The organism is Glaciecola sp. 1036, assembly GCF_050306235.1.
Classification (GTDB): domain Bacteria; phylum Pseudomonadota; class Gammaproteobacteria; order Enterobacterales; family Alteromonadaceae; genus Glaciecola.
In genome coordinates this window covers 1-47,436 of the sequence record NZ_JBLWFH010000022.1, presented here as the reverse complement: position 1 = coordinate 47,436, position 47,436 = coordinate 1, and the positions used below count along the sequence as shown (strand labels likewise).

33 protein-coding genes are annotated in these 47,436 nt (G+C 38.2%); 21 read left to right on the top strand and 12 right to left on the bottom strand.

What is annotated here, in order from left to right; translation table 11 throughout:
• Window positions 1-410 precede the first annotated feature (410 nt).
• The 3 genes from ACNKW3_RS19175 to ACNKW3_RS19165 are packed head-to-tail and all read right to left on the bottom strand — an operon-like array spanning window position 411 to window position 2,198.
• A complete protein-coding gene (locus ACNKW3_RS19175) occupies window positions 411-1,592 on the bottom strand; it encodes a hypothetical protein (protein ID WP_427400954.1) in 1,182 nt (393 codons plus the stop codon).
• Between the two features lie 2 nt (window positions 1,593-1,594).
• Complete coding sequence (locus tag ACNKW3_RS19170; protein ID WP_427400953.1) at window positions 1,595-1,828, bottom strand: hypothetical protein; 234 nt, start codon at window positions 1,826-1,828, stop codon at window positions 1,595-1,597.
• 43 nt (window positions 1,829-1,871) lie between these two features.
• On the bottom strand, window positions 1,872-2,198 hold the full coding sequence (locus tag ACNKW3_RS19165) for a hypothetical protein (RefSeq protein ID WP_427400952.1): 327 nt from the start codon (window positions 2,196-2,198) through the stop codon (window positions 1,872-1,874).
• 355 nt (window positions 2,199-2,553) lie between these two features.
• On the opposite strand from ACNKW3_RS19165, the gene ACNKW3_RS19160 reads away from it, so the two are divergent.
• Together ACNKW3_RS19160 and ACNKW3_RS19155 are read left to right on the top strand one after the other, a co-directional pair.
• Window positions 2,554-3,735 (top strand): DEAD/DEAH box helicase, encoded by a 1,182-nt coding sequence (locus ACNKW3_RS19160; protein WP_427400951.1) that lies wholly within the window; start codon window positions 2,554-2,556, stop codon window positions 3,733-3,735.
• Between the two features lie 279 nt (window positions 3,736-4,014).
• A complete protein-coding gene (locus tag ACNKW3_RS19155; RefSeq protein WP_427400950.1) occupies window positions 4,015-5,001 on the top strand; it encodes a hypothetical protein in 987 nt (328 codons plus the stop codon).
• 8 nt (window positions 5,002-5,009) lie between these two features.
• On the opposite strand, the gene ACNKW3_RS19150 is transcribed toward ACNKW3_RS19155, so the two are convergent.
• Both ACNKW3_RS19150 and ACNKW3_RS19145 read right to left on the bottom strand, forming a co-directional pair.
• Entirely contained in the window at window positions 5,010-6,230 is a 1,221-nt protein-coding gene (locus ACNKW3_RS19150; RefSeq protein WP_427400949.1) for an MFS transporter, read from the bottom strand.
• Window positions 6,231-6,264: 34 nt separating this feature from the next.
• Window positions 6,265-7,626 (bottom strand): hypothetical protein, encoded by a 1,362-nt coding sequence (locus ACNKW3_RS19145; protein WP_427400948.1) that lies wholly within the window; start codon window positions 7,624-7,626, stop codon window positions 6,265-6,267.
• 658 nt (window positions 7,627-8,284) lie between these two features.
• Here ACNKW3_RS19145 and ACNKW3_RS19140 point away from each other — a divergent pair.
• From ACNKW3_RS19140 to ACNKW3_RS19130, 3 genes are all read left to right on the top strand, one after another.
• A complete protein-coding gene (locus tag ACNKW3_RS19140; protein ID WP_427400947.1) occupies window positions 8,285-9,409 on the top strand; it encodes a DUF2868 domain-containing protein in 1,125 nt (374 codons plus the stop codon).
• Complete coding sequence (locus ACNKW3_RS19135) at window positions 9,399-10,778, top strand: GTPase/DUF3482 domain-containing protein (protein ID WP_427400946.1); 1,380 nt, start codon at window positions 9,399-9,401, stop codon at window positions 10,776-10,778. Before ACNKW3_RS19140 ends, ACNKW3_RS19135 begins: the two co-directional genes overlap by 11 nt.
• A gap of 336 nt (window positions 10,779-11,114) precedes the next feature.
• Window positions 11,115-11,987 carry a hypothetical protein gene (locus ACNKW3_RS19130; protein WP_427400945.1) on the top strand — a complete coding sequence of 291 codons (873 nt, stop codon included), beginning with the start codon at window positions 11,115-11,117 and terminating at the stop codon, window positions 11,985-11,987.
• A gap of 181 nt (window positions 11,988-12,168) precedes the next feature.
• On the opposite strand, the gene ACNKW3_RS19125 is transcribed toward ACNKW3_RS19130, so the two are convergent.
• Window positions 12,169-12,594, bottom strand: a complete 426-nt coding sequence (locus tag ACNKW3_RS19125; RefSeq protein WP_427400944.1) for a hypothetical protein — start codon at window positions 12,592-12,594, stop codon at window positions 12,169-12,171.
• A 381-nt stretch (window positions 12,595-12,975) separates the two neighbouring features.
• Here ACNKW3_RS19125 and ACNKW3_RS19120 point away from each other — a divergent pair, with 381 nt between their 5' ends.
• The 3 genes from ACNKW3_RS19120 (at window position 12,976) to ACNKW3_RS19110 (ending at window position 15,710) form a co-directional block, all read left to right on the top strand.
• Window positions 12,976-14,490 carry a hypothetical protein gene (locus tag ACNKW3_RS19120; protein ID WP_427400943.1) on the top strand — a complete coding sequence of 505 codons (1,515 nt, stop codon included), beginning with the start codon at window positions 12,976-12,978 and terminating at the stop codon, window positions 14,488-14,490.
• Window positions 14,491-14,493: 3 nt separating this feature from the next.
• A complete protein-coding gene (locus tag ACNKW3_RS19115; RefSeq protein WP_427400942.1) occupies window positions 14,494-15,114 on the top strand; it encodes a hypothetical protein in 621 nt (206 codons plus the stop codon).
• 347 nt (window positions 15,115-15,461) lie between these two features.
• Entirely contained in the window at window positions 15,462-15,710 is a 249-nt protein-coding gene (locus ACNKW3_RS19110) for a hypothetical protein (protein WP_427400941.1), read from the top strand.
• Window positions 15,711-15,738: 28 nt separating this feature from the next.
• Here the strand turns inward: ACNKW3_RS19110 and ACNKW3_RS19105 are convergent, their stop codons facing one another.
• The 3 genes from ACNKW3_RS19105 to ACNKW3_RS19095 form a co-directional block, all read right to left on the bottom strand.
• Entirely contained in the window at window positions 15,739-16,278 is a 540-nt protein-coding gene (locus ACNKW3_RS19105; protein WP_427400940.1) for a hypothetical protein, read from the bottom strand.
• Between the two features lie 79 nt (window positions 16,279-16,357).
• Window positions 16,358-16,897, bottom strand: coding sequence for a hypothetical protein (locus ACNKW3_RS19100; RefSeq protein WP_427400939.1), 540 nt, complete (start codon window positions 16,895-16,897; stop codon window positions 16,358-16,360).
• 214 nt (window positions 16,898-17,111) lie between these two features.
• A complete protein-coding gene (locus tag ACNKW3_RS19095) occupies window positions 17,112-17,912 on the bottom strand; it encodes a hypothetical protein (RefSeq protein WP_427400938.1) in 801 nt (266 codons plus the stop codon).
• Window positions 17,913-18,862: 950 nt separating this feature from the next.
• Here ACNKW3_RS19095 and ACNKW3_RS19090 point away from each other — a divergent pair.
• Both ACNKW3_RS19090 and ACNKW3_RS19085 read left to right on the top strand, forming a co-directional pair.
• Complete coding sequence (locus ACNKW3_RS19090; protein ID WP_427400937.1) at window positions 18,863-24,334, top strand: hypothetical protein; 5,472 nt, start codon at window positions 18,863-18,865, stop codon at window positions 24,332-24,334.
• Between the two features lie 89 nt (window positions 24,335-24,423).
• On the top strand, window positions 24,424-25,299 hold the full coding sequence (locus ACNKW3_RS19085; RefSeq protein WP_427400936.1) for a hypothetical protein: 876 nt from the start codon (window positions 24,424-24,426) through the stop codon (window positions 25,297-25,299).
• Between the two features lie 271 nt (window positions 25,300-25,570).
• Here the strand turns inward: ACNKW3_RS19085 and ACNKW3_RS19080 are convergent, their stop codons facing one another.
• Window positions 25,571-26,440, bottom strand: a complete 870-nt coding sequence (locus ACNKW3_RS19080; RefSeq protein ID WP_427400935.1) for a hypothetical protein — start codon at window positions 26,438-26,440, stop codon at window positions 25,571-25,573.
• A gap of 997 nt (window positions 26,441-27,437) precedes the next feature.
• Window positions 27,438-30,332 carry a PKD domain-containing protein gene (locus ACNKW3_RS19075; RefSeq protein ID WP_427400934.1) on the bottom strand — a complete coding sequence of 965 codons (2,895 nt, stop codon included), beginning with the start codon at window positions 30,330-30,332 and terminating at the stop codon, window positions 27,438-27,440.
• Between the two features lie 459 nt (window positions 30,333-30,791).
• Between ACNKW3_RS19075 and ACNKW3_RS19070 the strand changes: the two genes are divergently transcribed.
• The 3 genes from ACNKW3_RS19070 to ACNKW3_RS19060 all read left to right on the top strand — a co-directional run bounded on the left by ACNKW3_RS19070 (window position 30,792) and on the right by ACNKW3_RS19060 (window position 33,373).
• Complete coding sequence (locus tag ACNKW3_RS19070; protein ID WP_427400933.1) at window positions 30,792-31,112, top strand: DDE-type integrase/transposase/recombinase; 321 nt, start codon at window positions 30,792-30,794, stop codon at window positions 31,110-31,112.
• Between the two features lie 390 nt (window positions 31,113-31,502).
• The gene (locus ACNKW3_RS19065) at window positions 31,503-32,537 is read left to right on the top strand and encodes an AAA family ATPase (protein ID WP_427400932.1); all 1,035 of its coding nucleotides are present in this window, start codon (window positions 31,503-31,505) and stop codon (window positions 32,535-32,537) included.
• Between the two features lie 8 nt (window positions 32,538-32,545).
• Window positions 32,546-33,373 (top strand): HNH endonuclease, encoded by an 828-nt coding sequence (locus tag ACNKW3_RS19060; protein WP_427400931.1) that lies wholly within the window; start codon window positions 32,546-32,548, stop codon window positions 33,371-33,373.
• Window positions 33,374-34,024: 651 nt separating this feature from the next.
• On the opposite strand, the gene dcm is transcribed toward ACNKW3_RS19060, so the two are convergent.
• Entirely contained in the window at window positions 34,025-35,347 is a 1,323-nt protein-coding gene (gene dcm, locus ACNKW3_RS19055; protein ID WP_427400930.1) for a DNA (cytosine-5-)-methyltransferase, read from the bottom strand.
• A 111-nt stretch (window positions 35,348-35,458) separates the two neighbouring features.
• On the opposite strand from dcm, the gene ACNKW3_RS19050 reads away from it, so the two are divergent.
• From ACNKW3_RS19050 to ACNKW3_RS19015, 8 genes are all read left to right on the top strand, one after another.
• The gene (locus ACNKW3_RS19050; RefSeq protein WP_427400929.1) at window positions 35,459-37,315 is read left to right on the top strand and encodes a DEAD/DEAH box helicase; all 1,857 of its coding nucleotides are present in this window, start codon (window positions 35,459-35,461) and stop codon (window positions 37,313-37,315) included.
• On the top strand, window positions 37,312-38,901 hold the full coding sequence (locus ACNKW3_RS19045; protein ID WP_427400928.1) for an ATP-binding protein: 1,590 nt from the start codon (window positions 37,312-37,314) through the stop codon (window positions 38,899-38,901). The genes ACNKW3_RS19050 and ACNKW3_RS19045 overlap by 4 nt, the downstream gene beginning before the upstream one ends.
• A complete protein-coding gene (locus ACNKW3_RS19040) occupies window positions 38,898-39,821 on the top strand; it encodes a hypothetical protein (protein WP_427400927.1) in 924 nt (307 codons plus the stop codon). The genes ACNKW3_RS19045 and ACNKW3_RS19040 overlap by 4 nt, the downstream gene beginning before the upstream one ends.
• 54 nt (window positions 39,822-39,875) lie before the next feature.
• A complete protein-coding gene (locus ACNKW3_RS19035; RefSeq protein ID WP_427400926.1) occupies window positions 39,876-41,756 on the top strand; it encodes an McrB family protein in 1,881 nt (626 codons plus the stop codon).
• Window positions 41,753-43,033 carry an LlaJI family restriction endonuclease gene (locus ACNKW3_RS19030; protein ID WP_427400925.1) on the top strand — a complete coding sequence of 427 codons (1,281 nt, stop codon included), beginning with the start codon at window positions 41,753-41,755 and terminating at the stop codon, window positions 43,031-43,033. Before ACNKW3_RS19035 ends, ACNKW3_RS19030 begins: the two co-directional genes overlap by 4 nt.
• Window positions 43,034-43,986: 953 nt before the next feature.
• Window positions 43,987-44,841, top strand: coding sequence for a hypothetical protein (locus tag ACNKW3_RS19025; RefSeq protein WP_427400924.1), 855 nt, complete (start codon window positions 43,987-43,989; stop codon window positions 44,839-44,841).
• On the top strand, window positions 44,828-45,802 hold the full coding sequence (locus tag ACNKW3_RS19020) for a hypothetical protein (RefSeq protein ID WP_427400923.1): 975 nt from the start codon (window positions 44,828-44,830) through the stop codon (window positions 45,800-45,802). The genes ACNKW3_RS19025 and ACNKW3_RS19020 overlap by 14 nt, the downstream gene beginning before the upstream one ends.
• 166 nt (window positions 45,803-45,968) lie before the next feature.
• Complete coding sequence (locus tag ACNKW3_RS19015; RefSeq protein ID WP_427400922.1) at window positions 45,969-47,135, top strand: PD-(D/E)XK nuclease family protein; 1,167 nt, start codon at window positions 45,969-45,971, stop codon at window positions 47,133-47,135.
• The last annotated feature ends 301 nt before the right edge of the window (window positions 47,136-47,436 follow it).

Here is a 47,436-nt window from a genome sequence, read left to right as displayed (position 1 = left end):
AGTTTGACGCCAAATGAATCAGAAAAGAGATATTGGAATTACTATAAACCCGTGGCCAAAAACACTTGACCACTACACCATTTATCGAAGAGTATTGTATAGTTATTAGTGTCGTAGCATGCATAAGTTCCTATAAATTATTTTGTATCGGCAAGTGATTCTATTTAAACATTAATTTGCATTCAGTTTTAGTCCGTAAAAGTAATTGGATCTTTAATAAATAAACGGAACAAGATGCGTCAGATATGTATGGCGATGGTGGATCAAATGAGATTGTGATTGAGTAAGTTTGTAATTAGGAATAAAAATTGAAAAATAGATTTCTCTGGTTAATAGTTTATAAAACCTTATTAATCTAAAGATGACAAATCCTCTAGGATCTGTCATCTTTAAACGAGAGTTTTTAGCTGTTATAGATTTTCCTTGATCTGTTTTTCAACCTTGTAAGAATGGGCTAACTCTGGAAAGGAACTCACGAGCTCAGTATAAATCGCTTCATCCTCTTGTTTTAACGAAGCCATCAATGCTCGATGGTGATCGGAAAACTTGTCACTACCTTTTAAAAGAAGACTTATATAATAAGAGATAAAATCGCGATTTGCTCTAGAAAAAATAATCGCATTTCCTATAGTGTCTGTCCCAATTTCACTGTAACCATAGGTTGCTTGATATCTATTTACTAGAAATTCGAAAGATTTTGGTTGTATTGGCCCCATCAAGGCTGCGTCAATTACATTGAAATTTTTGAACATTTCTGAATCCGGTTTCATTCCATAATTTTCTAATGTAATGACTGTGTTAAAATCACCGGATTTTATAAGATGTAATATAGATGCGGCTGATATTTTTGCTCCTAGTGTTACTAATTTGAGAATTACTTCAATCGGAGCCTCAACCATTATGGCGGTATTTGCGAGATTACTAATTGAATCTGGATAATCTGCAGAAAAAGTATCAGCGGCACTTAAAAATCCATCCCAGTCTTTTTTTAAAATAAGTCCTTGAAGACGAGCTACATCGGTGCCGATTTTGGATTTGGTATCTTCACTCAATTCTTCAATTCCACTAATTCGATTCAGAACACCGATCAGTTTTGTTCCTAATTGCGTCATTGAAGATTTAGGACTATTAGGAACTGGCACGAATAAAGTAATGTCTTCAACTTCATCAATGTTAAGTCCTCGTTCTTTGTTTTCAAAAGTTGAGTTAATTGAAGGCTCTATTTGCCTTTCACTATAAACGGAAATCGCTTCTTTTTCTTCGTGAATGTTTTTATTATTGTCGCTCTGTAAAGCAATTTCATTAATAGATACTGACGAATACCAAAACAAAAATATAGGAAACAAAGCGGCGATTGAAGGTATTAAATATAAAAACCTTGCATCTTCTTGAATTTCTTTATTTATAATTTTTGACTTATTATTTTTGTACCATTGATATGAAATATGGGCGAATGCTCCTAAAATTAAATACCCAAAAACAAAATGTAACTCAAACGCATCAAAGAATAACGCACCAACCGAGTAAATAATAATAGGAAGGTAGATGCAGTACGACGCTTCTTTTTTGGACATCACAATATAGTTAATCATATTCATCTTCTTTCACACTCTAGATTGCCTTGTGTATTATCTCTCGTACATCTATTTACGTTTTCATTAAATGTATGGGCAGTTTCGGCTGCACCAACAGTTCCAATAAAAGCTGCTCCAACTCCACCTGAAAATATACCAGCCGCAACTGCAAAAATTCCAGTTGCTATTGACTGATAAAGTGCAACATCATTCGCAGCATTCATACAACTTTCGAGATTGTTAGCTACTCTCATTTTACAATCGTACACATCGTCTTGAGGGCCTTCATCACCGAAGCTACCCCCCAAATCCACCTAAATTATTAAGTGTTGCCAAGTTAACGCTGAAATTCATAAATCCGGAACTTGGATTATTGTTAAAGGGCGTCGCCGCTCCAACTGTGAAAGCGCTCCCATAATCAGTATAGCCCCCGCCAATCCCCCACTCAATTGGAGTCATTGACATGGTAGCGATGTCTCCATCTTCTAGCGTTAATTCTTTTTTACTTTCTAAAACCGGATCTATTTTGGTTACATCGGAAAAAACTTTGTAAGAAGTAGTGCCAAGAAAAAATATACTGATTAGTGCCGAAAAGTAGAAGATATGCTTTGTAGTAAGTTTCATTTCTTTGTCCTTGAAATATAGGTTAAGTCCATGTTTGAACTTCATCTTTACAGATGAGGTTTAAACTAAAGTATAATAAATATTTTAGAGTGTCAAATCTTCGTTTGATAAGTAGGTGTAATTCTATAGTATAATGAGCCTTGAAAAGGCGTTGATAAATTAAGGTTCAGACATTCATTGATATCGGATAAAATTTTATGAATATCACAGATTTCCTCCGGATATCATTCGTTAAGCAATTTGGCTTTACTACTGATTCAATTAGAGTTTAAGAGATGTTTAAGACCTAATGAACAAATGTGGTATAGAGATCAGCTACTAATTTATGCAATATGTTGAATCTTTCATGTAATTAGTGATACCGACGGCCATCCAACAAGCGGCAATTCCTGAAGTACTCGCTGGCCATGATGTAATGGCTGGCGCACAAACCGGTACCGGTAAAACCGCAGCCTTCGCATTGCCTTTAATTCAACGTTATTTAGCTGGTGAAGCTGGGAGCCAGATTAAAGTATTAGTGCTGACGCCAACTCGAGAACTTGCTCAGCAGGTGCATCAAAGCTTCGTAAAATACAGTGAAGGCTTAGATCTAAACTCGGTGGTTGCATATGGCGGTGCTAGTATCAATCCGCAAATTGATGCGCTAAATGCAGGCTGTGATGTTTTGGTTGCAACCCCAGGACGTTTACTGGAACTTGCGATTAAAGAATACATTGATCTAAGTGCTCTTGAAACCCTAGTGCTTGATGAAGCCGATAGAATGCTCGACATGGGGTTTATTATTGATATTAAGCGCATTCTTAAACGCCTTCCCGAGCAACACCAAACCTTGTTTTTTTCCGCAACATTCAATGATGAAGTGTATGCCTTGAGCAAAACCATTCTACGCGAGCCAAAATTAATTGAGGTTGCTACACGCAATGCCACAACTACAAAAATAGAACAGCGTGTTTATGAGACTGATAACAAACAAAAGGCAGCATTAACAGCCTATTTAATTGGCGCAAATAACTGGCGGCAGGTGCTTATTTTTACTCGTACAAAACAGGCGGTTGATGCGCTAGCCAAGGAACTTGAAAAAGACGGAATAAATTGTGCTGCAGTGCACGGAGATAAATCCCAAGGTGCTCGTGATAGAGGCCTTGATGCGTTCAAAACTGGTCAAGTACGCGCGCTGGTTGCCACTGATGTAGCGGCCCGCGGTTTGGATATCGAACAATTGCAGACCGTAATAAATTTTGAATTACCTTACAACGCCGAGGACTATATTCATCGTATCGGCCGCACTGGCAGAGCGGGGCATTCTGGCCTTGCAGTTTCTTTGGTTTCCCAAAAAGAGAAATACCTACTGGAACAAATAGAAAAGCTCACAGGTGAGCATTTACCCATTCGATGGGAACCGGGGTTTGAACCAAATCTTGAGCAAATTGAAGCCAGCAATACAAAGCGCAAGCCGTCGAAAAAAGCACTACGAGCTAAAGCGTTAGGGAAAGCTGGTAACTCTAAGTCAAAAGCGGGTAAGCCAAGGCGACGTTAAGAAAAAAAGAGGTAGGTGAGGGCATCAAATATTAGCTTTCTGCCGCTTTCTTAGCGCGTAATATGTTATTTTTTATCCTCAAATGATCCGATCTAAGCATTAATTTGCATTCAGTTTTAATGCTGACAAGTCACTCAATCTTATTTAAAGATAAAGCAACTAAATGGAAAAAGATGAGTCAGATATTTATTGCAATGGGGGATCAAAATTAACCTCAACTTGGCTTTGTAATGTCATTTATTTCAGGGCTAAGAACCAATTTATTGGAATTCACAGATAATGATTAAATGGACAATAGTGGGACTTATCATCATCAGCCTGAGCGCATCTTATTATGTGCTTATGGTTCGTGAACCTACAGATAGTACCCAAGAAAATGTCGTCTTGCCAACGGATGCTATCGAGCATCTCGCTAATGAAGTCGAACCTGCATTAAAAGATACTATTAACGTCACTATAGAGCCGTCGATACCAGCCAGTAAAGCGCAACTTTCTGTGAAAGAAATGACAAAACATACTCAACAAGGATTCGTATACGACGCTTCCCTTGACTTAGCGCAATCAAAACAACTAGCTAATTATTTAAATAGGATAGTCTTCGGGCTTATTCAGGACAAGGTAGTGCCTACGATACCTGATAAAGAGCTTCGTGAAGTCGAGAAAACAGTGGATCCTATTGCGTATTGTTTTACAACTAAGCATTGGGATATCTGTGAAGACATGGTTTATCAGGCATTAATAAAATTTGACGATCACCCCCAAAAAAGGCAGCTCTGTCTAACAATGATGACTAGCTCACTTGTTAAAATAGATGGTTCTGAGCAGTTGCTACTGAGCTTAATAAACATGGGAGCGGAAATTCAAACGATTTCATTACTTCCCCTTATCAATAAACATAAGTTTGATAGAGTATTACAACTTGAAAATCTAGGACTTGATCTTGCGGCACTCAATTATGGCGAGTTTACCTTACTCGACATGGTATTAGCGAAAAAGACCAGCCAAGAAGCATTCATGTTTCTGTTAGAACGAGTGGATGATATTAATCATGTAGGCGAGCGCTCACAAGTAGACACTTTATTTATTGCATTGGTTAACGCAAACAAAAATAAGCGTTTTATTACCAGCGCGATTGAACAGATGATTGCCAAAGGAGCGATAATTAATCCTCGCCACTTACAGGCAATGCAAGGCTTAAAAAATGAATCACCAGAGACTTACACCATGATTATCGAGCAATATCCGCAACTTGTTGCTACTCATTAAAGTCGTAATTAGCGAGCCGGACTATAACGTAATCTCTCTACAGGCCTTTCGTCTATAAATACATGGATGACAGCCGTAATCATTGCAATTACACAAGCACTCCACCAAACAACGTCATAAGATCCCGTATAGTCGTAAAGGTAACCTCCCAACCAAACACCACTAAATGAGCCGAGTTGGTGACTTAAGAAAACTATTCCATATAGTAACCCCATGTGAGGTAAACCAAAGAGCTGCGCTACTAGCCCAGAAGTGGGAGGTACAGTTGCTAACCATAAAAAGCCAGTGATGATTGAGAATAAGATTACCGATGTTTCCGTCATTGGCAATAGCATAAACAAAGCTATTGCTATAGCTCTGAGTGCATAGATTATTGTTAATAAATTCTTTTTAGAGTACTTTCCGGACCAAAATCCAGACACTAAACAACCAAAAATATTAAACAAGCCGATAAGCGCCAAACTAGCCACGGCAATATTTGCAGAAAAGCCCCTGTCACCTAAAAATGCCGGCATATGCACTGTTATAAAGGCTAGCTGAAAGCCACAAACGAAAAAGCCAATCACGATTAACCAATAATGTGGATAAGTACATGCTTCATTCAGGGCTTCTCTTACAGTTTGTTTGGAGCTCTGGGTTTGTATCGCTTGTTGAATGCCAGCTTTATCTTTAAATACCCCTGCCATCAATGCCATAGACAGTGCACCTCCAGCTAATAACAGCAGTGCATTACTCCAACCATACGCCGCTATAAAATCTTGAGCGATAGGAACAAATATTAATTGCCCCGCAGAGCCTGCAGCGCTGCCTAAGCCTAATGCAAAAGCGCGCTTTTCAGGTGAAACCATTTTTGCCATTGCAGGTAGAACAACACCAAAACCTGTTGCAGCAATTCCCATTCCCATTAGTAAACCGGCTCCTAGGTTTAGGCTAAATATGGAATCAGATGTTGCGGTTATATAAAGGCCTCCAGTATATAACAGTGCACCAGCAATAACGGTTTTGCTCGTGCCATATTTATCCGCTAAGGCGCCAGCAAAGGGTTGTGATAATCCCCACCATAAGTTTTGCAACGCCAGTGCAAACGCAAAGACTTCCCTGCCATAGCCAAATTCTTCTGAAATCGGAGCCATAAAAAAGCCCATTGATGATCTCAAGCCAAAATTTAAAGATAATAAAATGCAAGTAAGGGCAATGGAAAAGCTCAAAAGTTTGACTGGTAAAGTCATTTCAGTTCCTCAAAACTCTGTCGTTGGCGCATGATTATTCTATAAGAGACTTTCTGCACTGAACTGAGGCTTGATCCTTTAGTCTAGCTTCAGTGCTGGAGTTGAAGGAGCCATTATAAGCAGTGAGACGTTCAGCGAAATTCTCAGATACACAGCCGCAATATTCATCCAAGCTAACACCCTTCAAATCGAAAAATATCTTTCCTTTTAGGCAGCCTTTTTTAACGTTTTCTGTGTTTTTATCGATATTAATGCAAGCTTTCGAATTACCTATTTTAGAAATTATGTGACTTTGATCAAAATCTCTACCTAATTTTTTCCGTTCTTCTTCAAAACGCTCAGCAAGACAACCACATTCAAACGCACTACTTAATTCGGCGGATAATTCACATTTTTGTAAAATCTCTTGGCTTTCTTTTATTATCTCTGCTTGGCTTAAGCTGTCAGCACTGACTTGGCATTCTTGCGTTAGGCGCTGATTGTAAGTGCGGTTGATGTCTTTTAACGCTTTAAGATTTTCGTTACTCATTCGGCTTGTTGTTTGAATGCCATAGGGAGTGATTTTGCTTATCTCTATATTCTTTTCTATTTCAAGTTGCTCATAACAAGCGCAGTCATAGCCCTTCATAGCTGGGGTTTTCTCACATACATTGATACGCATTTTAGCGGCGTCTGCCTTTATCTTGGCGATGACGTCATCATCTGATGTTTTAATCCTGCAGGCATTATCAATCGCAGGGATATCCGCGTTTTGTATGCTGGCTGCTATGCCTAACGCGTTCCATTTGGCTTCAAATTTCTCATGAGCACATGCACAATCAATGTTTTCTTTCTCGCATCGATAAGATGAATAATGATCCTGTAGAGCCTGTTTGCCTTTAGCTTTTATGCCTTCAAGGTCAACAGGTGCGTCGGCATTTTGAGCACTTAGAACATCTTTAAGTGATAGGGCGCAAGCAGTTTCAATATCGCTGATATATTGCGCATGGGACGGGTTGGCGCCTTTTTTGTAATACAGATAATTGGTGTGGATAGGCTGCATTGCGCTATTTTGCGGAGCCGGGGTGAAGCGGTATTTACTCCAACCCCTTGCTTTTTCGAGTGAGCTGATGAGGTTTTTATATTTCTCAGGAATGATCTTTAAGATCTTTACAGATTGCACAGCGCCAACATTATCAATGATAAAGCTTGCATTAAAACAAGTACCCGAAGGAAGATTATCCATTGCCATAAGGCGTATATTAAGTGCGCGCCAGCTAAAATTAAGCGGCTTTTTCTCAATCCAATATTGGTTTTGCTCGCTTTGTTCTATAACCGGTAAGTTTTGAGCAGAGCTCAATGATGTCATGAGCCCAAGGATTATTATCCAAAATATTCGTGAGATTAAGCGGTACATAATTTATCCTTAAATAGTAACCGATAACTGCGCTCCGCAGTTACTTTATATTGTTGCCCGATCGTAGATTCCGAGCGCAACAACTACTTAATTTGCACGCCCTATAATAATTCTTGTACTCAAGAGCGTTATTTGACTGCTAATCATAGCACCCATTGTGGTGATAAGATAATCGCTATCGGTTAACTCATTGCCCTAAAACTACAAAAATAATTTTACAGTTTTTTATAAACTTCCATTTGAAAAAAGTGCATTTAGTCTTGAATGAACCAGCCACAGTAAGTTACCCATAGGTTAAATTAGTCTTATAGTTAACATTCATGCTAAATAAGCTTCAGGGAAGGGGATATCTAATGAAATTTAATACGATTTGGCTTTGCGCTGCATTTGGTTTATTTATGCTACGACGGAAGCGTATAAGGCTAGGACCTTTAATTCGGTGAACTATGCACTAAACTAAAAGCTCAAGAAAGTCGTTAGTCTGACAAGTCTTATTACACTTGGAGCATGAGTTATCTCATTATTCAGTAACGCCTCCAAAAACAAACTATATGAATACTAACAACGCGTGTTTCCGACCTAATGATATAGATGAAAGCTCGAGTTTTAGGTACACTCAAGTTTTAATATTATTATCATTCATGACACAAGGCTTTTCGTGCAACCAGTTGTCTTATCTAATCAGCCAAACACTCTAACCAAATTATCGCTCCCTATTATCATTCTTGGCTGTATTCTAGGGTTGTTTTTGAGTATTGCTGTGTTAAGCGGCGATGCTGAGGGGCGCGTTAATCTATTTTACCTGCTCTTAGTCTATTTATTCATTCCTGTGTTAGGCGCATTAATTTCTGTAGGGTCCTTGTTAGGAAACAAAGGGGTGAATTTTGCTAGGCTGGTAAGTGACCTGCCTATTTGGTCTAGTTCGCAACGCGCATATTTGGCAAAAATCCGACAAATTCGTGTAGAAAAACAATGGTTTTTTCTACAAAGCCAAGCCGCCGCGCTGGCGTACGCAACAGCATCATTAATTACGTTTTTATTATTGTTACTTGCTACAGATATCAATTTTGTTTGGCGGAGTACGGTTTTAACTGCAGAACAGCTCTTGCCTGTATTAAAAGTAGTAGCTTCTCCTTGGTGGTTTTGGGAGGATGCTCAGCCTACCGCCGAGTTGCTCCGCTTAACCCAAGATTCACGATTAAATGCAAGTTATACCAATACTGGTAGTTTTGGCCAGTGGTGGGCGTTTGTGTTAGCAACACAAGTTGTTTACTCGTTCTTACTCAGAGGCCTATTATTACTTTTTGCTAAATGGTGGGTAAAAAAACTGACAAATAGCGAGAGCAAAAACACCTCTAGCCTTAAAACAAAACCCATAGTTAATAAATTTAGCGAAAACCATAAGTTATCGGATATTTCTCGTAGCTTGCCCGCAGAGTACGCCCTGATAAATTGGGCAGGTCTTCCCGATGATATTGTGTCCCAGCTTGCTTTACACCCTAATCAAATACTTGAGGTTGGTCCATTAACTAATAATCATACAGAAGCTGCGTTTGATATCAGACAAATCATATTAGTTAAGGCGTGGGAGCCGCCAATGGGCGAGTTACAGGACTTTATGAAACATAACAAAGGTTTGTTATATCCTGTGAATTACAAGCACAACAAGCTAGTACCTGCCTTACCAAATCACTTGGAAGAATGGCAACGATTTACTGCAGAAATGTCTGATTGGGGTGTGTATCAAGAGCGCGAGACTGGAGAACACAACAATGGCGAGTAATACGGTGCCAACCTTTGCGGTCGTGGGGCATCCCAATAAAGGGAAGTCTTCAATAGTATCAACACTTTCACATAACGACAGTATTAGAATTTCAAGTCGTAGTGGAACAACAGAAAGAGCGGAGCATTATTCTGTTGAGACTACGCATGGAAGGTATGAGCTTGTAGATACACCTGGCTTCCAGCGGCCTGTAAAAGTTTTAGCTTGGCTTAATCAGCATTGCACAAGTGCAAACCAGCGTGCGGCAACTGTCGCAAAGTTTTTGCAAGATGCTGAGTGCCAGCGACAGTTTGTTGATGAGGTTGCACTGCTAGAACCAATAATTGCTGGCGCGGCCATACTATACGTTGTTGACGGTTCGCGCCCATACGGCGCTGAATACGAAGCTGAAATGGAAATTTTGCGTTGGACAGGTCAGCCTTCAATGGCTCTAATAAATCCAATTGAAAACAGCGACTATATTGAAGAATGGAATAATGCACTCGCCCAGTATTTTAAATCGGTTAGAGTGTTTAATCCGATGAAAGCAGACTTTGCCAAACATATAGAACTGCTTCAAACATTTACCCACCTTAATCCCGACTGGGCAAAAACATTAACGCCTATAATTGAAGACTTGCGGGTAAAACGCCAGCATCAGCAAGACTTAAGTGTGAGTATATTAGCGCGATTAATTAATGACTTATGTCAGTATCAGGTTTGCCAAAAAGTACTAACTGAGAAACAGGCTGACATGGTAAAGCCAATGTTAGAAAAGCAGTACAAGCAATGGATGAAAAAACGAGAAGAAGAGGCAGTACAAAAACTACTGACCAATTACGCCCATTATCAAACGCAAATATCACTCGACCATTTCAATTTACCTCCTGATTTATTCGATTGTGACCAGTGGTTTGCATGGGGGCTTAATAAAAAACAACTAATTCTTGCGGCAACGGGCGCGGGCGCTGTTAGTGGTGCTGCACTGGATATAGCGGTAGGTGGTTCAAGTTTTCTACTAGGTAGTGTTGGCGGCGGCTTAATTGGTGCTGGCAGCGCTTGGTTTGGCGCCGACAAGTTAGTGGATATGAAAATTAAGGGATTGCCAGTAGGTGGTTACATGGCATGTATTGGTCCAATTAAAAATCGAAATTTTCCTTATGTCGTCATAGGCCGTTTTATTCATTTGTATAAACAAATTTCCCAACTTAATCATGCTAACCGGCAAGCGTTAAATTTTAGCGCGACGGACTTTCAAGAAAAAGTAGCGAACTTGGAGAAATCAAGCCAGAAAGACTTAAACACAGCATGTGAACGGCTAATCAAACAAAAGCCAGTAGATAACTTAGAAGATATTTTATCGCCATTATTTTCGCTTGAAACGCCGTAACAGCAATTTGAGTCTTTAGACATTTAGGATTCTTTCGATTCAAACACTTAATTTGTATGTCCCTTCGGAGGTCCTTTGTAGCCTGAGTAATATGTTACACAATGTCACGGTGACATTGTGTATATGCCGTTTTTCACAATCGGTAACGTTTAGAATGGGTGTTTTGCGTCTCTGAGGTTGTCAGTATTTTTTACAGATACCGATATCGTACATTTTATTTATAAAAAATATTTATATATATTATATGGTTAGTTAAAGTGGCGCGCTTCCTGCAAGAATGCTTGTAGAATAGTTAATTAGCTTAGCTTGTTGTTTAACCATCGAAAGGTAAAATTTATGAAGTATTTTTCTGCAATTATTGTTTTGGCTTCGACCTTAACATACGCCAACGTAAGCCATTCAGCGGTATTAACCCTCGACTACACAAACGTGTTGTCCAATCAACTCGCAGACACAATGAGTAATTTTGCGCCGCAAGGTCTAGGGTTCGATACTAGTACCAATGAACTGTTATTCGCGCAACAGTCTTCACGAACGATTTACCGCACCGACCTACAGGGCCAAATTTTAGGCTCACTAGCAATAAATTTACACCATACAACCTCCGTTGCAGGTGACGCTAATAATTACTACGTATCCGACTACACAGGTAATGCTAGTTATCAAGATTTGCACACTATAGATAAAACAACGGGTTATAGAACGGATTTATCGTCAGAAGTCGCAGCTTATGGCGGTTATCCCATTGATGTGCGAAACGGGGTTTTATATCGCGCTGAAAACTCGAGAGCATATAATTGGAGTGGGCTAAGCCAGATTAGAATATCAAACCTATCGTCAGCGGATACAATCACACAAACTTTAACACTTAGCACAGCCAACGGTATTGGTGATATCGCAGTAGATAGTGCTCGCAATCAACTTTGGACTATCGACTATACAGCGAATGCCCTTATTAGACAGTTCGATATTACCACAGGACTCGAATTAGCTAATTTCGACTTCGGGTTAGATGGTTTATCTTCAGGCATAACCTACGCAAACGACACCTTATATTTTTACGATTGGAAAAATGGGTCGGGAAGTACATTGAGTGCATATTCAATTGAAACCGCAAATGTTGAAGCTTCGGCTCCAGCGATGCTTGGGCTAGTATGTTTGGGCTTGCTTGGAATGGGATATCGAAGACATAAAACGCTAAATAGCTAAATTTTGCAAAGCTCCTGAGCGAGACACCTAATAAGTCGTAGTTTAGATGTGCTCGCTCTATTATAATAATAGCTGTAGTGGCTCAGTATTATTTCTGGTGCAGAATGCCGCTTATGCTAGAGATGGGGGTTCAAGATATCACCACATGGCTGTTGTAAAAAATGCTAGTTACAGTCACTGATTAACCGCTATTCACAATTACTCTCGCTGCTTCGGTTACTCTCGATAGTTCTTTTATATACCATTCATTGAATATTACATTGTGCCTAAAAGACTCTAAACGTGTCCCATGCACGCCAATTGTTTTGATTGAAGTTGGTTGCGAAATTGATTGATAAATCCGCTCAATATCTTTTTTCTGCGCATCCGACAAGTTCGAATAATTCGAAAAGAATTGATTCATTTTTGAATAAGTACGTTTGTTGTGAAGCTCTGTAGCCTTCGCCATTTCGAATTCTTGATATTCTTGAAAGAACTTATTACCAAATGTCCTAATAAAATCATTCTCAAAGTTTTTGAGGGTCTCTTCAATTAGAAACAACTTTTCATTGTAGTCTATTTCAGAATTTAAAATTTCTAGATCACGAAGTGATTTTGTTTCTAACATTTCTTTAAACTATAGCCTTAAAAAGGGACTATTAAACTCTTCCTTGCCAAGTGAGAGCTTTTTTTACTACATTTATGAAGAAGGCACGTTAGTATTCTCTATACATAGCATTAAAGTATTTATTGCTGGAGAGATTTACGTATATTCAAATGAGCCTGACTTTGTTTCAAAAATTGAATCGTGGTTAACTCAAAAAGGATATAGTGTAGAGGTTAAAAATCAAAGGGGGCGGAGTTAAAGGAGGTAGAGAAATTGATTTCCAACCACTCTAGCTTATTGATCGGATTTAGTTCGGGGGCAACCTAAGTCAAGCAAAGAAAGCCAGCGGGAGCTGGTTTTCTTATTTTAAGAAATAACGAAAGCTATTAAGGAAGTCAAGAAATGAGAGATTTGGGCGATTTAGGTGAGTCACACTTTTATGCATGGTGTTCAGAAGTTGGCTTAATCGCTAATAAATCTACTAAAGATAAAATGGGCTGGGATTTCATCGTTGAGTTTCCATTTAGCAACGAAATCACAGGTCTAACAGTTCATCAGTCTGCTCCAAAGTGTAAAGTGCAGGTCAAGGCAACAGATGGTCAAAAACGAAAGCTATCTATTGATTTGCCTAATCTACGTAAATTGGCTGTTGATCCACTTCCTTGTTTTTACATTTTCATTGAATATGACGCTACTAACCAGCCCATCAGAGCTTTTCTTAGGCATATGGATGAAGAGCTTATTGAAAAAGTCCTTGAATTAGTCGCTACAACAGATAAAAAGAGTTACACCGTTCATTATGATGAAAGCCATTTATTAAGTGAGCTAACAGGCGCATCACTATCGCAAAAGTTAAAATCTTATATTGGCAATCTTAATGATTATACCTTTCGCAAAAAGAATTTTTTGGAAAACGTGGGGTATGATGATGAGCGCTTAAAAATAAAGTTTGACCTAATAGGAAAAGAAAACCTAGAAGCGCTTATTGATGTGCATCTTGGCCTAAAAGAAAAGGCTAACATCTCGAATATAGCTGCTGTAGAAAAGCGATTTGGGCTGTTGCACGAAAAAACTGGCCTGAGTGCAGAGTCGGCTGAGCTGTCGTTAACTCGCCTAGAGCCTACTGCTAAAGCAAAAATGATATTTCGCAAAGGTAGTATCAGTAATGATTACAGGTTTGATGTTGAAGCCTACTTTCCTCAGTTCTTAGGTGACTTTAATCATCCTCTATTTAAGTCACGATATAAGTCTAGCTTTTTTGACCTTACACTTAAGCACAATAGTAAAAATTTAAATTTCAGATTTGATTTCGGTGTAAAGCCCTTTAAATTAAGAGATTTAAGAGATCATTTGAATTTTATTTCTGATGTCTCTAGTGGCGATACTTTTAAAGTTTTAATAAAGGGTGATAGTGGACAGGAGGTTTTGGGAAGTATCAACTTGGAGGAAAATAGTATTGACTACTCCGATAATATTGAGGCATTGAATACGTTAATGCGAATTGCACGATTATTTGATGTCGGAGATGAAATTTATGTTAGCCTCGAAGAAGTTGAGTATTTAGCGCCATCATGTTCTAGTATTTTTGATTTTTTTAGTGGGAATGCTATTCGATTTCGTATTTCATTCAATGTTGTAGATGGGAATTTAAATTTAGATGATGAAATTGTATTGCTGGGCGCAATAGCTTACCGCATAGGTGATGTCATTTTTTATACGTGGTATTCCGCTGAGGATAAAATCGTAAAAAGTGAAGATACGGAGCGAGAATACGAAGTAAATGGCCCGAAAATAACTATCTTAGATAGAATATCAACCAATATATCTTCGCCAATCTCAGTTCAGGAGATATATGATGAACTTTCTAATCTAGAAAGTAATTATGGTGATAAGCCCGTTATAATTTTGCTTGAGTAATTCGTGACTGATTTTGAGAGTATATTGAAGGAAATGGAAGCAGAAGGTATTACTCATGAATCGATCATGGAGAGCCAAGCAGTAGATGATGGTTGGGACCTAGCGCAATATCGGAAAATCAGGGAGCTTAGGTTGAGCCTTCAAGACAAAGCAAAAAATATTATAGACAAGCCAGTTAAATGCTGGCCTTCGTTTGATATTAATTGGGATCTTTGCCCTAATAACTTTAGGTTCGCTTTCGATGGAATGTCACCGAATCAATATGCCAAAGAGTATCCAAATGGCCTTAAGCTTTGCTGGGTGTTTCAAACTGAATTTTACAATAGTTTATGCCACTACAATAAACGCTCACCAGAAGAATTATGGGAACTAGGCTTTGCTGGCAAGCTTGCCCATGTTATAGCTTATTGTAGTGAGGGGAATCCTTTAACCCCTGTAGTTGCTATGCCACAGCCACATTTTGATGGTGAAGTGCTATTACTTGGTGGCAATCATCGTTATGCGATGATTAATGTATTAAATATAAAAGTAATGCCTTTATTAGTGCAGTATGAAGATCATGACGAAATGACTAAGCGACTACCTTCCTTAAGTGATAACATTGAACAAGTTATTGGTGATTAACTGACTTTCTCCTTAGTGAACTCTAACTGGTTTGGTGCCAAATGAGGTGGGCTGGGTGTTAGTTTGCATTTAAAAGTGAGCCAGTTTTAACAAACATTTGCATTAAGAATTGCTCCGTATGACTAATCAAATTTTTCTTATTTATTAATCAATAGAAGGGAAATGGACGGATCAAATATTCAATGCAATAGTGAATTAAATTTTCATGCAATAGAACACTCGATTTCTGTTCTGATAAGTTAGAAGCTAATTAATTTTTGGTTTATTACAAAAGACGGAATTATTTGCCAACTATAGTTAGAACTAGAATACTTAACGGTACGAATTAATAATAGGGAAGTTAAAGTATGCAATGCAATGTTAATTGCCTGCTGATTGTGCTCGTTTTGATGTCATTTCATCTAGCCGCCGAAAATAAACAAGAAATGCAGATTTTTCAGGAGCTGCCTGTAATCGTTCTTGATTATGGACAAGAATGTAGTCAATTGTCTCGTGAAAATCTTTTTGAAATACAGTTGATATTGGGTACTGGAATAGCCAATTCAGCTTACCATTGTTTCATTGCCGATGGAGAATCTCAATATTCAGCCTGTTGATTTCCTCCGGTCGAAACCTTGTTACACCTCAATTACACTTGGTCTCACCACTCCAATTTTCAGAAAATCTAGCGCTATAGTATGTGGTTGTCCAAGATGGACGTTCTAATTCAGTTTTCACAGGATGAAAGTAGATTTGGCTTAAACAACCACCAAATACAAAACCGTTGGCTAAGACTGTAATAGCAACATTGCCTCTATAAAATTCAACTTTTTGAGCACCAGTTTCTTTTAACAAGCCAATATAATTTTGAATCCTTTCATCACTTAACATATAAACTCCGAGAACGACATCATACGACACATACTCTTTATAATTTTTATACCATCCATCCCCATCGAATTTATAGTCGCCAATGCTATCTATTCCTATCTCAAAAATAGCCATTTCTTTTGAATCAGTATTCATCATATCTTTGAGTTTTGAATAGGCACCGCTATAACTTTCATAATTTGATTTCAACTCAACTTCATCAAAATCTTCATCGGTATTTTTAGTGCATGAAACACATAAGAGAATCGATAATAGAACTATAAATTTGAACATCAGTTTATCTTGATGCATCATAACTAGTGACCAGAGTTTGGTGTGACGCTTGCGCATGCGAATGTATGACATGGGCTGGGCATCTCTGTCTAATCGTTGGTTATGCATCAATTTTACCCCAGCCCGAGGCTCCGGTTAAAATTCCCGATTTTTGAATGTCAGGTTCTGCATAAATCAATCGCTCAAACTCATTCACCTGATTGAAGGCATGCTGAACAAACTCATAGTTGCAGTATGGGTCCCATGATGTTTCCATTAGTTTGTTTAATTCTTCTTTTGAAGCCACTTTACCTTGTCGTTCTATTGGTTTTGGATGCACCATATCGTCTCTGAGCGTTTTTAACAAAGCCAAAGTTGAGAATGGCTCTGCTGACTCATCAAACTTTAATTTTAGTGCATCAGCAGTCTGTTTAAGTTTTTTATGGTAGGCCTGTCGTTCTTTCCAATTTTCGACAATTTTATCTCCACAAAAATTGATCAGTCCTTCTACACCAATTGATAGCGCTATCAAACAACTAATGCAGTCCAATGCTATAGCTTCTGAATCAGAATCATTTGATTTTTGCTGAATTACTTCAAAGTGATAAAAAGCCACGTTTAGAAGATCATGATGAGGATAAATATTTGCTACATGTGTCAAAATAAAACCTCTTTTGATGCATAACTGTGTCATTACCTACACGTCTAGATATGCCCGAATTGACAGACTCTAGATATGCTTATGTAAGTCAATTTCATGCCAAATAAAGAGAAATGTCAATATAAGTCAAACATAAGACGGTCAACGCCGCCAGCAGGGGCGGAGCAGGCAATGCGAAAGTCCCTCTAGACGGCTTAGTTAGGCATAAGATTATTTATTGGCACCAGACCGTGTACCATCTATTTTTTTCTTCACACCACTTCTCCAGTACCGTAACATTTGGAGAGCCAAAAACTTTAATTTGAACGCACCCTCCAAGCAATGGGGGATGATCTTGCGTTAGAGGCTCAAAAAAATATCCATAAAAGCCAAAAACTTTATTTTTTGGATCATGATGATCTCCGTTATATGCCATATAAGCATGTTCTCGAATTGTTGCAACTGGCAAAGTAGCTCTCAATCTACAATTACTCCACTCAGGTAGTATTTGCAATGCATCTTGAGTTTCACTAGGTGTAGCAAATGTTAAATAGGAACACCAGTGTACAAATTTAGGCTTTTCTCTGAGAACAGGGGCTGAAGGAGGTGGAGCAAATGGAAGCTGTCCCGTACGCATTATGTATTCTGAAACCAATTCATCAGTTCCACGAATCCTAGAATTAGAATCTAAAACTCTGTATACATGGTCAACAATATTCTCTATTCCTATCATTTTTAACATAGGAAATGCTGGATTTGGAGGATTTATGGACACAGGATATAAAGCAGTAAAGTCCTTATATGATTTCAATACGTTGGATAATTCCAATAAACTTCTCTTTAGACAAGCAACGCCCTCTTTTTTATGCGTCTGGAATATATTCCTTAATTCATTTGTTCTGTGATGCCCGAAATTATCGACTAGGCGCGAACACATTATGAGAAAGCCCTCAAGGAGCTGACCTGTAATCTCTTCATTTAGTATTTCAGAAAGTATCTGAACCTGCTCATTAGTTATTGGGTCATCTCTACGCATAAATGGGATCTCATTCTCCGAAGTTGCCTAACAGCTTATTACTTAGACTTAATAGTAACTCCCGTTTCCACTGAAAAACCGTTTGTTGTGTTTTCATGGGAAAGGTTAAATGTCTGCTCCATGTACGAATGTGACGTTAATTTACAAATATTTGAACGGCAGCTTATGGCACACTCGGAACTTTAAAACCTAAGCCTTGAAGGTCTGCAATTTGTCTGAAGCGGACCAATAAAGACAATTGTACAATGACCACAAAACAAAAATTTCCTAGCTTTCTAGACAATAATTAATTCGCTCGATACCTTCAAACAGAGCTCGTAATTTACTTCACGTAAACTGCTCACTTAAGCTTTCGAATTAATCAATAGTGGAATTTTGCAGGAAGTTAAAATTGAATTAATAACACACTTTTTGCAATTAAGAGCGGTTAAATTTTCTAAAAATTCGCATTGATTGTATTAATTTAACAATCTATAAAATTACTTCAATTCAAAATTTTTCGCTTAAAAATTACAGAGCAAATTCTTAATGCAAGTACAAAAATACCAATCTTACGTGTTTTTTACGGTGCAAATTGCATTGGGCTATAAGCCAATAAATACAAGGGGTAGAGTGGTATGCTTGCACAGATTTGACACGTTTGAAGTCCGCAAATTAAAATTCGGTTGAAAAAATTTTATTGTGAAATTGCTGTATGTATTGAATTTAAAGGGCTGGGGGAGATGGTGGACGCAGCAAGGCTTGAACTTGCCCGCCTTGTAAGGATGTGAAAACTACGGTCCTATTAAATAATCTAAACTACCCTAATATAACTTTATATTCCCTAAAATCACCTTAAACCCCATAAAATAACGATTCTAATTAAAAAATATAGCTTGATTTAAGTTTGCTCCTGAATGAATGCATGGTTTAAACTTTAAGCTATAATTTCTAATTAGGGATATTTGAACATGGAAGATGACATTAGTGGGTTGTGCAAAAAGTATAATCTGTCAAAAGAGTGCGAAGATGAAATTCTATGGCTCTTCGACAATAGTCGTCCTGAGCTTTTCGATTACATGGCCCCTAGAGCATTTGCGTCAAATGTTTGTATGGCTGCAAAAACGTTTTTATCTCTTTATGGCAACGTAGGGAGTAAGACTGAAAAAACGTACAAAGCAATAACTGATAAGCTGGATTTCGGCAAGGGTATAACGCCCCGTCCAATAGGCAAAAATGATGATTCTATCGAGTCAATCATTGTTAAATTTTTTGATTCGAAACCTTTACTAAATGTAAGCGAAGCGACAAAAAAAGAAGCCTATCTCTTCCAGTTCTACGTGTTTCTGTATTACCGAGAAATCAGAAAAGCCAAGGAAGCGGAAAAAGCGAAAGAAAAGAAAGAGGCAAAAGAAACGAAAGAAAGCGACTCTTCGTCTAACTTAAATACTATTGATACTAAAGATGCGAATACTAGGCTGAAAAACCTGTTCACTTGTTATAATAAAATATTGCGCACCAGTTCACGAACGCTTAGTCAAAATATTAGGAATAAAAACTACAAATCGCTATTGTTTAACCTGGAAACAAAACAAAATAAAGATGTTGATTGTTTAGAACATGCAATTCGCGTCTTTATTAAACAAGGTGCAACAAAGGCGCAAATTAGGACGAATGTTCAAGGCGAGCCTAAAAAGCAACATGATGAGCCCGAGCAATCTGAGTCAGAAGTTGAAGATATGGAAGAGGGGAATGGCTTAACTAAAACTAGTACATCTGTCACAAACATAAATGCATCGGTGCTTCCAAAGTATCAGCCTCCTCCAGAGGAAACTGAGTCTGCAATAGATAATTCTGTATTGCAGCCAAAACCAAGGGACTTAAATAATGTCAATTTTCTTAATTACAGAAAAAAGAGTGTTGATGCATTAAACCTTCCCTACATTTCCTATCACCTAACGTTAAAAGAGCGTACTGATATTTGGCGGGAAGTCGAGAAAGATTTAAAGGCGTTATCAGGCAAAAATAGCGGCGTAAATCTCGATAGTACAGGTCAAAGTGCGTTTGTAGTTGCGCTGATGATTACTACCGCGTCGACATTTGAACAGATATTATCGTTCCAATTGAAAAATCAATTTTGCGACAATACATATTCAAGCATTCAGTTAACGCCTATTGGTTGGCTGCGAAAATCATTATCTCTTGTTAATGCTATATACTCAGGATCTAACGCCCAACGCAATAAATGGTTACACCCGCACTCAGAATATTTAACCCTACCCATGCCTACGTCTGTTTCTCACTTAGTGCAACAGTTACTTAGAAGCAGCATAAAATGTAATAACTGTTTGTTAGAGCGATTTGTTAACATTAACAGGGAAGACCTTAATAAGTATTTGCTTGGACTAAAAGAAAGACTCGGGTTGTCCATTCGGCGTTTAACAGAGAAAAACCTTAGATATTTGCTGTTTTCTACAATGGCAGAGAGACTTGGTGAGCCTACTCCTTCGGACATCGACATAGCGTCTTTGATATTTGCGACAGACGAATTTTCTAACCCCATGTCATTATATTATCTGAGTATTTCAAGTGCAGAAGCTTCATCACACTATGCTCTTTCATTAAAGCGGCTATCGATTGTTTACACTGACATTGAACATAGAAGTTCGGCCCATATAGGAAGTCGACTATGTATAAACATAGACATGCTTTCACATAGCATTCAGAAATTAGCTAATAAAATTGAACAACTGGTCACAACTACTAAAATGCAAGTTGATGAGGCGATTGAACTTCATAATAGCTTTGCATGCTACGTGTCACTTTCCTTAATGGCCATTACCGGTCACAGAAATAACGAGCAGTTGTTTTTTGATGAAATAACCTTAGATGAAAAGCTCAATTACTGCCTTGTGAGCGATAAATATTCTGAGCAGTATTCTGCGATGCGCTTCTCTGGATTACCCAAAACTATCCAAACCCTGTTGCAAAACTATAGAAAGCAAATGCGCTTTGTTCTGTTCATGTTAAATCGTAAATATCCTGAATGTTTCATCAGTCTTTTTGATATGTACAAGGGGAGAAGTACTAATAAACCTCTGCTCTCTCAAATTAAGGGAGGAAGCCTAGAACCAATTACGATAACGGATATATGTAAAAGTTTAGGAAACGATTTTGATTTACCTCATAACTTTGCTAGGCATTTGTTGAGCTCCAATCTAACACCAAATCAACTCCCTTATCGAAGGCAATTGCTTGGCCATGTTGAGCAAGGACAACACATGCTAGATGACTTTGCGATGGCAAATGGTTTATCAGTGCTGGAAGAGCTTTCAAATGCAAATGAAAGTTACCTTAAGACGTTAGGTTTGCGCCCCATTGAAGGCAGGTATACGCAGGGGGTTAACTTTAAAGAAATGACTTACCACCTAAACACTGAGCCAACGAATGCTTTTTATAGCCCCGCCATGTGGCTAGAAAGAGAAACTAATCGAACGACTGTGATGAAGTTCATACTTGAACAAATAAAAACTGTTCCCGATCTGTATGCCTCAAGGGATGACCGGTTAGAACAAATATTTTCTGAATTAAAAGTCAGGAAAACGCCAGACGACTGGCCGACACGTCATATTAAGCTTTATGGGATATTGCTTGATAATATACAGGGGTACTTCAAAGAAACTGACGATGTAAGGCTTCGTAAAAAAATGTTACGGGCTGGCGGTGCGAAACATTCAGGACATCTACATTCACTATACTGTGCTAAAACCATTGAGATCTTGCAAAAGCAGTTCCTCGAATTTCTGGCCGTGGGTAATGAACAAGACGTCGAAAGATCAGATGAATTTGAATATACCCATGAAACTATATATTTAAGCCTAATACTGTTTCAGCCTGCGGTTATCGAACAAGAACGCCGACATCTGCCTGCTAAACTTGCTATATATAAGTATAGAGATACATTTTATATTCAAGCGCAAGAAGGCAATAAAACTGTATACCCATTAAATTTGATGAGCAGCTATTTGCTGTTAAATTCAGTCAGTAATCATAGCCAAAAGGAATACGAAGGTCCGAGTGTTGACATCCCCCCCCAATTTTTAATTCTCAACAAAAAACATATGGCAAAGGTTTTTAATCAATTTAAACACCACGTCGTACCATATCTAAATGAACAACAAGTTGAGCGAGCGTTGTTACATGTGAATCGGTTGAAGATGTTTATGTGTAGAAATGCTATTTTTCAAAATTCACGGATTGGCTTTGTTAACAGCGTAGCGAAATTTAAGTCTAGTCATTACGCATTTTGTGATCTTATAAAACTGACTCAGTTAGCGCCTCGGTTGATCCTGAAAACCGAACCAAAAGAACAGTCATCAAAAGACAAAAACATCGTCTCCAATTTAATAAAGGTCCCTCAAAGTGTTGGCAACATTGATGTGTATGACAAATTAAAAGAAACGATTGAAAAGTCAGCATATGGTAACCGGTCGAACATTCTTGCATGTTGGGCGGAAATCATTGGTGTCACACAAAGTGACGATATAACTTGGCTTATTAAAAATTCTCAGCAACTTTCACATTTATCGTTAGCACTATTGGCTTTTATGCATGAAGCATCAGGTCGCCAATCCAGAAAAAATCCTAAAAACAAAATATTATCCACCTCTTTAGTTGAGTATCTAACGACCGTTTATAAAACACTTGGACCTGTAGTAAAAGATTCACAATTTCTTTTTTATGATGAGGAAGAGTTTTCGCACTTATATTTTGATGCCGTTAAAAATTTAACTCGTAAGGTTGACGATGTGTTGTTGTCGCGTTTAAGGGACTTTAATGACACTACAGCGAGGTTTTTAAATCCGCCAAATGTCGATCTTTCACATGTTTGGCAGCTATTCAATAGTAATAGGCGTTTCAAGTCCAGTAATTTAAGCAACATCGTCACAGAGCAGAATTACCAAGACGCACTACATGCAATTGATGAGGTAAGCGTATTTAGTGATGATGATAAGCTGGTCCACAAAGCATCATTAATTTTCTGTCAACGCGCAGGATTGCGACCGATGGATTTGAAGCTGATACATCACAAGCAGCTTGATACCAAAAACTGGATTTTAGCTGTGCAGGGGCGCAAATACCTACCGAGTAAATCTGTTAACACACCTAGAAGGATCCCATTGTCGCTTTATCTTAATGACTATGAAAAAGAGATCCTTACAAATCTGGTTGATCATATTAATAGATTATATACACCTAAAGACAACAGAGATTTTAGCTTTCTCTCGTATTTTATGGGCGCTTCTATTGAGCACATCCAGTATGTATTCGAGATTGTCACAAATAACCTTGGCAATATCTTAAAACACGTGAGTAATAATCCATCTGTACGCTTATACGACTGTCGGCATAGCTTTGTCAATTTTCACGTACTGTTTTTAGGCAATGCCCATCAGGATACTCGGTATAAAAAGGTAATGCAAGAGTGGTGTCGCAATGATGACCTTGAAAGTTTTAGAGCTGAATTACTGCGTTCACTCATTTCACAGCAAAGTGAAGTAGGAGGCATAGCATTTCGAGCATTAGCTCAAAGGATGGGGCATTCTCCAATTACCTGCAGGGAGTATTACCTTCATGCGCTCAATATAATTAGTGAAATGGACAGCAACAATGGGGTAAAACGACTCACTCGACACACCCGTTTTATCAAACAAATAACAGCGCAGCAAAATAAAATAAAAGGAACACCCAACAGACAATTTAGGCTCGAGGTTCATGTCAGAACAAAAATAAGAGGAATGCCAAACGTACTTCCTAATGATGTCATTCAATGCTCAGATATCAAAGTAGCGTTACCAGAACTATATAGCTTGGTGTCTTATCCAAAAGCGGTAGAGATACAGTGCCTTCATTTACACACTACATTGCTTGAGCGCTTTGAAACACAAAGAAATAACTTACCTAACAACGTACCCAATGTTCTTCAAAAACAAATTGATAAATTGAAGGCGTATGTAAAGGCAATCAATTCAAGTCATATATTCGCAGACATAGATAATGTAAACGACGCCGATTGTCTGTCCTTTCAACGAACCTTCGCATATCTTGGAAGCCCGATTTTTATTGCGGTTTTCAATAATGCAATTAGGTTACTGGCTGAAACACCGGAACAACTGCTTTATGTAATACAATTTTGGAAAGTGCATGCCAATAATACCACACTGTGGATCAAGGAACTGGAGTTAGCTAGGTTTAAAGAGGTTTGTCAATATTTAGGGCTAAACGTGACGTTAATGGCAGTATCTTCCAACAGCGCGTTAAATAGGTATCACGTTTATTTTATTAATGATAAGCGCAAAAAATCAAAGAGCATAAACCTAAAGATAAACTACCTGTTCGGCTTGCTAGACGCGGTGCTCAGCGGTAGTGAGCTATCAAAATGATAATAGGTTTTGCGTAAACGGAAAAACAATTTGCGAGTGATATATTACTTTTTGAATGACATTTTTTAATCAATCATAAGGATAGTAATATGGAACAAAACAAAACCCTTCTTAGTACTTGCGCCTGGTTTACTTCAGATAGTTGGGATACGAAGATACTCAGGGATAATTCTGTTATTTTGGATGAAATATTTGGTACTTTATCGAAAAAAGTGTTCAACAATCAAAAGATTTATATCCGATTTGAAAATGATAAAATATACCTAGAGATGGAGCAGCAGAGCCAACAATTAGATTTATTTGGTAAACGAATTTACGATTTAAAGAAATTGTTTCGGCTTTTCTTCCGAATTGCGTATTTAAGGTTACTAAAAAATCATGGAGAGAGAGAACTTTCGGATGAAGAAGAAGCACTCTTGCGTGCTTTTCCGACAATGTCTTTGACAGCTGCTGAATATAATCGACTAGTTAAAATCCTTAGCTTATCAAAGGGTATTCTTCGGGAAAATGATTTACAGCAAAATGAATCTAATCAAGATGGACTAAATTTTGATGAACTAGAGCAAAGAGCGGTAGCAAATCCCGAGCATGCCATAGAAGCAACAACAGAAGGTTTTTATGGGGGGATATGCATTTACCAATCTATTATGTGGATTAAAACAGAAGATCGGAAACGACCGTTTGAAGTTAGAGTGAAAAATCCAGTGGACCTGGCTGACGAACTAAGTGAAATTACCAATCGATATAAAAAAAAGTTTATTTGGACGCTCAGTGAGGATTTCTATAATAATCGCAGAGAGTATGTAAGTTTTAGCGAAGTAGAGGATTTGGGGAGCCAACCTGCAAAAGCGGGTCAGGTGCAGTCCATAGATGTTGATGATCTTTTCGGCTCTCTAGGCTTCATGTCAGGTGATATTGATGACACATCTTTGCATGCGAAAAATAAAGCCGAGTTATCTCATTAGCCAACCTGTGCAAGAGACAGGCTAGAACCTAAATTCCAGTTCGTAGTGCAGGTGCTTTGATTCCTTAGAACTCATGCTAACCTGCAAAGTCTGTTCAATTTAGGTAGATACCCGAAGTCTGCTTAGCATTATAAAATGTTGAGAGCAGGGCAGTTGTGTCTGGGAGAAGCGTAACAGCGAATTGAATATTTAAACAGGTAGGGTTATTCGAATTCTAAAATTAAATTGTCAGTACCAAGACAAGCTACAGTTAAATCTGCCTGAAAAATGCTTAAAAGAATCGACGAGAGTTACAAACAAAAAATAATCCGGCAACCAAAAGAAAAATGGTACTTGGAGTGGAGGCAGACACTGGTGGTTGATTGATGAGCGTTGTGGCATCCGCTAAAAAACCTTCCTCAAAGGTTAGTCCTTCTATTTGTGATACTGTTAAATTCAAAAAAGCTGAATTACCGAAATCTACATCATATCCAGTAGATAGGATGTCTCCATTACCAATAATCTGATAACCCGAATTTAATTCTAATCGCTCACCAGGATTAAGTAAAATAGTCCCGTTGATTTCCAGAAACCCTTGATCCGTGATGCTTTCATATAGCGTGGAATCTATAATATTTTGTGAATCAATTAAGTTTTCAGTTTCAAGTTCATAAACTCGAGCAATCACAGCAGCATAGTTGTCATCAGCAACATAATCATCCTCATTTGGCTCTGGCGGGATAGGCAGCGAGTAACTACCTTCCACCAAGAATGAATAATAAATGACAATCGGAACCTCTGGTACGTCTGGTAAAGCTGAGCCTTCATAAGTAATGGATCCGCCAAATGAAACTTCCAAGACTGCAATGCTGGCAGGAGAACCTGTTAAACGAGAGCGAAGCGTGCCAGACGCGAGATTTCCATAAGCATATAGATCTATGAACTGAGGTCCTAAGCTTTCAGTAGTTCCAAAGCACTCAGGTAATCCAGGGCAGTCGTACCGTGCAGTATATTCAAGTTCGTTCATGTCATCTACAGAGAAGTTGGTCTGCTCATTTACTCCATCTAATCCGACAACAGATTGGACGTTGATTACACCAGCAAACGATGTAACTGAATAAATCATTATAAAAAAACTAGCGAATGCAGGAAATCTATTCATTTGGTATGTCCTAGTAGGCTTGATGATTGTAAACTAATTTCACACTAGCTTTGTATAAAAAATACACAATCATTGTGGGCGGTCTGCGTTTAAATGTCAACTTGTTGTTTATCGAAACGACCGTTTGAACATTTGGGTTAACTTTTTATAGTATAGACATGTTGAGCGACTGACAGACATAGTCATCGGATGAATATTTATAAACGTAACAGATTTCCGCGAGACATCATGTACTATGTAGTATGCTTCTAATACCGACTCAATCTTAGTTTGATAGATGGTGAAGATTTACTAAATGAACGCGGTATAGAAGTCAGTTAAGAAGCGATTCGATGTTGGTGCAATAAATTTGATCCTGAGTATACTAAATGATTAAAAAGAAAACGAAATGGATTTGGTGATAAATTTTTCATTGAAGAAGTTTTAATAAAATTAAATGGGGACTAATACTACCGTTAGCGAGCTGTAGAAAAAGATGAGGATGTTGTTTTTCTTGTCATCCAAAAAAGTGCGATTGTGAGGCTTCTAAAGAATTCTTTAAGCGTTTGATTGACGTAAAAAAGTTAGTCACGGATAAATTATGCAGTTGATCTTTAGCAAACTTTAAAGCACTTGTTTTTATATTTCGAGCCTCTGTTACTATGAAACTCAAGCCTTTACTGTGTTGACCTAGGCGATATGCTTTATTAAATGCGTTTATCTTCAAGTCAGTCGTCATTTTCTATTGGTGAGATGAGCAGCAGGATTATGAATGTCGAAACCAGATTGTTTTTTAGCAGCACGAAGAGATTGGCATAAAAGCGGCAGCATTCTTCTAATGTCAATAAAAATGATTAAACGTGATGAGATATTCGAGCTCTACGAAAAAGTTACGAAGGGTTAGATTCACCTCTAACAGTGTGATTTAGGTTTCTTTTAACCTGACGTTTGCCAGCTCACAGGGTAAACAAAAAAGGCGCAGCTAAACTCATGCGCCTGTTCAGTATGTTAAAAATACTTATTCCGAGCCTTGAATGATCAGCTCGGAACGGGGAAGCTCATAAACTTCTCCAGATGCATCAGTTAGCCTTATGACAACATGAGTAGCATTTGGATGTAACGTATAATCCGCCACCCTACTAGATGTGCTTGTAAAGAACCACAGCGCGTTATCTACCTGACCATCAACTAGCTCTATAGTCAAATTCACCGTATCGAATGTTTCGCTGCCGTTTTCGTTTTGCATCAGTATTTGCCCTTGCATTGGGAAGTAGGCTTCGGGAGCGAGCGTTGTGATAAATAAAGTGTTTATACTGGATGCATAGCCAACCTGTGCAAACGGCTCGAGTGGATCAACTTCAAATGCTGGTAAAGTTACCCGGTCACCATCATCGCTTAGCTCATCAAAATTTACTGTATTGTCTACGTTAATTTCGAAAGTATGGAGATCTGAATTGTCAATATCATCGTCAATGTAATCTAATAATGTAGTAAAGTAATCGTAAACTGTAACGTCGGTGTTGCACGCAATATCGAGTTCATAGTCTCCGTTTTCGTCAACGTATGTAAAATCGTAGGTCACCGATACATTGTTGAAGCCAACACCATAAATCAAGTTGTCGACTGCTGGCAAACCATCTTCAAACACACTTCTACCCGCAACCGAACAAAGCGGAGGTCTATCTACGGTAACGATTTGTAAGGGTGGATTATCGCAATCGGTAGATAGAGTTAGATCAGAGCTTTGAGAGCCTAGCTCAACTGTACTGAATACTTGCACTACGGCACTAACATCGTCTGACTGCGATATTCTTACTACTTCAACCGAAGCCCTGCCGTTTTCATCGGTAGAGAAATACTCTGAATTAAAATCAACACTTGTATCTCTGTCTGAAACTAAACCATAAATATTGGCAAGTGTTTCCTGCTCTAAGTTTTGCACCTCAAAATTAGCGCATAAACGCACAGGCTCATTAAATACTAGAGGGTAGTCAAGATTCCACCAGTCGCTTAGAAATATCTCGTTGGTTACCAATATTTCAAGAATATAACTTACGCTTTGACAATCGAAATCACTCTTATCGGCGGCCTGTAGGTTACCACTTCCATCATAAACACTACCCTGACCCAGTAGCTCCCAAAGCCCTGTGGAGGGACTGTAGGTGTACACTGGCACTTGAAAGCCTTCTGTTGACGGGGCACTATCGCCCAAACTATTTAATATACCACAGCTTGAAGCAGGGATATTTCGGTTAATCACGACGGGCTCTTCTTCATTTACTGCATTTTTTCGTTCCGAAACAGTCATATATTTAGTTCTTGTGTTTCGCTTCCTTTCAATTGCTTCTACAATATTTTCACCCGATTGCGTCATAATTTCTGCATAATTAAAGGCTACGGATACTAATGGCTGCCCTTCAGAATCGGCATACTCTCCAGGGAAAAGCTCGGCATCATCAGGATTATTTGGATCAAATGTCTCAACGGCGACCATAAGGCTAGTTGTATCGTTCGGTAAAAGTGAAGATGGGATCCCAATACTGATGCCACCCGCATCGACATTAGACATCATGTCTACATTAAAGCCTGTTACAATTGTACCCGAAATACTTTGAGAAGATGACATACTCACTTCTTCCTGAGGAATTTGAGTCAATTTGGCCTCAATACGATTAACTTCAAGTATATCAAGCCGTCTCGAGAAGCTAGTAAAACCACTTCGGCTTACCGTAATTGCAACCATGCTAGCGCCGCTACCGGTAAGTTCGGTATCAAACCGTAATTCATTAGGCTGTGCTTGGTTAAATATTGCTTCTGGTATGTCGGTGGCAACCACATTGTTATTATCGTCAAGTAAGGTGACCATAATATCAATTTCGTCGACACTACTTTGTATAGCAACATCGTTTGAATCAAAGCTTAAAACAGTGCCTCGTATATCAGCATTAACACTAGGTTGTGGCGATGTTACGGTGATAGTTACAGTGTCTGGTTCGCTATCGGCTTCTCCATCTGATACCACTAAGCTGACTAAATACTCACCTACAGTGTCTGGCGAAAAAGTGGTATCGACGACATCTGAAGACGTTAAAGCAGCAGATGAACCGTTGGGACCCGACAAGCTCCATGTGTAGGTTAACGAATCACCATCGGGATCGGTGCTCAACGAACCACTTAACATTATTTCAGTGTCCACTATTACTGTTTGGTCGCTTCCTGCAATTGCAACAGGAACTTGGTTCACTCGGTTAAGGTTAACAATAAGTGTATCTGATGCTGTTTCGCCATCGTTATCGCTAACAGTGACAGTAAACTCAAGTATGGTATTAGAGTTAATATCACCAGAGGTAAACGTTATTGTTGCTCTATCGTTGGCGTCGAGCATGACGTCTTCACCCGTAGTTTGCTCCCACAAATAGCTGGTAATTGTACCATCAGGGTCTTGCGCAGTTGCGTTTAACGTGACTAGTGTTTGTTCGTTTGCAGTGATTGGATTTCCCGCATCAACTATAGGTGCTTGATTTACTCTTAGTAGGTTAACATTCACTGTGTCACTTGCCGTTGCGCCATCTTCATCTGTGACGGTTATACTAAAAGTAAGTGTTTCATCTGCATTAATATCAGGCGCAGTAAAAGTAGCACTTGCTGCATTACTAACATTTAAGGTTACAGTAGTACCCGCTGTTTGCTCCCATAAATAACTAGAGATTGTGCCATCCGTATCATTCGCCGTTGAAGATAGCGTGACCACTGTTAATTCGTCGGCAGAGATGTCGTTGCCAGCATCTACCGTCGGTGCAACATTTGGGGTAGGTATTTGCGGTTTATCGCTATTAGAGCCACCGCACCCGAATAGGACGGTACTTAAAGCAATAGAACTGAGAAAATAAAGTGGAGTAAAACGTGATTGCATTTTTCTTCCTTAAAAACCAATTACGCAGACTGCAGTGACGAGTAGTCAAACTTGAGGGTGATTTTATGCTTATATAGTTGATGAATTTATTAAGATAAATAGAGTGGCTATTTTTTGAGCATAGTGCATGTTCTGAACAAGTGCAAACGTTCATTTTCTATTCACTTAGCACAGTATTGACATGTTATGTCGCTGACAAACATAGTTATCGGATGAATTTTTATGAATGTCTCAGATTTCCGCCGAGCACCAGTAAGTGCTAAGTAAGGCTCTACTACCGATTCAATTTTAATTTAAAATATGTTGAAAATTTACTTAACGAACGAGGTACAGAAGTTAGTTATAAAGCTATTCGATGTTGTTGCAACAAATTTGGTCCTGCGTATGCTAAAAGATTAAATAGAAAATGAAATGGACTTGGTAATACATGTTTCATTGATGAAGTTTTTATAAAAGTAAATGGGATCCGACATTATCTATGATCTATGGCGAGTCGTCGATCAAGATGGGGATGTCATTGATATATTTATCCAAGAGAAGCGAGATTGTAAGGCCGCTAAACGCTTATTTAAGCGTTTGATTGACGTAAACGAAGCACTTCCAAGGAAGATAGTCACCTATAAACTACCCAGTTATCCTCTAATTCGCAAAGTCTTGATGCCAAGCTCTATTCACTACAAATCTTTATATGCGAACAATAAAGCCGAGTTATCTTATCAGTCCACTCGAATAAGAGATAGGGTCATGTGGATATTCAATTCTATTAAACAAGGGCAGTGATTTCTGATTACTCATTCTGAAGTTCAGAATTTATTCAATTTAGGGAGATTCCTGTTGTTTGCTAAGCATTGTAAAATGTTAAGGAATAGGGCAATTGTGTCTTGGAAGAACATAACAACGAATTGAGTATTTAGACTGGTAGTATTATTTCAAGTCCATAACTTAACTTGTCAGTACACTTAGAAGTATAACCGCACTTCGACAAATCAGTTAATTCACTTTTTACTAACTAAAATCTATTATTGTGATACCAAAGCAATTAAAGAAAGAGTTACAGGTACATCACTACTAAGATCGGTTAGTCATACTTCAGTTAAGGGGCAGTATAGAAGGCTAGCAAAAGGTGGGGCACGATTATCCGAGTATTCATTCTCATATCAATCACCAAAGATGAAAGGCACAGTTGATAAACGAATTGAGCTCGCTTTTGATGTGACTCCAGAAAGTAACCCACCAACAAATATACATGTGCTGATCGGGCGAAATGGTGTTGGTAAAACCCACTTAATTAATAACATGATTAGCTCTCTCATTGATGATGACTCACCTTCCTCTAAAGTAGGTGAATTCGCATCAACAGAAAGTTTTGATGGGGAGCTTTTTTCTAACGTTGTTTCAGTTACCTTTAGCGCGTTTGATGAAACGGAGCCATTACCTGAGAAAAGGGATAAGTCATCGGGAATACAGTTTTCTTATGTGGGTTTAAAAAGAATAAAGAAGGTTGGAGAAAAAAGCCTCCCGCCCAAAAGCCCCGTCATTCTTAAAAATGAGTTTGTAAAAAGTATACTTGCATGTAAAGCCGGAAATAAAATTGAACGCTGGAAAAGGGCAATTGGAAAGCTAGAGACAGATCCTGTTTTCGGCGACATTAATGTTGCATCAATTTTAGAAATTGAAGAAGAGAATGATTTTAAAGAAGTATCAGGGCGAATATTTAAGAATTTGAGTTCCGGCCATAAAATTGTACTTCTTACTATTACTAGGCTGGTAGAAACAATTGAAGAGAGAAGCTTGGTCTTTTTGGATGAGCCTGAAGCTCATCTTCACCCGCCGTTGTTATCTGCCTTTATTAGATCACTTTCAGATCTTTTAATTAATAGAAATGCAGTTTCTATAATAGCAACTCACTCACCAGTGGTACTTCAAGAAGTACCTAAAAGTTGTACATGGAAACTTTGGCGAAGTGGGCACCTATCAAAAGTCGAAAGGCTCGAGACAGAGTCGTTTGGAGAAAATGTAGGTATATTAACTAGAGAGGTATTTGGCTTAGAACATACAGATTCCGGGTTTCATAATTTACTAAACGATGCTGTGGCTAAGTTCGAAGATTATGAGGCGGCGGTAAATAGTTTTAATGGTCAATTGGGCGTAGAGGCTAAAGGGATTTTACGTGCTTTATTTGTCTTGAAGAGAGCCCAAGTATGAGGAAATTGGTGCCACCAAATGAAAATGCAGTTGTTGTTTTTGAGGCGTGTATTGAGCGCGTAATGAATGTTGACCTCAAACGCCGTTTACAATCCTGCTCAGAAGAGATTGGAGAAGCTTCAGTAGAGTTTGACCAGAAAGCTGCAGTAGCAGAGTTACATACAATTAAGACCAAAGATAATGTGGCAGATGCCGTTTCAGTTGATGAGATGAAAAAAGTTTATACTTCGAGAATGGCTAAAAAAATGGCGCCAGGCAGGATTTACTATGACAGGATCATGGCACTACCTGAACATGGAAGGTGCCCGCTATGTTCTCAGCGAGTTGTTTCTGCATTAGATCATCATTTACCTAAAGCGCATTATCCATCATTGGCTGTTTCACCATTAAATTTGATTCCTTCCTGTCAGGATTGTAATAAAACTAAAGGCGAAGATATTCCTAGAAATTCAGAACAGGAAACATTGCATCCGTATTATGATGACGTTGAGGGTTTTACTTGGATAAAAGCAAAGTTAACGGAATCAATACCTGTCGCTATTGAGTTTTATGTTGATCCTCCTAGAAATTGTGATGAACTGTTAAAGGAAAGGTTAAAGCACCATTTCAGTACTTTTAAATTAGCTTCTCTTTATTCTTCTCATGCAGCTGAAGAACTTGCGAGTATTGAGTTCATCTCTAGGAAAATATTTGAAGATGGTGGTGGTGGTGAGTTAGAAAACTTTTTAAGAGATGCTGCTGAAAGTAGAATGCAGGTTAACACAAATTCATGGCAAACAGCTTTGTATACTTGTCTGTCTGAAAGTCAGTGGTTTTGCCAAAATAGGTTTATATAAGGAAGGCTAACAAGTTGCTGCACTCGGATAAATTACTCGCTGCGCTCCTAATTTTTCGGTGAGCAAGGCGTTAGTAGTTAATATTGACTTAACTTCAATTGTGAAATACATACGTAAGACAAATGCAAATAGTAGAGTAAATATCGAGTTAGAGCTAAATGATGGGTATCTACAAGTTAATCCACTAAAAGCCATAGTTGTCGTATGAATATTTATAAACGTCCCCGGTTGAAGTATAACATCATGCAATGCGCTATTTGGATTTCTTAAAAATTCACTTTTAACTTAATAGAGGTTGAGGGGTTTTTGAACGAATGGATATAATTCATCCATGAAGCGATTTGCTATTGGAGCAATTAACCAAGTATTGAGTAACCAAGCTGAATTACATAATTTATTTAAATTAGGAACTCATGTTGGAGTGCATTTAAAAGTGCTCAGTTTTAAAAATCAAATACATTAAGAATTGCTCCGAATGACCAGTCAAATTTTTCTTAATTATTAATCAACAAAACGGAAATAGACGGATAAAATATTCAATGAAATAGTTGATTAAATGTTCATGCAATCGAACAATAGTAGCTTAAGAAGCTAAGTGAACTTGACTTTTGACTTTATAAAAAAGGCTCCTGAACACAGAGCCCTTGCTGGTTACCCAACTTTTAGTTGGTTTTGTGATTGCTCTGAGGCTTTTGTCAGCGTCAATACCATTTTTTCCGCTACGGCATGTATAACGTTCATACAAACCGAGTTTCCGAACTGCTTGTAGATCTGAACTTGAGAAACGGCATCTACGTTAAATTCCGGCGGGAACCCCTGTAAATTAGCACATTCTCTCGGTGTAAGCTTTCGTGGATTTTTACCTAGATGGCTTTGGTCAATTAGGATCTCTGAACCATCTTTATAGTAACGGGCACTTATAGTATTTGTATATTTACTTTCGGCATTAAAAAGTGAATAACCGAAACCATTGCCTTTGGTTTTATGTTCAGCTTTACGTTTCTGATGGCCTTCCCATAGCTTATCGGAAATGGTGAAGCGGTCTTTACCCTGAACTTTTTTATCTGCATCCAGTTCCTGTTGAGTCTGAAGAATATCACCGACACGTGTCGGTGTTTTCGGAGGTTCCGGCCACTGGAACAATTGTTCAAAATCCACACTTGGGAATTCATCTTTATTATATCCAATGATGAAAACTCGCTCTCGGTTTTGTGGAGCGCCAAAATCTGCAGCTCTCAGTACGCGGACATCAACCCAGTAGTTCAGTCTGTCAGATAGGGCATGTCTTGCTTCTTCACTTATAGGGATGTCATCAGGAATTTCTTGATCATGTCTGCCCTGAAGAATATCCAATATTGTCTTTAGTGTACGTCCCTTATCATGGGTACGAATCTGCTTAACGTTTTCCAGTAAGAATGCTTTTGGTCTTTTAGCAGCAAGGATTCGCTGAATCTCGAAAAACATAGTTCCGCGGGTGTCATTAAACCCCTGCTTTAGTCCCGCCTGCGAGAATGCTTGGCAAGGGAATCCACCCAAGAGAATATCGTGGTCGTTAATTTTTGAAGCAGGAATCTTAGTAATGTCGCCATTGGGCATTTCGCCATAGTTTTCTAAGTACGTTTTCTGGGCAAACTTATCCCATTCAGAAGTGAACACACAATGTCCACCAAGCTGCTGAAAAGGATAGCGAATACCACCGATCCCCGCGAACAAATCGATAAAGGTAAACAAAGTGTCTTTAAGAGGCTTTTGTTTTAACGGGGCGTTATCGTAGTAGCGCTGCATTTGATCTTTCAGTTCAATAATACGACTCCATTTAAGAGGTGAAGGTCGGTGTTCACCACTTTCCCATCCTCGGACCGTACGCTCCCCGTCTTTGCCTAACCCCAGCATGTTTGCGAACTCACGCTGGCCTAAGCCAAGATTTTCTCTTAACTGTTTGATATGATGAGAGGTATTTAATATTTCTGCCACGGTGCTTATAATAATTCCGGTTTGTTACCTATTAATACCTCGAACTTTATATACGAGTGCTAAAAATTGCAATAGGTATCCGGTTTTTTACCTGGTAAAAAGAGAATAGTGATGACATATCTGATTAATAACGGTGTTATTGAGTTTGAGAATGTGCCAATATCATCGGAAGAGCTGTACAATTATGGTCGTATTAATGTCATTTTTAATGATGAAGAACTTTCTCTAATTGCTTCAAAGCGCCCAGCAAACATTCGCTTTCATTTCCATATAGAGCCTGCGCCCCATTTTTCTGTCAGTTTTAAAGGTGAGCAGTTGAATGAACAGCAACTCTACTCTTTGAAGTGTCAGGGGTACTTTATTGTTAATGCCAAACGGATTTACTTTGTGAACACAGAAATAAAGGAATACGTAGATACGGCATTTGCTGACTTGCAATTACCTTTACCCTCTTTAATCAAGCTGATAAGAACTTTGCATCAAGAAGGCTTGTGTGAACCGCTACCTTCTAACTTCTTGGAAACCTTGCGAGTAAAAAGAAAAAGTATCTCCCATCACGAGAATCTGTTCATAAAGGACCTATATCCTTATCAAAAAGAGGGCGTAGAATGGCTGAGTTTTTGTGTGGAAAACGGTATTGGAACAATCCTCGCAGATGATATGGGGTTAGGTAAAACTGCCCAAATTATTGCCTTATGTTGCAATATTCTCGAACAGAATCCAGAAGCAAGGGTGCTGATAGTGGTACCCAATCCTTTATTAGATAACTGGATACGTGAATTCGCATTTTTTGCTGCTAGCATTGAACCATACTTACACTACGGGAGCTCTCGACGAGGTATCAGCACTGCTCTTTCCGCGCATAGTGTCGTGATTACGCCATATACAACGATGACTTCTGATATCGCAATGCTAGAAGAGTTGAATTTTGCTCTTACTGTGTTTGATGAAGCAAGCATGTTGAAAAATCCAAACTCAAGAAGGTCAATTGCTGCAAGGCGTTTGGACAGTGGTGTAGTCGTTGCAATGTCTGGAACCCCTGTAGAGAATAGCTTACTGGATGCTTGGTCTCTTTGTGACTTGGTATTCCCTGGATACTTAGGGTCACAGGATAGATTTCAATCACGCTACGTCAACCGTGATTTATCTGAAACGCTCAACAAAGATTTGGGAGAGTTAGAATTATCACTACGTCAGATAACCCTTCGACGGATGAAAAAAGATGTGCTTGAACAACTTCCAGAAAAGTTGGACATACATCTGCCTGTATCGATGGGAGACATTGAGAAGTCCGCATACACTAGTATTATCGAAGAAATGAAGTTTGATGCTGATGCAGGAGGTGCAGGCATACTTCCACTGATAAATAAACTTCAGCAGTTTACAGCGCACCCATCTCTTCTAAATGCTGTGATACCAACGGACGTTCGCTTGTTGTCAAAACAGAGTGCCAAATTTGAACTGTTGCTGTTAAAACTAGATGTCATTGCCCAAGCAGAAGAAAAGGTCATCATTTTTGCAACCTTTCAGAGAGCTATTGATCTTATCAAAGGTACTATTAAAGAAAAGTACGGAGTTATTGCTGGCGTTATCGACGGGAGAACGCCAAATGTGAAACGTCAGTTGTTAATTGATAAATTTTCATCCTCGAATGGCTTTGATGTCCTGATTCTTCACCCAAAAACTGCTGGAATGGGATTGAATATTACGGCAGCTACACACGTTATTCATTACAGCAGACAATGGAACCCAGCTCTAGAAGAGCAGGCGACAGCTAGAGCATGGAGGAATGGACAAAAGTCCATAGTCAGTGTTTATTATATGTATTACGCCGATACCATTGAAGAAACGATTGATGAGCGAATACGCCTCAAACAAAAGCTGAGTGACCGAGTCGTCTCGGTTGCTGATGATAAAGATACAGACAAGCAAATCATGCTTGCATATTTGGAAAACTTAGGTTTATGAGTCAACAACAAGAAATACTAGAAAATGACTTTCGTCCCTCCGCTGCACGTTTAGTAGAAAGTTTACGAGATACTGGTTATACCCGTGAAGCCGCATTTGCAGACATTATCGATAATGCCATTGCTGCTAATGCCACGAAAGTTTCGATAGAGCTTCAGTATATGTATGGTGAGTTCAGAGTCATTTTTACCGATAACGGCAATGGCATGTCTGAAGCAGAGTTGCTAAATGCAATGCGCTACGGTTCGGAGAAACGAGCAAATCCCAAATCTTTAGGGAAGTTCGGTATGGGCCTGAAAACGGCCTCAACGGCATTTTGTCGCCGACTTGTCGTACTAACTCAGAAAGATAGTGTTCAAACTGGTCGTGCTTGGGATATTGACAGAATCATCAGCACTGACCGATGGGAGCTGGAAACTCCTGATGCTGAGGACTATTACGATGATTATGAAGAGTTGAAAGGTTTCACTGATAACGGCGGAACTATGATCATCTGGGAAAATACTGACCGATTAATTAAAAAAGCTAGTGTTCAACAAACTAAAACCGCGATAGACAGTCTTGGACATGAGATTTCACTGGAATTAAGTGCCATATTTTTTAAGTTTTTGGCTGAAAAATCAGTTTCAATTTCAATGAAAATTTGTGATCAAGCTCCTTTCGAATTGAAAGGTTGGGATCCGCTTTGCTCAGATTTTGTTTCGTTAGATGGTGTTCGTTCTAGGATACTTAGAGAGAAAGTTGTTCCTGTCGATTTGAGTGGGAATATGGAGTCATTTACTGTAAAAGGCAGTGTAATTCCTTCTCAAAATGACCTCAATTCTGATGAACAAAAGTATGTCCGGTACAGTCTAGATAATCAGGGCTTCTATATTTACCGTGAAGGCAGGTTAATATGGCATGACGGTTGGCCACATCGCATGTATAAAAAAGAGAGTAAGATAACTCGTCTTCGCGTTGAACTGCATTTTGATCATAAATTGGACGATGTGTTTAACATCGACTTTCGTAAAAGCCGCGTGATTATCCCAGTGGAAATTCGAGAAGAACTTCGACGTTTAGTATCTCCATGGAGACAGGAGCTTTTGAGAGGGCAGGCTCGAACAATCGCTGCAAACGCTAACAGAGCTCATGGTCCTGCCGATAAAGCGATAGATAAACATTCCAAATTTACAAAAAACTCAGAGTTGACAGTTGACGGTGACACCGTAACGATTCGTAACATGAATCAGATGAAACCTGTGGTAATTGAAGGGATCAGGGTTTATGAAGATAAAAAAGTCCGTGTCCATGAAGAAGACTCTATTCTAGGGGATGAACTATGGGAACCATCATGTGATGATGAAGGTAATACGTGTGTTACTCTCGGTAAGACTCACCCTTATTTTCATAAGATGTACAACGTTTGCAAGGACAATGTTGAGGCGGTAAAAGCGCTTGATATGCTGCTCTGGAGTCTAGCTAATGCGGAACATGGAGAATTTTCAGAGGTTAATCAGCACACATTAAGAGGCTTTAGGCAAAAAGTTAGTCAAACGCTTCGTTACCTGAGTATAGAATTGCCCGATGCGGAGGAAGATGAATGAGTTATCAGTTCGATCTAGGGGATTTTAAACGTTACTTGAATGATAAAAACCCTAAATACCGTGTAGACGGGCTGATTTTCTGGCAAAACCGTATACCGATTCCGATAGACTTGTTCAATCGTATTTTTAATGAGTCTGACCAAATCGTGTCCGATTATGTTTATCAGATAGTAGGGAGTGCAGTGACTTTCAGTCATAGAGATTCCTTCGAAATGACTATGGCTGTTGAGGTAGCCGATTTACCTAACGGTGACCTCAAGAGACGAGCTTTGGCGCTTAAAGACTGGTTGAATGAAAACCTTCCTGATAAGTCTCCTGTTGTTCGCATGTCTTATGAGGTTGCCGATATTTTAGGGCTAGATAACTTTATATTTTCAATCGATAAAGTTTCCGAAGCATTGCAGCATCAGGGAAAAAAATATGCTCGTATCTTTATGCCTGTAGAGATTCGAAATCAATTTAATTTAATTCCTGATTGTGAAGGAGTCGGCGCGGATAATACAGATATGTTTGGCAACATTATTGCCGATCGCTACAATATTTATCGTTCAGGATTCAGCGATGCGCTCGCCATTATTTTCAATGCTCTACTTGAATTCAGAATTCTTTGTTCAGGTCGAGGAGAACACCTGCAGCGCTTACGTATTATTACCCCAATATTGGAAGATGTTGACGTTCGATTGGGTAAAACAACAGATGGATCCTTATGGGAGCCAGGTTATGATGACGATCACTATATTACGTTGAACTGCGAACATCCGTTAGTACGCAATCTTTCAGAAGAACACTCAAAACCTTTAGCAGAACTACTGTTCTATATGGGGGAGTTTGAAAACAGTCAGTTTTCTGACGATAGCAAAAAATTCGTCGAAAATATGCGTCAGATTGTATCACGTAGCTTATGGATTAAAAACGATTAAGTTAAGACCTGCGGTGCTGATGTACTGACGGATTCTTTAAGGAAATGGGTAACTATGCTTTCAAAAATTAATGTGGTTGGGAAGTGGTTTCAGGGTGAGCCGGATGAAGGCTGGCGCTTTGATGAAATAAAGTTTGGAGATGAAGCGAAGCAGGAATTTAAAAAGCTCAACTTAGATATAGAAACGTATGATTACTCAGCAAGAGTCAGCGGTGACAAAAATCATACTTATATCCCTAGCCATTACTTTTTGTATGCGATAAAAATTAAGCCATTAGTTGACTTACTTAGTCGTTATATGGAGATTTTTGATAAAGTTACGACAAATGTTTCTGCTACAGAGTTCCATGATCTAATAACCAGCCATAACCCTAAGAATAGTGTTTTAGATACTTTAGATTTATACAGTAAAGATAACTTTGTTAGGGTATTTAAGAACAAGTCTGATCGCTTGAACGCCAAAGATATTATTAATGCCCAAGGTGAATCCAATAAAAAATTTCGCTCTGGCAGTGATTTTTTTCGCTCTATATTGTTGAAGGCTATGCCTGTTCGCGATGTTAGTTCTGATATGTTAGGTCAGCTGATTTATGCGTTTCATGAGTCACCTGACGCTTATGAATATTTGATTAAACATTATTCTTCCAGTGTTCCCTATTTACTGCTGGCGCAAAAGGGTGATGAACTTCTGTTTATGATTATGTCGATCCTTGGCTGGAACAATAAGTTTGATGACCTATTTGCTTCAGAAAGTGATGACATGGTGGACTGGGATGGCATACCTAATGCTTTTCTGCTAAGTCATACTCCTGTAGCTGGCAACTCTTCATACGTAGAAGAACCGGTTCATTACCATTCTGTTCAGAAGAAGTATGTATTTATTAAAAAAGGCTTACTAGATACTGATACCGTTTTTAATCATGTATCTACTTTGATATCAGATCTTTGGCAAAATGTTGTTGTTGGAAAAGATGCAGACAAGTTTTACTTAAGATCTGCAGTTGCGGAAAGGGTGAAAGGTGGCCTGAATAAAATTATCTATGGCGCTCCCGGAACTGGGAAAAGTCACAGTATTAAAAAATTGACTGATCAGGAAGGTACTAGGAAAGTTGTCACTGTGTTCCATCCGGATACTCAATACAGTGATTTTGTCGGCTCACTCAAACCTCATACTGAAAGAATAAATGGCTCACCATTGATCACTTATCAGTATCGTCTCGGACCTTTTGTCAAAGCACTTATAGAAGCGGAAAAAAATCCGTCATATAAAGTTTATCTTATCATCGAGGAAATCAACCGTGCTCCTGCAGCTGCAGTATTTGGCGAAATATTCCAGTTGCTAGATCGTGGCGAGGACGGTAGCAGTAAATACAGTATTGAAGTGTCTGATCCGGATATACTAGAGTTCTTAAAGCAGAATATATCCACATCAATAAAAGAACTCAGGATACCTTCTAATTTGTTCATCTACGCGACAATGAATAGCAGTGATCAGGCAGTAATGCCATTAGATACAGCTTTTAAGCGTCGGTGGTCCTTCGAATACATTAGCCTTAATTTCAATAAGGCACCTGAGCAGCAACTGGAGTTGATAACTACTGACGGTATGTATCATATATCTTGGAAAAGCTTTGCAGATAGTATTATCAACAGGATGCTTAAAGAGTTCAGAGTCGCAGAAGACCGTTTAATTGGTCCGTTCTTTCTAGATAAAGTAGAGCTGAAAAATTGGAAAATGGCTTTGAGCGGTAAACTCTTTGTTTATTTATGGGATGATGTGTTAAGGCACAAACATCAAGACAGAAAGCGTATCTTTAAAAAAGATATTACAACTTTTGGTGATTTGTTTACCGACTTTTCTACGGATAAGCCTATATTTGCTGATGAAACCGACCAATTAATAAAAGAGCATGGCACAAAAGCAGATTCACAATGAATAAGCTGACGTTTCATAGAGACAGAACAGCAATCAAGTTATTGCCTCCACTGCTAAGGGAGAGGATGACTCAGAAAGGCCTGATTGCTCCTGATCATCTTGAAGTTCAGTATTGCGGTTTTGTTTCATGGCATTACGGAATCGCTGTATTTATGCCTAGAAATAGCCAAGAAGGATATGAAACGTCAGAGAATGCTTTTTATTTGCTGCAGGCTCTGATGCGATACTATTTCGGTAAAGTATCAGGAGTTTATGAAGGCAATAAAAATGAACTTATCGGTGGTGATTCATTATCACTAGCTTCAGCTCTGGTCGACGATTATCTAGCGAACGGTTTGTATGTCAGGAGAAAAAAACATTACTCATTAAATTACGGGCGTACCGACTGGAAAAGAACCATTTCTCGCCACACTCCTTTTCCATCTGGAAATAGTCACGTTTATCTATCCTTTGAGTCCAGTTGTACGCGCTATGTTTCAGAAAGTGAAACAGCCAGAATTCACGCTCGAGTTATCAAAGAAATCAGCCGACAATATGGTGTATTGCTCTTTGGACAGGAAAGACTGTTTGATGAACGACTGGAAACACTTCCTGAACCTAATGGTGATTTTGATACTCAGGTTTCAGAGTTGGATCGTGAGTTGACACAAATCTACTCAGACCGAGACATCCAGCTAATTAATATGCTGAAACGCTTTATACAAAAAAGTTCTGAGACTGAAGGTTACGAATTGTTGGTTGGTACAAGGGCTTTTCACAATGTTTGGGAGGGGATGCTGGACAACTGTCTTCCCAATAAAATTGATATTAACAACAGACTCCCTGTTCCTTACTATTTGCAGGATGAGCACTACCATGAAGTCGCTGGGAAAGGGCAAAGGACCGATACTGTCATTGCGAGTAAAGATAATAAAAAGTGGGCAGTAATAGATGCAAAATACTACAAAGCAGCATCTGCTGAATCAGCGCCGGGCTGGCCAGATTTGGTGAAGCAGTTTTTTTATAAGACAGCAGCTGAAGAGATTTGTGGGGTTGATGTTACAGTCACTTTACATTTCATTTTTCCAGGTACGGAACATAATCTTTTAAAGGCGAAAGTAGGTGTACGAGGACAGAGAAAAATCGCTATTGAAAAGTTTGTGTCTGTTGAACAGTATGGTGAAATACAATGTCATTATTGCGACCCAGTCAATCTGATAAGAAAGTATGTTAATAGTAAGAAACTGTATATAAACGATGGCTCTGATATTACCGGACAGATTTTTTGTTCGTATTAAACTAGTATGTAATTAGATCTATATTTAATTCACTAAGGTTGGATTGTCTCCAAATATTCTGAAGTTTTTGTGTCTGATGTTGTATTATTAAGAGCGCTGTGTCTGTGACACTGGCACTGGTGCTGACATCACTTTAAAGCCATGTATCGGCGAGCATCTGTTAGTTTGAATTTAAAAATGAGCCAGTTTTAGCAATCATTTGCATTAATAATTGCTCTGCATGACTAATCAAATTTTTCTTATTTGTTAATCAACCAAACGGAAATGGACGGATCAAATATTCAATGCAATAGTGGATTAAATGTTCATGCAATCAAACAGGATATTTAAAAGCGTCACAAATTTACTCAAGGCGTTATTTAATACGCTATTTGGCCCATCATTATCTATGGCGAGCCTTCGATCAAGATGGTGATGTTATTGATATATTAGTCCAAGAGAAGAGTGATAGGAAGGTAGCTTAAAGAATATTTAGTTGGCTTAAATAAAAAACTTCCACGGAAAATATTGATTGATAAATTTCGCAGTTATCCTGTAGAACTTTAAGCCATATTTGTTGGAACTACATATAAGATCGCTTTGCATACTAACAATAAAGTCTAGTTATCTGAACAGCTCTATCGGATTAGAGATATCTTCATTCGGAAATTCATATCCATAGTACATACAAGACTAGCGAATCCTGAGTTCTTATGTTGAGTTTCAGAAATGAAGATACATGATCTCTGCCATGCATTAAAAAAATGTTGAGGAGTAGGGCAATTGACTCTAAATAGAGAGTGGCTGCGATTTGAATATTTAGACTGTTAGAATTCTTTGAATTTTAAAACTTAACTTGTCAATACTCCACGAACAGGAAGCGAAAACAATATTGCAAACATACGCTGAGTGAAACTGTTCTATTATGAACTACGGGCCATTTCACTGAAAATTTATTTTTAAGGACAGGTAATTTGATTAAAAAGCTGATGTGTTTAAATGTCGACCTACTAAAAACTTTTGAGCCTGCTAGTGCAAGATATTCTTTTTTAATTCCCCGTCCATCACTTTGTAGCGCACTCGTTACATCAACATTGTTAAAGAAAATTGATGAGGGATTACAACTTATTGAATTAAATGGGTTAATTGAGGTCGTTTATAAGATTGAAGACATCAATTGGTTTAGCTCCTTAGACGACTTAATTTATCAAAAAATCAATACAAATCTTCATATTACAAATGGCGCTATTTACTTTTCGGGTGCGTTTGCACCTGAAAAATTACCTGTGTTTGTATCGAAAAGATTACCTTTGTCAAGTGTAATGACAAGAGACTTCACAAAACCTAAAGAACTAAATTTATCATTGTTATCTTCCGAAGCTGCAATAGTTCTTATTCAAGAAATTAAACAATTAGAAAAGGAATTAAATATTGCCTTAGATAGACAATATAGTTTAGACGATTTAGATAATGCGCTCAATAAATTGACATCGGCTAGTGTAATTTCTGAAAGTACTTCAACCAGTGCTCTTGCATACGAAGTAAGTGCGGAAATTAAAATGTTATCGATTGCAAATGAAAAACTGGAATCTTACATTGATGAAAAGTGCAAAATCCTTTGCAAGCAAATACTAGGTATTGGCATTGGCGATTACATCGTAACTCAAAGCCATTTCCAAAATAACATCATTGAAATTCAAATTACGTCCGCTCGATATCATGATGGCGTTATTTACCTAGATGGCCCCAAAGTGCTCAAATCAGGTGAGTTGGGAAAACGTACTGAAACTGCTTCGATAACACTGGTAAATAAAGATGAGCATCTATAAAACCGTTCGCGATTTACGAAAATCACAAAGCCTTTCTCCTATAAGTATTTATTGTAAAGAAGCAGCGCAATCTCTCCCAAACATCAAAGACTTCTTTAAGGAAATTACACCAACACTTAAGTTGATTTTAAAGGCGTTTAAACTAGCGGGGTTTAGTATCTTTGTCTCAAATTGGGGGGGACTTTTTTTATTTAGTCCAGCACTAGGAATAGAAGTATTTGTAAAAATTGAACCAAATATTCGATATATGGCAAAAAGTCCCCCTGAGCTTATTAAACAAAAAGGCTATGACGTAAAAGACGTTCAACTACCACCTGAGCGATTTGTTCTTAAATATTTTTTCTGTGGCACGAAGTCTAAGTGGCGTCATATTTATTTTAATACTGCGCTTGATTCAGTCGATATGGTGTATTCAAAATTCATTGAACAAATAATAAAAGAAAGTAGACCCTTTCAAGGGCGACACGACACATCGTTAGAGCAGAAGACTAAAGAAAATTTCTTATCAAAAAATAGTATTTATGCATTTGCCCTCTTCGCGAAAAAACATGCCTCGTCAACAATTGGACTGAACCGGTTAAGCGGTATTTTCGAGTCTACAAATGTAAACGAGTTTTATATTGGTGGGTATGGTGCAGTAATACTGACAAACTATTCAAGAAGCGTTGATTTAGTGCAGTGGTTCAAGAATGATGTCACTTTTCTAAAAAAGTACCTACCTGAAGTTTTCAAACAACATGAAATATCTTGTAAAACACTTAAAAAACTCGCCCCCAATAACGAAGAACATCAATTTATGGTTGAAGCATTAGACGCCATTTTATTGAAACAATTGAAAAGTCCAGTCTCTGCCGATGAGTATCTTAATGAACACTTAAACTTTAATAAAGAGCAGCCTATACCGAACTTGCTAGGTTCGACTGAAGGTGTAATCAAAATATTATCCCTATGTGGTAGGTGACTATACACTATTTAAAAGTACCAAAGTATTCAATTGTTACAAATCATATGATTGAACTCATTCAATTATTGTTATCTATTGAATTTTAAAGAAAAAAACTGCTATTATTCCTTTTTGAACGTCATTTAGAATGTGACACTCTTAGTGAGGAAAGAAGTAACGGGATATGGATATTTCAATAATAGAAAAACTGAGTGCATTGATAAAAGATCCGACGTTAGAGCAGTTAACATTAAACCTTTCAAAACCAAATCTATTTGAGATTTTGAAAATCTCAAATACCGAAATTCGACATTCAAATTTTTTGGCTTGGTTGTTAAGTCCTTCTCAAAGTCACCAGTTGAGAGATACTTTTCTTAAGTGGTTCCTAAAGGATATTTTTAGTGATAGTCGCGTGGAATGGATTGATGAATTTAGTGTCGATAGCATAGACACTAGTAAGCTCATAATTCACAGAGAGTTTAGACATATAGATTTAGTATTGGAAACAAATGACTTTATAGTCGTTATTGAAAACAAGATGTGGTCAAAAGAGCACTCTAATCAGTTAACTCGATATAAAAAAATCATTCAAAAAGAATTTCCCCTAAAGGAGCATGCGTTTGTATTTTTGACTCCATATTCTCATTCACCAGAGCAAGAAGAAGATAAAGACCTATACGTCTCATACGGTTATGAATCCATTATCAGAATTTTAGATATAATTTTAGGCATCTATGGGCACTCATTGTCTGAAAAAATATCTATATATATTAATGACTACATTGAAATATTAAGGAGAAATGTCATGCAGGAAGATGAAGCTACGAAAATTGCACAAGAGATATATAAAAATCACAAAGAAGCATTAGATTTCATTTTCCAAAAAAAACCAGACCTAGCTTTGAAATTTGGTGAAGTTTTTGACGAGGTTATTCAACACGAAGGGTATATTTTAGGTACACAAGGTAAGGGTTATTGTAGATTTACGACACCCAAACTCAATGAATTATTGCCCAAAAGCAAATTGCCCGGTTGGAATCAAAGCGAATCATTTCTTTTTGAAATTCGATTTTATACTTCCAAAGTCATTTTCACCTGCGTTGTTCCTCCTTCGCAACATGAACTAAGAGAAAAATTATTAAAAGCGCTAAAAACGGTTGAGGGCGCTAAGAATTCAAAAAGTACAAAGTGGTCAACTGTGCATAATCATAATTGGAATATCAATTTGGAAATTGAAAAGTATGATGATTTGGCTCTTCTTAAAGAAGACATAGAAAAAAAGTTGAGCAAAGAACGTGAATTTATATTTCAGATTGAGCAAGCAATAATAAGTGAGTTTAATGGGTATTGACAATTTAAGCCACTGAAAGACTTTGTGAAAAGATGTAGTAGCTCTGACTTGATCTGAGAGTTACCCGACTTTTTAGGTTCCAGTGCAAGTTTATATTTGCGCTACTACAGATTATTTTTTTAACACCAAGACTAAACTTGCAACACCTTTAAGGATAATCTTTGTTCAATTGTTAGTTATATAGTTAATTAATTTTTATGAAGAAATTAACAGCAACATTTATGTGAAATAGTCTCAACTTAATCTGACACTTCTTCTTGCAAAAGAGAGAGTTACCCGTTTTGATAAAGGTGTCGAATCT

Coding starts and splice junctions, on each gene's coding strand:
- ACNKW3_RS19110 (WP_427400941.1), top strand. CDS start 15,462: ATGCAATGCAATGTTAATTGCCTGCTGATTGTGCTCGTTTTGATGTCA.
- ACNKW3_RS19050 (WP_427400929.1), top strand. CDS start 35,459: ATGACATATCTGATTAATAACGGTGTTATTGAGTTTGAGAATGTGCCA.
- ACNKW3_RS19175 (WP_427400954.1), bottom strand. CDS start 1,592: ATGATTAACTATATTGTGATGTCCAAAAAAGAAGCGTCGTACTGCATC.
- ACNKW3_RS19045 (WP_427400928.1), top strand. CDS start 37,312: ATGAGTCAACAACAAGAAATACTAGAAAATGACTTTCGTCCCTCCGCT.
- ACNKW3_RS19145 (WP_427400948.1), bottom strand. CDS start 7,626: ATGTACCGCTTAATCTCACGAATATTTTGGATAATAATCCTTGGGCTC.
- ACNKW3_RS19120 (WP_427400943.1), top strand. CDS start 12,976: ATGAGAGATTTGGGCGATTTAGGTGAGTCACACTTTTATGCATGGTGT.
- ACNKW3_RS19125 (WP_427400944.1), bottom strand. CDS start 12,594: ATGTTAGAAACAAAATCACTTCGTGATCTAGAAATTTTAAATTCTGAA.
- ACNKW3_RS19075 (WP_427400934.1), bottom strand. CDS start 30,332: ATGCAATCACGTTTTACTCCACTTTATTTTCTCAGTTCTATTGCTTTA.
- ACNKW3_RS19040 (WP_427400927.1), top strand. CDS start 38,898: ATGAGTTATCAGTTCGATCTAGGGGATTTTAAACGTTACTTGAATGAT.
- ACNKW3_RS19035 (WP_427400926.1), top strand. CDS start 39,876: ATGCTTTCAAAAATTAATGTGGTTGGGAAGTGGTTTCAGGGTGAGCCG.
- ACNKW3_RS19155 (WP_427400950.1), top strand. CDS start 4,015: ATGATTAAATGGACAATAGTGGGACTTATCATCATCAGCCTGAGCGCA.
- ACNKW3_RS19150 (WP_427400949.1), bottom strand. CDS start 6,230: ATGACTTTACCAGTCAAACTTTTGAGCTTTTCCATTGCCCTTACTTGC.
- ACNKW3_RS19130 (WP_427400945.1), top strand. CDS start 11,115: ATGAAGTATTTTTCTGCAATTATTGTTTTGGCTTCGACCTTAACATAC.
- ACNKW3_RS19070 (WP_427400933.1), top strand. CDS start 30,792: ATGGGATCCGACATTATCTATGATCTATGGCGAGTCGTCGATCAAGAT.
- ACNKW3_RS19135 (WP_427400946.1), top strand. CDS start 9,399: ATGGCGAGTAATACGGTGCCAACCTTTGCGGTCGTGGGGCATCCCAAT.
- ACNKW3_RS19170 (WP_427400953.1), bottom strand. CDS start 1,828: ATGAGAGTAGCTAACAATCTCGAAAGTTGTATGAATGCTGCGAATGAT.
- ACNKW3_RS19090 (WP_427400937.1), top strand. CDS start 18,863: ATGGAAGATGACATTAGTGGGTTGTGCAAAAAGTATAATCTGTCAAAA.
- ACNKW3_RS19105 (WP_427400940.1), bottom strand. CDS start 16,278: ATGATGCATCAAGATAAACTGATGTTCAAATTTATAGTTCTATTATCG.
- ACNKW3_RS19015 (WP_427400922.1), top strand. CDS start 45,969: ATGGATATTTCAATAATAGAAAAACTGAGTGCATTGATAAAAGATCCG.
- ACNKW3_RS19020 (WP_427400923.1), top strand. CDS start 44,828: ATGAGCATCTATAAAACCGTTCGCGATTTACGAAAATCACAAAGCCTT.
- ACNKW3_RS19085 (WP_427400936.1), top strand. CDS start 24,424: ATGGAACAAAACAAAACCCTTCTTAGTACTTGCGCCTGGTTTACTTCA.
- ACNKW3_RS19065 (WP_427400932.1), top strand. CDS start 31,503: ATGAAAGGCACAGTTGATAAACGAATTGAGCTCGCTTTTGATGTGACT.
- ACNKW3_RS19080 (WP_427400935.1), bottom strand. CDS start 26,440: ATGAATAGATTTCCTGCATTCGCTAGTTTTTTTATAATGATTTATTCA.
- ACNKW3_RS19030 (WP_427400925.1), top strand. CDS start 41,753: ATGAATAAGCTGACGTTTCATAGAGACAGAACAGCAATCAAGTTATTG.
- ACNKW3_RS19165 (WP_427400952.1), bottom strand. CDS start 2,198: ATGAAACTTACTACAAAGCATATCTTCTACTTTTCGGCACTAATCAGT.
- ACNKW3_RS19095 (WP_427400938.1), bottom strand. CDS start 17,912: ATGCGTAGAGATGACCCAATAACTAATGAGCAGGTTCAGATACTTTCT.